This is a genomic window from Rhizobium sp. Rhizsp42 (assembly GCF_047304155.1).
In the GTDB taxonomy this organism is placed as follows: Bacteria; Pseudomonadota; Alphaproteobacteria; order Rhizobiales; family Rhizobiaceae; genus Rhizobium.
Genome location: NZ_JBGLYS010000009.1, coordinates 115,344 through 172,030, shown reverse-complemented (window position 1 = coordinate 172,030; position 56,687 = coordinate 115,344). Strand labels below are relative to the sequence as shown.

56 protein-coding genes and 1 pseudogene (2 of these 57 cut by a window edge) are annotated in these 56,687 nt (G+C 61.6%); 43 read left to right on the top strand and 14 right to left on the bottom strand.

Going from position 1 to position 56,687, the window contains the following annotated elements:
• The 4 genes from ACCD05_RS11880 to ACCD05_RS11865 all read left to right on the top strand — a co-directional run.
• Positions 1-13, top strand: the 3' portion of a protein-coding gene (locus ACCD05_RS11880) for a hypothetical protein (RefSeq protein ID WP_413392787.1). The gene continues 293 nt to the left of window position 1, outside the view; only the last 13 of its 306 coding nucleotides appear in the window; the start codon falls outside the window, past its left edge; its stop codon occupies positions 11-13.
• A gap of 8 nt (positions 14-21) precedes the next feature.
• Positions 22-432, top strand: coding sequence for a response regulator (locus ACCD05_RS11875; RefSeq protein ID WP_413392785.1), 411 nt, complete (start codon positions 22-24; stop codon positions 430-432).
• Between the two features lie 111 nt (positions 433-543).
• Entirely contained in the window at positions 544-732 is a 189-nt protein-coding gene (locus ACCD05_RS11870) for a hypothetical protein (RefSeq protein ID WP_413392783.1), read from the top strand.
• A 79-nt stretch (positions 733-811) separates the two neighbouring features.
• Positions 812-1,354 carry a hypothetical protein gene (locus ACCD05_RS11865; protein WP_413392808.1) on the top strand — a complete coding sequence of 181 codons (543 nt, stop codon included), beginning with the start codon at positions 812-814 and terminating at the stop codon, positions 1,352-1,354.
• 12 nt (positions 1,355-1,366) lie between these two features.
• On the opposite strand, the gene ACCD05_RS11860 is transcribed toward ACCD05_RS11865, so the two are convergent.
• From ACCD05_RS11860 to ACCD05_RS11850, 3 genes are all read right to left on the bottom strand, one after another.
• The gene (locus tag ACCD05_RS11860) at positions 1,367-1,987 is read right to left on the bottom strand and encodes a response regulator transcription factor (protein WP_111565001.1); all 621 of its coding nucleotides are present in this window, start codon (positions 1,985-1,987) and stop codon (positions 1,367-1,369) included.
• Positions 1,984-3,378, bottom strand: coding sequence for a sensor histidine kinase (locus ACCD05_RS11855; protein WP_413392806.1), 1,395 nt, complete (start codon positions 3,376-3,378; stop codon positions 1,984-1,986). The genes ACCD05_RS11860 and ACCD05_RS11855 overlap by 4 nt, the downstream gene beginning before the upstream one ends.
• A 90-nt stretch (positions 3,379-3,468) precedes the next feature.
• Positions 3,469-3,771 carry a BA14K family protein gene (locus ACCD05_RS11850; protein WP_413392781.1) on the bottom strand — a complete coding sequence of 101 codons (303 nt, stop codon included), beginning with the start codon at positions 3,769-3,771 and terminating at the stop codon, positions 3,469-3,471.
• 229 nt (positions 3,772-4,000) lie between these two features.
• Between ACCD05_RS11850 and ACCD05_RS11845 the strand changes: the two genes are divergently transcribed.
• The 11 genes and pseudogenes from ACCD05_RS11845 (at position 4,001) to ACCD05_RS11795 (ending at position 17,255) form a co-directional block, all read left to right on the top strand.
• Positions 4,001-4,603, top strand: coding sequence for an ANTAR domain-containing response regulator (locus ACCD05_RS11845; RefSeq protein WP_413392779.1), 603 nt, complete (start codon positions 4,001-4,003; stop codon positions 4,601-4,603).
• Between the two features lie 52 nt (positions 4,604-4,655).
• Positions 4,656-5,927, top strand: a complete 1,272-nt coding sequence (locus ACCD05_RS11840; RefSeq protein ID WP_413392804.1) for a CmpA/NrtA family ABC transporter substrate-binding protein — start codon at positions 4,656-4,658, stop codon at positions 5,925-5,927.
• A 371-nt stretch (positions 5,928-6,298) separates the two neighbouring features.
• Positions 6,299-7,597 carry a CmpA/NrtA family ABC transporter substrate-binding protein gene (locus tag ACCD05_RS11835; protein ID WP_413392777.1) on the top strand — a complete coding sequence of 433 codons (1,299 nt, stop codon included), beginning with the start codon at positions 6,299-6,301 and terminating at the stop codon, positions 7,595-7,597.
• Between the two features lie 56 nt (positions 7,598-7,653).
• A complete protein-coding gene (ntrB, locus tag ACCD05_RS11830) occupies positions 7,654-8,547 on the top strand; it encodes a nitrate ABC transporter permease (protein ID WP_112437281.1) in 894 nt (297 codons plus the stop codon).
• An 11-nt stretch (positions 8,548-8,558) separates the two neighbouring features.
• Positions 8,559-9,356, top strand: coding sequence for an ABC transporter ATP-binding protein (locus ACCD05_RS11825; RefSeq protein WP_413392775.1), 798 nt, complete (start codon positions 8,559-8,561; stop codon positions 9,354-9,356).
• 4 nt (positions 9,357-9,360) lie between these two features.
• A complete protein-coding gene (gene nirB, locus ACCD05_RS11820; protein ID WP_413392773.1) occupies positions 9,361-11,823 on the top strand; it encodes a nitrite reductase large subunit NirB in 2,463 nt (820 codons plus the stop codon).
• 4 nt (positions 11,824-11,827) lie between these two features.
• On the top strand, positions 11,828-12,163 hold the full coding sequence (gene nirD / locus ACCD05_RS11815) for a nitrite reductase small subunit NirD (RefSeq protein WP_112949352.1): 336 nt from the start codon (positions 11,828-11,830) through the stop codon (positions 12,161-12,163).
• 242 nt (positions 12,164-12,405) lie between these two features.
• Positions 12,406-15,063: a molybdopterin-dependent oxidoreductase gene (locus tag ACCD05_RS11810; RefSeq protein WP_413392771.1), complete on the top strand. Its 2,658-nt coding sequence runs from the start codon at positions 12,406-12,408 to the stop codon at positions 15,061-15,063.
• Positions 15,035-16,186, top strand: a complete 1,152-nt coding sequence (locus tag ACCD05_RS11805; protein WP_413392769.1) for an SAM-dependent methyltransferase — start codon at positions 15,035-15,037, stop codon at positions 16,184-16,186. Before ACCD05_RS11810 ends, ACCD05_RS11805 begins: the two co-directional genes overlap by 29 nt.
• 346 nt (positions 16,187-16,532) lie before the next feature.
• On the top strand, positions 16,533-16,820 hold the full coding sequence (locus ACCD05_RS11800; RefSeq protein WP_413392767.1) for a hypothetical protein: 288 nt from the start codon (positions 16,533-16,535) through the stop codon (positions 16,818-16,820).
• 130 nt (positions 16,821-16,950) lie between these two features.
• Positions 16,951-17,255, top strand: a pseudogene (locus tag ACCD05_RS11795) (hypothetical protein).
• 46 nt (positions 17,256-17,301) lie between these two features.
• Here ACCD05_RS11795 and ACCD05_RS11790 read toward each other — a convergent pair.
• On the bottom strand, positions 17,302-18,198 hold the full coding sequence (locus tag ACCD05_RS11790) for a fructose bisphosphate aldolase (protein ID WP_413392765.1): 897 nt from the start codon (positions 18,196-18,198) through the stop codon (positions 17,302-17,304).
• A 387-nt stretch (positions 18,199-18,585) separates the two neighbouring features.
• On the opposite strand from ACCD05_RS11790, the gene ACCD05_RS11785 reads away from it, so the two are divergent.
• From ACCD05_RS11785 to ACCD05_RS11775, 3 genes are all read left to right on the top strand, one after another.
• Positions 18,586-20,250 (top strand): hypothetical protein, encoded by a 1,665-nt coding sequence (locus tag ACCD05_RS11785; protein ID WP_413392763.1) that lies wholly within the window; start codon positions 18,586-18,588, stop codon positions 20,248-20,250.
• A gap of 9 nt (positions 20,251-20,259) precedes the next feature.
• Positions 20,260-20,475, top strand: a complete 216-nt coding sequence (locus tag ACCD05_RS11780) for a hypothetical protein (RefSeq protein ID WP_413392761.1) — start codon at positions 20,260-20,262, stop codon at positions 20,473-20,475.
• A 242-nt stretch (positions 20,476-20,717) separates the two neighbouring features.
• On the top strand, positions 20,718-20,915 hold the full coding sequence (locus ACCD05_RS11775) for a hypothetical protein (RefSeq protein ID WP_413392759.1): 198 nt from the start codon (positions 20,718-20,720) through the stop codon (positions 20,913-20,915).
• Between the two features lie 119 nt (positions 20,916-21,034).
• Here ACCD05_RS11775 and katG read toward each other — a convergent pair whose 3' ends face one another.
• The gene (gene katG, locus ACCD05_RS11770) at positions 21,035-23,209 is read right to left on the bottom strand and encodes a catalase/peroxidase HPI (protein WP_112949343.1); all 2,175 of its coding nucleotides are present in this window, start codon (positions 23,207-23,209) and stop codon (positions 21,035-21,037) included.
• 160 nt (positions 23,210-23,369) lie between these two features.
• Here katG and ACCD05_RS11765 point away from each other — a divergent pair, with 160 nt between their 5' ends.
• Entirely contained in the window at positions 23,370-24,311 is a 942-nt protein-coding gene (locus ACCD05_RS11765; RefSeq protein WP_413392756.1) for a hydrogen peroxide-inducible genes activator, read from the top strand.
• Positions 24,312-24,454: 143 nt separating this feature from the next.
• Entirely contained in the window at positions 24,455-25,267 is an 813-nt protein-coding gene (locus tag ACCD05_RS11760) for an arginase family protein (protein WP_413392754.1), read from the top strand.
• A 233-nt stretch (positions 25,268-25,500) separates the two neighbouring features.
• Here the strand turns inward: ACCD05_RS11760 and ACCD05_RS11755 are convergent, their stop codons facing one another.
• Positions 25,501-27,576, bottom strand: coding sequence for a methyl-accepting chemotaxis protein (locus tag ACCD05_RS11755; RefSeq protein ID WP_413392802.1), 2,076 nt, complete (start codon positions 27,574-27,576; stop codon positions 25,501-25,503).
• A gap of 320 nt (positions 27,577-27,896) precedes the next feature.
• Here ACCD05_RS11755 and ACCD05_RS11750 point away from each other — a divergent pair, with 320 nt between their 5' ends.
• The 18 genes from ACCD05_RS11750 to ACCD05_RS11665 all read left to right on the top strand — a co-directional run bounded on the left by ACCD05_RS11750 (position 27,897) and on the right by ACCD05_RS11665 (position 46,350).
• Complete coding sequence (locus tag ACCD05_RS11750; protein ID WP_413392753.1) at positions 27,897-28,595, top strand: GntR family transcriptional regulator; 699 nt, start codon at positions 27,897-27,899, stop codon at positions 28,593-28,595.
• Between the two features lie 223 nt (positions 28,596-28,818).
• Positions 28,819-30,390: an ABC transporter ATP-binding protein gene (locus tag ACCD05_RS11745; RefSeq protein WP_413392751.1), complete on the top strand. Its 1,572-nt coding sequence runs from the start codon at positions 28,819-28,821 to the stop codon at positions 30,388-30,390.
• Positions 30,380-31,456, top strand: coding sequence for an ABC transporter permease (locus ACCD05_RS11740; protein WP_112435462.1), 1,077 nt, complete (start codon positions 30,380-30,382; stop codon positions 31,454-31,456). The genes ACCD05_RS11745 and ACCD05_RS11740 overlap by 11 nt, the downstream gene beginning before the upstream one ends.
• Positions 31,456-32,376 carry an ABC transporter permease gene (locus ACCD05_RS11735; RefSeq protein ID WP_413392749.1) on the top strand — a complete coding sequence of 307 codons (921 nt, stop codon included), beginning with the start codon at positions 31,456-31,458 and terminating at the stop codon, positions 32,374-32,376. The genes ACCD05_RS11740 and ACCD05_RS11735 overlap by 1 nt, the downstream gene beginning before the upstream one ends.
• Before the next feature lie 46 nt (positions 32,377-32,422).
• Positions 32,423-33,523, top strand: a complete 1,101-nt coding sequence (locus ACCD05_RS11730; RefSeq protein WP_413392747.1) for a BMP family ABC transporter substrate-binding protein — start codon at positions 32,423-32,425, stop codon at positions 33,521-33,523.
• 97 nt (positions 33,524-33,620) lie between these two features.
• A complete protein-coding gene (locus ACCD05_RS11725; RefSeq protein WP_413392745.1) occupies positions 33,621-34,814 on the top strand; it encodes an amidohydrolase family protein in 1,194 nt (397 codons plus the stop codon).
• Positions 34,814-36,391, top strand: coding sequence for a gamma-glutamyltransferase family protein (locus ACCD05_RS11720; protein ID WP_413392743.1), 1,578 nt, complete (start codon positions 34,814-34,816; stop codon positions 36,389-36,391). The genes ACCD05_RS11725 and ACCD05_RS11720 overlap by 1 nt, the downstream gene beginning before the upstream one ends.
• Positions 36,388-37,635 carry an amidohydrolase family protein gene (locus ACCD05_RS11715; protein ID WP_413392741.1) on the top strand — a complete coding sequence of 416 codons (1,248 nt, stop codon included), beginning with the start codon at positions 36,388-36,390 and terminating at the stop codon, positions 37,633-37,635. The genes ACCD05_RS11720 and ACCD05_RS11715 overlap by 4 nt, the downstream gene beginning before the upstream one ends.
• A gap of 148 nt (positions 37,636-37,783) precedes the next feature.
• The gene (locus ACCD05_RS11710) at positions 37,784-38,725 is read left to right on the top strand and encodes a LysR substrate-binding domain-containing protein (RefSeq protein WP_413392739.1); all 942 of its coding nucleotides are present in this window, start codon (positions 37,784-37,786) and stop codon (positions 38,723-38,725) included.
• A gap of 167 nt (positions 38,726-38,892) precedes the next feature.
• The gene (locus ACCD05_RS11705; protein ID WP_112435468.1) at positions 38,893-39,648 is read left to right on the top strand and encodes an SDR family oxidoreductase; all 756 of its coding nucleotides are present in this window, start codon (positions 38,893-38,895) and stop codon (positions 39,646-39,648) included.
• Positions 39,649-39,706: 58 nt separating this feature from the next.
• The gene (locus ACCD05_RS11700; RefSeq protein WP_413392738.1) at positions 39,707-40,708 is read left to right on the top strand and encodes a zinc-binding dehydrogenase; all 1,002 of its coding nucleotides are present in this window, start codon (positions 39,707-39,709) and stop codon (positions 40,706-40,708) included.
• Positions 40,709-40,757: 49 nt separating this feature from the next.
• Entirely contained in the window at positions 40,758-41,111 is a 354-nt protein-coding gene (locus ACCD05_RS11695; RefSeq protein ID WP_413392736.1) for a putative quinol monooxygenase, read from the top strand.
• 94 nt (positions 41,112-41,205) lie between these two features.
• On the top strand, positions 41,206-42,474 hold the full coding sequence (locus ACCD05_RS11690; protein ID WP_413392734.1) for an epoxide hydrolase family protein: 1,269 nt from the start codon (positions 41,206-41,208) through the stop codon (positions 42,472-42,474).
• Between the two features lie 29 nt (positions 42,475-42,503).
• Positions 42,504-42,947: a nuclear transport factor 2 family protein gene (locus ACCD05_RS11685; RefSeq protein ID WP_413392732.1), complete on the top strand. Its 444-nt coding sequence runs from the start codon at positions 42,504-42,506 to the stop codon at positions 42,945-42,947.
• Positions 42,948-43,021: 74 nt separating this feature from the next.
• Entirely contained in the window at positions 43,022-43,513 is a 492-nt protein-coding gene (locus ACCD05_RS11680; RefSeq protein ID WP_413392730.1) for a DUF305 domain-containing protein, read from the top strand.
• A gap of 16 nt (positions 43,514-43,529) precedes the next feature.
• Positions 43,530-44,987 carry a YncE family protein gene (locus ACCD05_RS11675; protein WP_413392728.1) on the top strand — a complete coding sequence of 486 codons (1,458 nt, stop codon included), beginning with the start codon at positions 43,530-43,532 and terminating at the stop codon, positions 44,985-44,987.
• A gap of 71 nt (positions 44,988-45,058) precedes the next feature.
• A complete protein-coding gene (locus tag ACCD05_RS11670; RefSeq protein WP_413392726.1) occupies positions 45,059-45,586 on the top strand; it encodes an RNA polymerase sigma factor in 528 nt (175 codons plus the stop codon).
• A gap of 50 nt (positions 45,587-45,636) precedes the next feature.
• Positions 45,637-46,350 (top strand): anti-sigma factor family protein, encoded by a 714-nt coding sequence (locus ACCD05_RS11665; protein WP_413392724.1) that lies wholly within the window; start codon positions 45,637-45,639, stop codon positions 46,348-46,350.
• A gap of 33 nt (positions 46,351-46,383) precedes the next feature.
• Here the strand turns inward: ACCD05_RS11665 and ACCD05_RS11660 are convergent, their stop codons facing one another.
• The 6 genes from ACCD05_RS11660 to ACCD05_RS11635 all read right to left on the bottom strand — a co-directional run bounded on the left by ACCD05_RS11660 (position 46,384) and on the right by ACCD05_RS11635 (position 50,744).
• On the bottom strand, positions 46,384-47,214 hold the full coding sequence (locus ACCD05_RS11660) for a shikimate dehydrogenase family protein (RefSeq protein WP_413392722.1): 831 nt from the start codon (positions 47,212-47,214) through the stop codon (positions 46,384-46,386).
• Between the two features lie 11 nt (positions 47,215-47,225).
• A complete protein-coding gene (locus tag ACCD05_RS11655; RefSeq protein WP_413392800.1) occupies positions 47,226-47,954 on the bottom strand; it encodes an amino acid ABC transporter ATP-binding protein in 729 nt (242 codons plus the stop codon).
• Between the two features lie 66 nt (positions 47,955-48,020).
• Positions 48,021-48,662 carry an amino acid ABC transporter permease gene (locus ACCD05_RS11650; RefSeq protein WP_413392720.1) on the bottom strand — a complete coding sequence of 214 codons (642 nt, stop codon included), beginning with the start codon at positions 48,660-48,662 and terminating at the stop codon, positions 48,021-48,023.
• Between the two features lie 9 nt (positions 48,663-48,671).
• Entirely contained in the window at positions 48,672-49,340 is a 669-nt protein-coding gene (locus ACCD05_RS11645) for an amino acid ABC transporter permease (RefSeq protein ID WP_209192268.1), read from the bottom strand.
• 28 nt (positions 49,341-49,368) lie between these two features.
• Entirely contained in the window at positions 49,369-49,815 is a 447-nt protein-coding gene (gene aroQ / locus ACCD05_RS11640) for a type II 3-dehydroquinate dehydratase (protein WP_413392718.1), read from the bottom strand.
• A 98-nt stretch (positions 49,816-49,913) separates the two neighbouring features.
• Entirely contained in the window at positions 49,914-50,744 is an 831-nt protein-coding gene (locus ACCD05_RS11635; RefSeq protein ID WP_112982318.1) for a transporter substrate-binding domain-containing protein, read from the bottom strand.
• Between the two features lie 206 nt (positions 50,745-50,950).
• Between ACCD05_RS11635 and ACCD05_RS11630 the strand changes: the two genes are divergently transcribed.
• Positions 50,951-52,846, top strand: a complete 1,896-nt coding sequence (locus ACCD05_RS11630) for a bifunctional sugar phosphate isomerase/epimerase/4-hydroxyphenylpyruvate dioxygenase family protein (RefSeq protein WP_413392715.1) — start codon at positions 50,951-50,953, stop codon at positions 52,844-52,846.
• Positions 52,847-52,864: 18 nt separating this feature from the next.
• Here ACCD05_RS11630 and ACCD05_RS11625 read toward each other — a convergent pair whose 3' ends face one another.
• A complete protein-coding gene (locus ACCD05_RS11625; RefSeq protein ID WP_413392713.1) occupies positions 52,865-53,539 on the bottom strand; it encodes a GntR family transcriptional regulator in 675 nt (224 codons plus the stop codon).
• Between the two features lie 158 nt (positions 53,540-53,697).
• On the opposite strand from ACCD05_RS11625, the gene ACCD05_RS11620 reads away from it, so the two are divergent.
• A complete protein-coding gene (locus ACCD05_RS11620; protein ID WP_413392711.1) occupies positions 53,698-54,375 on the top strand; it encodes a GntR family transcriptional regulator in 678 nt (225 codons plus the stop codon).
• Between the two features lie 3 nt (positions 54,376-54,378).
• On the opposite strand, the gene ACCD05_RS11615 is transcribed toward ACCD05_RS11620, so the two are convergent.
• On the bottom strand, positions 54,379-55,140 hold the full coding sequence (locus ACCD05_RS11615) for an IclR family transcriptional regulator C-terminal domain-containing protein (RefSeq protein ID WP_413392709.1): 762 nt from the start codon (positions 55,138-55,140) through the stop codon (positions 54,379-54,381).
• A 122-nt stretch (positions 55,141-55,262) separates the two neighbouring features.
• Here ACCD05_RS11615 and ACCD05_RS11610 point away from each other — a divergent pair, with 122 nt between their 5' ends.
• The 3 genes in view from ACCD05_RS11610 to pcaF are tightly spaced (each overlapping or abutting the next) and all read left to right on the top strand, a layout consistent with a single transcriptional unit that may run on beyond the window.
• Positions 55,263-55,970: a 3-oxoacid CoA-transferase subunit A gene (locus ACCD05_RS11610; RefSeq protein ID WP_413392707.1), complete on the top strand. Its 708-nt coding sequence runs from the start codon at positions 55,263-55,265 to the stop codon at positions 55,968-55,970.
• Positions 55,967-56,659 (top strand): CoA transferase subunit B, encoded by a 693-nt coding sequence (locus tag ACCD05_RS11605; RefSeq protein WP_413392706.1) that lies wholly within the window; start codon positions 55,967-55,969, stop codon positions 56,657-56,659. The genes ACCD05_RS11610 and ACCD05_RS11605 overlap by 4 nt, the downstream gene beginning before the upstream one ends.
• A protein-coding gene (gene pcaF / locus ACCD05_RS11600; RefSeq protein ID WP_413392704.1) for a 3-oxoadipyl-CoA thiolase crosses the window boundary here: on the top strand, positions 56,656-56,687 show its 5' end (the start). 1,174 nt of this gene lie beyond the right edge of the window; 32 of the gene's 1,206 nt are visible here — the first part of the coding sequence; it begins with the start codon at positions 56,656-56,658; its stop codon lies beyond the right edge, outside the window. The genes ACCD05_RS11605 and pcaF overlap by 4 nt, the downstream gene beginning before the upstream one ends.

Genomic DNA, 56,687 nt, shown 5'->3' with positions numbered 1-56,687 from the left:
GACGATACATTAGGAGCAACCATGCGTGTTCTGATTGTCGAGGATGAGCCGGCTTTTGCGCTGATGGTGGAAGACATCGCGATGGCCGAAGGCTTCGAGATCGCGGGGATCGCCCGGAACGCGGCCGAAGCGATGGAGTTGGCACCGGAGGCTGATATCGCAATTCTGGACGTGCGCCTCGCCGATGGGCTGACAGGGCCGGAGATCGCAAGGCAGCTGGTCGACCATTTCAACGTCGGTATCGTCTATCTGACGGGCAATCCTGATCTTGTTGAAGACCGGGACGGCGTACACGTCGTCGTCAAACCACCGAGCGCCCCAAGTGTTGTCGACGGCCTACGCCAGGCCGCGGCGTGGCACAGCCGCCGCGCGCGGCAACAGAATGCACAAGACGGCGCGGGAAATGCCACGTCCAAACCGCAACAGCACTGACAGGAGCACATCGTGAGAAACATTCAAGCGCGGCACGCCGACGCTGCGGTCGCCGAGATCATCTTGGCGGAGCCCGCGTCGTCACGGAGCGGTTCGCCTCGTGCCAACGACATGGCCACCGAACTCGAACGTGGCTTTGACCTGCTGTTCTTCCTCCGGGAAATGGACATTCTGGCCGATGAACTCGCCAAGCTTGCCCCATCGATGGATCGGACCGCGCTTGAGCTTCGCCTGGCGCAGATGCGGCAGGTGGTCGAATTTCGCCACAAACAGCGGACCGATCGCCCAGAGGTCGAATGATCGATGCGAAAGATCGGTGCAGCGCAGATCCATGCGCCGTCATCTGCGTAGACAAGGGCATAAGGCTGGAAAGGGCGCAATCATGCTTTCAAGGCGCTGCCTGCTGAGACTGGGATGCGGGGCGACGGTCGCCATTGTTATCTCTGCGATGCCACTGACGCTGAGCTTCGGGCCGCTTCCGGCGCCGACGACGAATGCCGCGCATGCGAAGGACGGCAATAACGGCAACGGCAATGGCGGCGGAAATGGCAACGGCGGCAATAATGGAAACGGTTCCAGCAATGGGAGCGGCAACGGTTCCAGCAATGGAAACAGCTCGGGTAACGCCGGCAACAGTTCCAGCAACGCGGGTGGAAATGGAAAAAGCAACGGAGGCGTCGGCGCAAGCGGCAACTCCGCCAAGGGCGGCGGCTCATCGCCGTCTTCTCCCTCCTCATCATCAGCCTCAGGCGTTAAGGCCACCGAAAGTTCAGACGGCAGTGTCGATGTCCGCCACGGCAATGGCATAACAGAAACGCTGCGGCGCGGTCGCTACATCATGCGCGATTCGAAGGGCCGGACGATTGTCGACAGGCAGGCGACAGCCACTGATGTTCGCCGGCTGAACCGGTTTGTACGCTAGGATCGGCAGACCCTAACCCTTGCCCCGCCAGCGCAGCGCCGCCTCGGTTCGATTGGAAACGCCCAACTTCGTCAGGATTTGCGTCATGTGATGCTTGACGGTCTTTTCCTGCAGATCAAGCCGCAGTCCGATATGCTTGTTGGAGAGACCTTCTCCCACAAGGTCCATCACCTCGCGTTCGCGTGGAGTCAAAGCGTTCTTCTGCGGCTCCTTGTCCAGCGAGACATCCACCACTTTCGCGGACATCGCTGGAGACACATAGCGGGTTCCCTTGAGGATCGTCCTGATCGCCTCAGCGAGCCCCCTGGAGCCGACGCCCTTCAAAACATATCCCATCGCGCCCCTTTGCAGCGCTGCCAGCAGCGTGTCGATCTCCTCCGACGCGGTCAGCATCAACACCTTCGTCGATGGGCTGCGCCGCAGGATCTCACCGATCGCGCTCAAGCCACCGCCCGGCATCGAAACATCGACCAGCATGACATCGGGATGCTTGTCGGCCGCGATCATCGCCGCGTCATCGCTGGTGGCACCCTCCCCCACGACCAGGAAGTCCTTGATCTCGGAAAGGCTGCGCGTCACACCTTCGCGAAACAATGGATGGTCATCCACGATCCCAACCGTAATGGACGTCATCTCCGCTCTCCTGTTTCCATGGGTTCAAAGGTCATCGTCAGGATCGTGCCCTTGTCCCCGGTCTTCACTTCGAACGTGCCGCCAAGACTATCGACCCGCTCTCGAAGCCCGACAAGCCCTAGGCTTGATGGCCTGACATGGTTTGGATCGAAGCCCTCGCCGCGATCGCTGACCTCGATCGTGACATGCCCGCGATGAAGGGTGGCCCAAACGGCTTGCTGGATGCCGCCGCCGTGACGATGGGCGTTGTTCAAGGCCTCCTGGATGAACCTATAGATACAGATCTTCACCGCCGCCACCGGCTCCGAGCCGTCCTGCTCGATCACGGTGTTGACCGTTGTATCGGTTCTCATCTGGTGGGCTACGGTGACGCGGTTGACGATTTCGGCAAATGAAGCCTTTTCGATCTCTGGAAGCACCAGTCCCTTGCAGATATCCCGGATCTCTGTCATCGCCTCGGCGAGGCTGGAGCGGATCCAGGAGAGCTCCTTCTCACGCTCCTCGGGCAGCGTTTCGGCGCTGATCAGCAATTCGCTGTCCAGCCGCAGCGAAGCATAGGCGATGTGTTGCGCCGGACCGTCGTGGAGATCGGCGCCAATGCTGCGCAGATATGTCTCGTTCAGCGATGCGGCACGCTGGGATGCGCGCTGGAGCCGGCCCTGCAGCCCCTTGTTCTCCGCAAGCAATGTGGAGAGTTCCGCGACGCGTTTGGCGAGATCCCTCTGCTGGTCCTCGATCGTTCGGCTCCCGCGAAAAACCAGTCCTGAGAGAACCGCGAAGAACACAGAGGTCAGACCCGCGACACCAAGCCAGCTCCACAATCTCGCCCGCGTCAGGCTTTCGCCCAGCCCTTCGGCCGTCTCGTAAAATTCGAGAACCGCGACGGCCTGGCCGGACCAAGGCTGGAGAACAGGGTTATAAATCTCCATCAATGGCTTGCCGAGCGAACGTTCGGTGGTGCTTTCGGGGTCGTCGGCGATCTCGTAGCGCGCGACCAGCGTTCCTGCGAATGCTTGGCGAAGCTTGTCGTTGACTGCAAACTGTTTTCCGACGAGCGCCTTGTCGTTGGAGTAGAGAATTGTCCCGTCGCCGCGCCACAGCTTGAACGACACCAATCGCTTTCCGAGCGCCCCTTGGCCAAGCGTCTCATCTAGCGCCAGCGCGCTCGCCTCATCGAGCGGCGCGGCCTTCTGCATGTCGGGAAGAAGCGGAGCAACGACACTGTCGACATAAAGGGCGGTCGCGGCGCCGGAATTGTGGATCACGGCATCTTCGATGACCTTTGACACCAGATAACCGACGATGAACATGGCCGCCAAGCTGACCAGGCCGCCAACGACGACAAATCGCAGCGCGAGAGAGCGGGCCGTCCAGCGGGAAATCCAGTTCATGATCAACCAGTTGTGAGAAGGTCCCGGATACCTATCGCTCATTCAGAGTTTTTCTAGGCGCAGCACGCCAAGCACTTGTAGGCAGTGCATTCAAGGGGAAACGCAAGCGGTACGCGTGCCGACCGAACTCTCGTAAGTGTTGTCGGTCGCGTGGTAGGACAGATAGCGCTCGGCGCACCAGCGGATATGGCTAACCTCTTCCTTGGAAAGCAGAAAATCGCCGCGGTCCTCAGAGCTTCCCTCCTGCGCATACGCAGCGACGGCGCTTTTCGAATGCGGCTGCATCTTCTCGGCGGCCCCTGCCATACTGAAGGCGTGCGCTGATCCGACGGAGGAGACAAGCAGAATAGCAATCGTGATAAGTGAAGATGCCGTTTTGCAAGTCTTGGCCATTGCTGCCTCTTTGGTAATACTGGGAAAACAACGGCGGTCTTCTGTTTTTGTTCCCAAGCTCTGGTTCGGACATGAAGACACGACGGCACGCTTGGGGCGAGTTCGAGTTACTCAAGCCATATTAGCGATCAAATTATGAGCAACTCAATATTTGATTGATTTTTAGGCTAAGATCGAGCATTTCATCATCACAAACATTGACGCTCTTTGAACGGAATGCTGGCTGCCTGTGGCAACGTCTGAACCATCCAAGTCCAGCCTGAATGTGCTGGTTATCGACGAGAACAGCATCCGAGCTTCAATCATCGAATTGGGGCTCCGCGAGGCGGGCTACCAGCGCGTGACTGTCGTAGCCGACATGAACGGCCTCGCCCGCCGCATCGAGGAGGTCAATCCTGATGTAATCGTGATCGATCTCGAGAACCCGAACCGCGACATGCTGGAGAGCATCTTCCAGATTTCGCGCGCGGTTAAGCGCCCGATCGCCATGTTTGTGGACAAATCGGACGAGGATTCCATTGTCGCGGCCGTGGAAGCCGGCGTCTCGGCCTATATTGTCGATGGCCTGAAGAAAGAGCGCGTCAAACCAATCCTCGAGATGGCTGTCAGTCGCTTCAATGCTTTCAACAGGCTGCAGCGCGAGCTGGCGGAAGCGAAGACCGCTCTCGAGGAACGAAAGATCATCGATCGGGCGAAAGGCATTCTGATGAAGATGCGTGGTCTTTCGGAGGAAGAGGCTTTTGGGCTACTCCGGCAGACAGCTATGAACGAAAAGAAGAAGATCGCCGAGATCGCGCAAAGTGTCGTGACCGCTGCCGGATTGCTGATGTGATGGCTACGGAATGCGATCAGCACGGCGCCCAGAGGAAACCGGAGTGAACAAGATGACGACCCAGAGCTCTGCGAGCGGATTGGCGGCTCCGGCCAGCATAGCGACGGAAGGACCGACGACCCTGCGTGCCGGGTTCATTCCACTCGTCGATGCGTCGGTGCTCATCGCGGCTGCGGAATTCGGCTTTGCCGAAAAGCAGGGCCTTGTGCTCGACCTTGTCAAGGATGTGTCGTGGGCGAATGTTCGTGATCGCCTCGCCTTCCGGCAGTTCGATATCGCCCATATGCTCTCGCCGATGCCCGTGGCCTCGATGCTCGGCCTCGGCTCGAACCCCTCGCCAACGATTACCCCATTTTCCCTCGGCCGCGGCGGTAACGCAATCACGCTGTCGTCTCCGCTGTTTGAGAGAATGCGCAACACGGCGCAACTTCCGGAGACGCCCAGCGCACTCGAAAGCGCGCGCGCGCTGGCAATGGTGGTGGCGGATATGAAGGAGCGCGGCGAAGCTTTGCCGACGCTTGCCATGACCTACCCATTCTCATCGCACAATTACGAGTTCCGCTATTGGTTGGCCGCCGGCGGCATCAATCCCGATAGCGATGTCAAACTGGTCGTCGTACCGCCCCCACTGACATCCGACGCGCTGGCGGCCGGCGCCATCGACGGCTTCTGCGTCGGCGCGCCCTGGAACATGATCGCGTCCGAACGCGGGGTTGGTCGCATCGTTGCCGCCAAGCAGGATATCTGGCCATCCGCCCCGGAAAAGGTGATCGGCATGCGGCCTGACTGGGCCGAGAGCCACCCGGAAACGGTGTCCCGGCTCATTGTGGCGCTTGATGCCGCGGCGCGCTGGTGTGATCGTGTCGAAAATCACGATGCGCTGGCGGAAGCGCTCGCAGACCAGCGGTACATAGCGGCCCCTGTTCATATCATTCGCCACGTGCTTGCCGGTGAATTCAGCCTCGACGCCAATGGCAACCGGCGCGTGATCGAAGACTACTTCCTGTTTCATTCGCGCTTCGCCAATTATCCGCGCCCCAGTCAGGCGCTCTGGATCTACAGCCAGATGGTACGCTGGGGACAGGCGGACATGTCGTTGAACCACGCCAGGGCCGCAGCTGCGGCCTACAGACCCGACCTCTACCGCGCGGCACTCGGCGCCGACAGCACTCCACCCGACGCCGACATTCGCGTCGAGGGCGACAAGGATGGCGATCGGTTCATGGATGGGCACATCTTCGATCCCACAAACTTCGCAGCCTACGTATCGGGCTTTGCCGTACGTAGCGAGCGACTGGGCGCGGTCGACGAAGCCGGCGCCTGATCGCCTGCAAAAACTTGCTGCCTTGCACAAATTCCCGGCATCGAGAAATGCCGCCGAAATGGCAGGAGCTTAAAAACTAGCCGCAACGCATCCAAGGGCACAAAATAGGCAGGCGACAAAACGTCGCCGGTTTGCTTGTCTTTTCAGCGCATTAGTAAATTAATCTCAAACTGGCATGCGCCTTGCAGAGCTTAATCCGCACCGGTCAACGGCGATCGGTGCGAGATGAGCGCGCGATAAGCGCTCGCAAAAGACATCGACGTCGCAAGGCCTTTGCAGTCCGGGACCCTCCCTCCCGATGACGCATCTGCCGAGCGGCGTTTTTTTATTCCCAAAATTCCGGCCAGCACCAAGCAGAGGGAACCTGCGCAATGAGCAAGATAATCACGACCGGCATCACGCGTCGCAGCATGTTGAAGACGACAGCAACCGCAGCCCTGATCACGGCGGTGCGCAGCGCCTTCCCGTCAGGCGCCTTCGCCGCCGGTGCGGGCCCCGAAGTGACGGGCGCCAAGCTCGGCTTCATCGCGCTCACCGATGCCGCGCCGCTCATCGTCGCGCAGGAGAAGGGCCTGTTTGCCAAGCATGGCATGCCCGATGTCGAGGTCGCCAAGCAGGCGTCCTGGGGCGCCACGCGCGACAATCTCATTCTCGGCGGTGCTGCCAACGGCATTGACGGCGCCCACATCCTCTCGCCGCTCCCCTACCTCATGCACACCGGCAAGGTGACGCAGAACAATCTGCCGATCCCGATGACCATTCTCGCCAGGCTCAACTACGACAGCCAGGGCATCTCTGTCGCAAAGGAATATGCCGATACCGGCGTGCAGCTCGATGCGTCCAAGCTGAAGGCGGCCTTCGAGAAGAAGAAGGCCGAGGGCAAGGAGATCAAGGCCGCCATGACCTTCCCCGGCGGCACGCACGACCTCTGGATCCGCTACTGGCTCGCCGCCGGCGGCATCGATCCGGACAAGGATGTGTCGACTATCGTCGTCCCGCCGCCGCAGATGGTGGCGAACATGAAGGTCGGCAACATGGACGTCTTCTGTGTCGGCGAACCCTGGAACGAGCAGCTGGTCAACCAGGGCATCGGCTTTACGGCGGCAACGACTGGCGAACTCTGGAAGGGCCATCCCGAGAAGGCGCTCGGCATGCGTTCGGATTGGGTCGAGAGCAACCCGAACGCCGCCAAGGCGCTGCTGATGGCCGTGATGGAAGCCCAGCAATGGTGCGACAGCATGGACAACAAGGAAGAGATGTCGGCGCTGCTCGGCAAGCGCCAATGGTTCAACGTGCCTCCGAAGGACGTGCTCGGCCGCCTCAAGGGCGACATCAACTACGGGAATGGCCGGGTTGCCCAGGGTACCGACCTCTACATGAAGTTCTGGGCCGGTGGCGTCTCCTATCCCTTCAAGAGCCACGATAGCTGGTTCCTCGCCGAGAATATCCGCTGGGGCAAGTTCGCGCCGGATACCGACATCAAGAAGCTGGTCGACGAGGTCAACCGCGAGGACATCTGGCGCGCCGCCGCCAAGGACCTCGGCGTCGCCGCCGCAGATATCCCGGCATCGTCCTCGCGCGGCAAGGAAACCTTCTTCGACGGCAAGGTCTTCGACCCCGAAAACCCTTCCGCCTATCTCGACAGCCTGACGATCAAAGTCGCGTCCTGATCCGTGCCGCCGGCGTGGACCGCGCCGGCTCTTCCATCCCGCAAGAGGAGCGTAGAATGCCCGCTTTGGCCAAGAAACAAACGATCGCGACATCGGCAACCGCAACAAACACCGCCACCATCCTGCCGCTCGCAAGGCGCCCGGTCGCCAAGATCAACGTCGCGAAGATAGCGGCCACGCTTGCCCGCAACGTGCTGCCGCCGCTCGTCGTGCTCGCCATCCTGCTTGGTGTCTGGCAGGTGCTCTGTTCGTCGCCGACCGCCTCGCTGCCCTCCCCGCATCAGGTCTGGCAGGAAAGCTTCGACCTCATCGCCTATCCCTTCTTCAACTACGGCTCGCAGGATATCGGGCTCGGCTGGCGCGTGCTGATCTCGCTGCAGCGCGTGGCCTACGGCTTTGGCCTGGCCGCCGTCGTCGGCGTCATCGTCGGCGCCGTCATCGGCCAGTCGGTCTGGGCGATGCGCGGCCTCGACCCGATCTTCCAGGTGCTGCGCACAGTGCCGCCGCTTGCCTGGCTGCCGCTTTCGCTCGCCGCCTTCCAGAACGCCAACCCCTCGGCGATCTTCGTGATCTTCATCACCTCGATCTGGCCGGTCATCATCAACACCGCCGTCGGCGTGCGAAACATCCCGCAGGATTACCGCAACGTCGCCCAAGTGCTGCGCCTGAACCAGATCGAGTTCTTCTTCAAGATCATGCTGCCTTCGGCCGCCCCATACATCTTCACCGGCCTTCGTATCGGTGTTGGCCTGTCCTGGCTGGCGATCGTCGCCGCTGAAATGCTCACCGGTGGCGTCGGCATCGGCTTCTTCATCTGGGATGCGTGGAACTCGTCCCGCCTGCCCGACATCATCGTCGCGCTTGCCTACATCGGCGTCGTCGGCTTCGCGCTCGACAAGCTGGTGGCGGCGGTCGGCAAGCTGATCACCCGCGGCGCTTCGGCCAATTGAAGGGAACGACCATGACCGCCTATCTCAAGCTCGACCATATCGACAAGCATTTCGACCGGGCCGGCGTGCGCGCCGAGGTGCTGAAGGGCATCAACCTGACGATCTCCAAGGGTGAGTTCGTCTCGATCATCGGCCACTCCGGCTGCGGCAAGTCCACCCTGCTCAACCTCATCGCCGGCCTGACGCCGGTCTCCTCCGGCGCCGTGCTGCTGGAAAACCGCGAGGTCAACGCCCCCGGTCCCGAACGCGCCGTCGTCTTCCAGAACCACAGCCTGCTTCCCTGGCTCACCGTCTACGAAAACGTCAACCTCGCGGTCTCCAAGGTGTTCAGCAATTCGAAGAGCAAGGCCGAGCGCCACGACTGGGTGATGGCGAACCTCGATCTCGTGCAGATGGCGCACGCCACGGACAAGCGACCTTCCGAGATATCCGGCGGCATGAAGCAACGCGTCGGCATCGCTCGGGCGCTCTCCATGGAGCCGAAGATCCTGCTGCTCGACGAACCTTTCGGCGCGCTCGACGCGCTGACCCGCGCCCATCTGCAGGATGCGGTCATGGAAATCCACGCCCGCCTTGGCAACACGATGGTGATGATCACCCACGACGTTGACGAGGCCGTGCTGCTCTCCGACCGCATCGTGATGATGACCAACGGTCCGGCGGCAAAGATCGGCGAAGTGCTCGACGTGCCGATCGCCCGCCCGCGCAACCGCATCGAGCTTGCCTCCGACCGAACCTACCTCAAATGCCGCGAAGCCGTGCTGAAGTTCCTCTACGAACGCCACCGCTTCGTCGAAGCCGCGGAGTAACCCCATGTCAGACACCCGCATCGAAAAACTCGTGATCATCGGCAACGGCATGGCGCCCGGGCGCATGCTCGAGCACCTGTTCGAGAAGGCGCCGGGCCAATATCAGGTCACGATCTTCAACGCAGAGCCGCGCGTCAATTACGACCGCATCATGCTGTCGCCGATTCTATCCGGTGAGAAGAGCTACGAGCAGATCGTCATCCATGGCGACGGCTGGTACATCGATCATGGGATCACGCTCTACAAGGGCCACAAGATCGTCGCCATCGACCGCGATGCCAAGACGGTGACGTCAGACCAAGGCGTGACGGAGATCTACGACAAGCTGGTGATCGCCACCGGCTCCGTACCCTTCATCATCCCCGTTCCCGGCAAGGACCTGCCAGGGGTCATAACCTATCGCGATCTCGACGACGTGCAGGCCATGCTGCTGGCGGCGCAATCACGCGAGAAGGCGATCGTCATCGGTGGCGGTCTGCTTGGTCTTGAGGCTGCGGCCGGTCTCGCGCAGCGCGGCATGGATGTGACCGTGCTGCATGTGATGCCAACGCTGATGGAGCGCCAGCTCGACCCCGCCGCCGGCTATCTGCTGCAAAAGGCTGTCGAGGAACGCGGCATCAAGGTCATCACCAAGGCCAACACCAAGGCGATCGTCGGCAATGGCAAGGTCGAGGGCATCGAGCTCGACGACGGTCGCATCATTCCGGCAAGCCTCGTCGTCATGGCCGTCGGCATCCGGCCGAATGTCGGCCTCGCGAAGGAAGCCGGCCTTGCGGTCAATCGCGGCATCGTCGTCGACGACGGCATGCGCACCTCGGATGGCGATATCCTCTCACTCGGCGAATGCGCCGAGGTCGGCGGCATGGTCTATGGTCTCGTCGCACCGCTCTACGAAATGGCCCGCATCGCCGCCTCGCACCTTGCGGGCGACACTTCGCCCGCCTTCGTTCACTCCGACACGCCGACCAAGCTGAAAGTCACCGGCATCGATCTCTACTCGCTGGGTGACTTCGCCGATGGCGATGACCGCGAGGAGATCGTGCTGCGCGACGCCACCGCCGGCGTCTACAAGCGCCTGGTGCTGAAGGACAACCGCATCATCGGCACCGTGCTCTACGGAGAGACGGCCGATGGCGCATGGTTCAACGATCTGAAGAAGAAGCAGACCGACATCACCGAGATGCGCGATACGCTGATCTTCGGCCAGGCGTACCAGGGAGGGTCGCCGCTGGACCCTATGGCGGCCGTTGCAGCCTTGCCGGATGATGCGGAAATCTGCGGCTGCAACGGCGTATGCAAGGGCAAGATCACCTCGACGATATCGGCCAAGGGACTGACGTCGCTTGACGACGTCCGCGCCCACACCAAGGCTTCCGCCTCTTGTGGCTCCTGCACCGGCCTGGTCGAGCAGTTGATGTCGTTGACGCTCGGCGACAGCTACAACCCCGCCGCCGTGACGCCGATGTGCACCTGCACCGAACTCGGCCATGACGACGTGCGCCGCCTGATCAAGGCCAAGGGCCTGAAGACGATCCCCGCCGTCATGCAGGAGCTCGAATGGAAGACCTCCTGCGGCTGCGCCAAGTGTCGCCCGGCGCTTAATTACTACCTCGTCTGCGATTGGCCGGACGAATACGCCGATGACTACCAGTCGCGTTACATCAACGAGCGCGTCCACGCCAACATCCAGAAAGACGGCACCTATTCCGTCGTGCCGCGCATGTGGGGCGGCGTGACGAACTCTAATGAATTGCGCGCCATCGCCGATGTCGTCGACAAATTCGAAATCCCGATGGTGAAGGTCACCGGCGGTCAGCGTATCGACCTGCTGGGGATCGAGAAAGAAGACCTGCCGGCCGTCTGGGCCGATCTCGGCAAGGCCGGCTTCGTCTCCGGACAGGCCTACGCCAAGGGACTGCGAACGGTGAAGACCTGCGTCGGTTCCGACTGGTGCCGCTTCGGCACCCAGGATTCCACCGGCCTCGGCATCCGCATCGAGAAGTTCATGTGGGGCTCGTGGACACCGGCCAAGCTGAAGCTCGCCGTCTCCGGCTGCCCGCGCAACTGCGCGGAAGCGACCTGCAAGGACATCGGCGTCATCTGCGTGGATAGTGGCTTCGAGATCCACTTCGCGGGGGCTGCCGGTCTCGACATCAAGGGCACCGAGGTTCTCGGCCTCGTCAAAACCGAAGACGAGGCGCTGGAGCATATCGCGGCGCTGACGCAGATGTACCGCGAGCAGGCCCGCTATCTCGAGCGCATCTACAAATGGGCAAAGCGCGTCGGTCTGGAGGAAATCCGCCGCCAGATCATCGGCGATGCCGACAAGCGCAAGGCCTATTACGATCGCTTCGTCTTCTCGCAGACATTCGCTCAGGTCGACCCCTGGTCGGAGCGCGTCTCCGGCAAGGACAAGCACGAATTCAAGCCGATGGCGACGATCGGCTTTCCCCAGGCAGCGGAGTGAGGAGATGGATATGAATTGGATCTCGATCGGCGACATCTCCGACATCCCGCTGCGCGGCGCCCGCTGCGTGAAGACCCCGCAGGGCAAGATCGCCGTTTTCCGCACGGCGGAGAACGAAGTCTTCGCGATCGAAGACCACTGCCCGCACAAGGGCGGGCCGCTGTCGCAAGGGATCGTGCATGCGAAGGCGGTCACCTGCCCGCTGCATAATTGGGTGATCTCGCTTGAGACCGGCAAGGCACTGGGGGCGGATGAGGGCGAGGTCAGGACCATTCCCGTGAGGAACGAGGATGGGGCGCTGTTTATCGCGTTCGAGAGCTTGATGATGGCGGCGGAGTAGTTGAGCGATGGTGGAGAGATTACCCCCCTCTGTCCTGCCGGACATCTCCCCCACAAGGGGGGAGATCGACTCGTTGTTGGCCCTTTGCCATGCAATAGGCGTTGAAGCTAGCGGTTGCGCCCAGCCAATCTCCCCACCTGTGGGGGGCGCGAAGCGCGGGTCGCGACCCGTGGCTCGACCCCGGCAGTCCGGCAGGACAGAGGGGGGTGACCACGCTCTCGACACCCTGAGAGGGCATCCCCATGCCCACTGAAACCAAGACCACCTGTCCCTATTGCGGCGTCGGTTGCGGTGTGATCGCAACGGTCACCGATGATGGCGCCGTCTCCGTCAAAGGCGATCCAGACCATCCGGCAAACTTCGGCCGCCTGTGCTCCAAGGGCTCCGCGCTCGCCGAAACGATCGATCTCGACGGACGCCTCCTTTATCCCGAAATCGGCGGCCAGCAAACGCATTGGGACACCGTCCTTGATCTCGTCGCCGACCGCTTCTCGAAAACGATCGCCGAACACGGCCCGGACTCCGTGGCCTTCTACGTCTCCGGCCAGCTGCTCACCGAGGATTATTACGTCGCCAACAAGCTGATGAAGGGCTTCATTGGCTCGGGCAATATCGACACCAATTCCCGGCTCTGCATGTCGTCCTCGGTCGCCGGCCATCGGCGCGCATTCGGTGCCGACACGGTTCCCGGCGTCTATGAAGATCTCGAACTGGCCGACCTCGTCATCCTTACCGGCTCCAACCTCGCCTGGTGCCATCCGGTGATCTATCAGCGTCTTGCCGCTGCCAAGGCCGCGCGCCCAGGCATGAAGGTCGTGGTCATCGACCCCCGCCGAACGATGACATCCGATATCGCCGACCTGCATCTGCCCATTCGTCCCGACAGCGACGTCGCGCTGTTCATGGGCCTCTTCGCGCATCTCATTTCGGCCGGTGCGATCGATCAGAATTACGTGGCGGAGTATACCAGCGGCTTCAACGAGGCTTTCGCCACGGCCGCGCTGCTCTCCTCAAACGACATCCTGGAGCAGACCGGCCTGCCGACCATGCAGCTGCGCGAATTCTATCGCCTGTTTACGGCGACCGAAAAAGTCGTCACCTGCTACAGCCAAGGCGTCAACCAATCCTCATCCGGCACCGACAAGGTCAATTCGATCATCAACTGCCACCTTGCCACCGGCCGCATTGGCCGGCCTGGCATGGGCCCCTTCTCGCTCACCGGCCAGCCGAACGCCATGGGCGGCCGCGAGGTCGGCGGCCTCGCCAACATGCTTGCCGCCCATATGGCGATCGAAAACGCCAATGACCGCGATCGCGTCCAGCGCTTCTGGCAGTCACCTGCCATCGCGGAAAAGCCCGGCTTGAAAGCGGTCGACATGTTCAAGGCTGTCGCCGATGGTCGGATCAAGGCGCTCTGGATCATGGCGACCAACCCTGTCGTCTCCATGCCCGACGCCGATGCAGTCGAAGCCGCGATCAAGGCCTGCCCCTTCGTGGTCGTCTCCGATGTCCTGCGCGACACCGACACCACCCGCCATGCCGATGTCTTGTTGCCCTCGCTCGGCTGGGGCGAAAAGAACGGCACGGTCACCAACTCGGAGCGCCGCATCTCGCGCCAGCGCGATTTCCTTGAGGCGCCGGGTCAAGCCCGCGCCGACTGGTGGCAGCTAGCCGAAGTTGCGCGGCGCATGGGCTTTGCGGAAGCCTTCCCCTACGGCTCCCCCTCGCAGATCTTCCGGGAGCACGCAGCTCTTTCGGCCTTCGAAAACGGTGGCAGCCGCGATTTCGACATAGGCGCCCATATCGGCGTGGACAACGCCGCATATGAAGCGCTGGCGCCTTTCCAGTGGCCGCAGGCAGCGGGTCGCGCAAGATCCGACAACCGTTTCTTCGCCGATGGTGGCTTTTATCACGCGGACGGAAGAGCGCGCTTTATCGCAATCCAGCCTACAGTCTGTGATCGCACCAATGCCGACCATCCCTTCACGCTCAATACCGGCCGGATCCGCGACCAATGGCATACGATGACCCGGACGGGCAAAAGCGCCCGGCTTTCCTCACATATTGCCGAGCCTTTCGCCGAACTCCATCCGCGGGATGCATTGGAAATCGGCGTTGGCAATGCCGCGCTGGTTGAAATCGAGAGCCCACACGGAAAATCCATCGCCCGCGCGCTCATCACCGAGCGACAGGCCCGTGGCAGCGTCTTCGTTCCCATGCACTGGAATGATCAATTCGCTGCGAAATCCCGTATCGATGCCGTCGTTGCGCCGGTTACGGATCCAGTCTCGGGCCAGCCTGCCTCCAAGAATGTTGCCGTTTCCGTGCGTCCGCTCAAGCCTGGATTTTACGGCTTCGCCATATCGGTCGCCAAGCCAACGGCCTTGAGCTCGGCCTATTGGGCATTGGCGAAAGCCGATGGCGGCTGGCGGACGGAACTTGCATTCGATGCGCAGCAAGAAGATTGGCATCGCTGGTGCCGGCAGACATTCGCCATCCCGGATCACATTGAGCCATTGGGTTATGCTGATCGTCAATCCGGCGACATGCGGCTGGCATTCTTTAACGGCAATCGCTTGATCGCCGCTCTGTTCATCGCCCGGCAGCCGGTGCCGGTCGCCCGCAACTGGGCAATCTCGCAGCTTGGCGCGACGCACGACGATCTGCGCAGACGTTTCGCGCTCGTCGCAGGTCGGCCGGGTGCAGATAAGCCGGACCCGGGCGCTACCGTCTGCTCCTGCTTCAGTGTCGGGGTCAATCAAATCGCTGCCGCCATCCGCGGCGGCTGCAGCAGTGTCGAGGCCGTTGGAAAGCAGACCAACGCGGGAACCAATTGCGGCTCCTGCCGCGCAGAGATCAAGGGGATTATCGATGGATGTCTTGCAGCCGCGGCGGAATGATGGCTCAGCGCGCCTGGAAGCGCTTGCGAAGCTTCCCGTCTTTTGGGCACTTGAGGGAAAGCGCGTTGTTGTCGCCGGCGGTTCCGATGCCGCGGCCTGGAAGGCCGAATTGCTGGCTGCCTGCGGTGCACAGGTTCAAATCTATGCGCAGACACTATCCGAAACGTTTGAGGCTCTCCTCGCGCGCGGTGCCGCCCATCCGCAAGGCACCCTCACCCACCTCCCACGGGGATGGGACGCCACGATCATGAGTGGGGCTGCCGTCGCGATCGGCGACTGCGAGCCAATGGAGGAAGCGCAACGCTTCTTTGACGCCGCCCGCGGCGCCGGCGTTCCGGTCAACCTTATCGACAAGCCGATGCTCTGCCAATTTCAGTTCGGCTCCATCGTCAACCGGTCGCCGGTGGTGATAGCGATCTCGACGGATGGCGCAGCCCCGGTGCTCGCCCAGGCGATCCGACAGAGGATCGAGACGCTGCTTCCCAGGACGTTGAAAGCCTGGGCGGAACTTGCCCAATCACTGCGCGCATCCGTCAATCAGCGCTTGCAGACCGCATCACTGCGACGGCTGTTCTGGGAGCGGTTTGTTGACCGCGTTTTCGCAAGTTCGGACAAGCCGGCGCGAGAACTTGGTGAACTCTTGCTTCAAGACGCAGACGAACTCGCAAAGCCATCCAGCCTGACGTTAACAAATGGGCGTGTCACGCTGGTTGGTGCAGGGCCTGGCGACGCCGAACTGCTGACGTTGAAAGCCGTTCGCGCGCTGCAGACCGCAGACATCATTCTTTTCGACGATCTTGTCTCGCCTGATATTCTGGAGCTCGCCCGACGCGAGGCACAACGCATGCCGGTGGCAAGTCGCGCCGACGGCAAAAGGACGGACGCCGACGACCTAATGATCCGGCTGGCCAGGAACGGAAAGCGCGTGGTCAGATTGAAAATGGGCGATCCGATGAGCTGTGGACGCACCGGAGCCGAGATCCAATGCCTCGAGCGCGCGCACGTTCCATTCGACATCATTCCCGGAATTCCCGCAGCCGGTATCAAGGTTGCTCGCCGGAGCGTTTCGGCAGCCACGTCGAACGCAAGAAGAATGCCGGACCTTCCGCAGCTTCACGCATGACGCGCAAACGTCGCGGGCTGTCAGCCTCGACACGCATGATACTCGTCCCTCGAGCGCCAATGTATCGGAAATCCGGAAGGTGCTGACCGCTTCCGTGTTCGCCTCTTGGCGTCCAAGTTTGTAACGTTGGGAAACAATCCTGACAACTGCAAGCAGGACATCCAGCAGCTATGCCCGGGCGTGCAGCCGGGCGACGGCGGGCTTATGGCCTGCGCTGGAAGAGCGTCATTGAGCCTGTCACTTCCTTCCGCGATCAGGTTGACGCGCGATCGGATGGCCAATTTTGCGAACAAAATTGCGTTCGCAGCGTTGAGTAGGGGATAGCTTTTTAAAAAGGAGCACCCCGATGAAACGGACATTAGGCGCAATTATTGCCGCGACGATCATATCGGCTGGGAGCCTGAGCCCGGCGATCGCACGTGATCACCACCACCACGACAACACCGGCCGGGCCATTGCCGGAGGCGTGGCCGCTGGTGTTGTCGGCGGTTTGATCGGTGGCGCAATCGCCAACTCCGGTCCTCGTTATGTCGATCCGCCGTCGCCGCGCCCGCGTTGCTGGTACGAGGATCGCGAGGTTGAGAACAATTACGACGGCGGGTCTCATATTGAAACCGTCCGCGTCTGCAACTGATTTGCGCGGAGGCTACGGAAGACAGCTTACGCGGCCAGAAACGCCGCGTAAGCTGTTGTGCGAAGTTTGAATTGACCGAACATAGTGACAGGAAGACAATCGCTGCCGAGAGGAACCGGGAGACGATGTGATGGACGAACCCCAACGTTGGCGCAACATTCAAGCGCGCCAAGAGACGGCAGCCGAATTCTTGTCACGATCTATCCATCCGAGCAGGGACCGGCGGAAGTTGACTTGGCTTACTGGTCGAATGGTGACCGGTTCGGGACCGAGGGTTGGCGCGCGTCCGACTCCTCGCCCGGCCGTTTGATCGAATATGCCGAACCGGAATTGAAGTGCTGGATGCCGATGCCCTCGGCCAGCCTCAACCGCACCTCAATGCCGACGCCCTGGGAAGGCGAGGATAGCTTGCAGCTGGACGGCTCTGGTATCTAGCATTGCCCACCTCTTTAAAGAGGCAGCCGCCGGGCTCCGGCATTCGCTATTTTTTTAAGGCACTCGCGGCGTAGATCTGGTCGATCGCGCGCTCGAGGCTTCGATCAAATTCAGCATTGCTCATCGTGACAAGAAGATCTTCCGCCAAAGCTCTGGAGAAGCTTGCGATCATACCATGATTGCGGCTCAGCTTTTCGCAGGCGTCAGCACGGCTGTAACCACCGGACAGAGCGACGACGCGGATAACCGACTTATGGTCGATCAGCGGCTTGTAGAAGTCCGCAACGGACGGAAGCGTCAGCTTGATCATGACCTTCTGACCGGACGGCAAGGCGTCGAGCTCGCGAAGAATCTCTTCGCGCAGGATAACCTCGGCCTCTCGCTTCGTCGTACTCTTGATCGACACTTCAGGCTCGATAATCGGAACCAGACCATGTCCAAGGATGCGTTGAGCAACGGAAAATTGCTGGTGAACCACCGCCGCAATTCCTGCCCTGTTGGCCTGGGCAATAACTGAACGCATTTTGGTGCCGAATATGCCCTTCTTGACCGCCCGGTCGAGCAGATCGTCAAGATCGGGCATTGGCTTCATGACCTGAACGCCATTCACTTCGGCCGCCAGCCCCTTGTCGACCTTCAAAAACGGCACCACGCCGCGCTCTTCCCAAAGAAAGGCGGGAACCGGCTTGCCGTTGGCCTCTCCGTCCATCGTCCGCTCAAAGAGTATGGCGCCGATCACCTTGTCGCCCGAAAATGCCGGCGCGGTCATGATGCGAACACGCATCTCGTGCACCAGGCGAAACATCTCTTCTTCGCCATGGTAGTCCGCATCCGCTATGCCGTAGAGACGCAACGCTCCTGGCGTCGATCCGCCACTCTGGTCAAGCGCGGCGATAAAGCCGGCTTTGTCGGCCATCTGGGACATCATTTTTGTGTCTGGCATTGTTCCCCCCTGTGCTGCATTTCGCGTGTTTCACAAATGGCGTTCAACCGGGCTTGCATTCCGGTACACAAGCAACCTCTCACATTCCTGCGTAAACAGCCACCTCCATGCGGGGCTCGTCAAAGCTAAAACTGCTTGCTCGGTGATTCCGGCGAACAAAGAGCCGAATGCGGATCTGCGATTATTCGTGACCGTCGCCGCGTCTCACAAAACGCCAGCACCAACGTCGCGACCATGCAAAAATCACGACGTGAGATCGAGGAATTGACGGCCTAACCAATCGAATCATCGTTCAGGGTTTGATCCATCCGCCATTTGCAAGTGCGACAGAAAACTGACTTAATAAAAATCCATTTCTTGGTACGCTAACGTAACAATGGAGGCGTCATGAGCGACTTTCCAAATATTACCTCTCGCGTCGAACGAATTACGCCCGACATCGCCAAGTCTATGCTTGAGCGTATCATTGGCAGCGCCAAACTTGATCATGCTTCCGTGCAGGCATTTCAACGAGACATGCATGATGGACGGTGGATATTGAATGGTTCTCCTATCGTATTGTCTTCCGATGGGCAGGTACTTGACGGCCGGGCACGACTTAATGCCTGCGCACGATCAAACGCACCCTTCGACACCTTGGTGATACAGGGCGTCGATATCAAAGCCTTCGAGACCATTGATTCCATCCGCAAGCGCACGCTTGCGGATGTTCTATCGATGCGCAAGGAAAAGCACGGTCGAGCACTAGGCGCAGCCCTTAAGATTGTTTGGACGTATAACTGGGGAGGAGCACCCGGCACAAGCAAAGGGCCGACCCCCACCACGCTTTTGAGTGTGCTTGAGGAACACCCGGAAATTCGTGACAGCGTCAAGCCGGCGCTACGCGCCATGCCACTCATGCCTCACGGTTGCGGCATCGCGCTCCATTACCTGACAAGTGCAGTTGATTCCGTTCGCGCCGACCAATTTCTAGCACAAATTCAAGATCCTATAACTGACGCCCCTGATGATCCAATCGTCCAGCTGCGGGAGATCTTGCAAACGACGCGCGGACAGGGTGGCGCCAGGAAGCAGACCTATATACTTGCTGTCTCAATCAAGGCCCTGAATGCCTTCCTGGCCGGCAGGACAATCAAGCTGCTGCGCTTTTCGCCAGATCGGGAGAGCTTCCCCCGCATTGTAAACAGCTCCGACTGGGGACCTTTGAGCCGTGCGATTGCTCCTCAGAAACTGGAGGCTGCGCCCCTAAACGCTCACCGGATCAAGATCAAGGCGCTCATGATTGGTCCCGAGATGGCGGACAAGCTATTGGCGGATCGCGGACCAAACAGGGCGGTATCGTCGGCGGTCATAGCCAAGTATGCGCGCGATATCGAGGCTGGTCGCTGGCAACTGAATGGCCAGACGATCAAAATAGATAGCGATGGACGACTGCTCGACGGGCAGCATCGTCTGGAAGCCGTGAAGAAGGCGATGAAGGCTATTCCAGCCATTGTTGTGGAAGGCCTGCCGACCGACGTCATCAACTCCCTCGACATCGGGCGCAAGAGATCGATGAACGACGTGCTTCGCGAGCATGGCGAGACCAATACGATCACTTTGGCATCAGCACTACGCTGGCTTTGGATGATCCGGACGGGCGTGGTTCTGGCCGCGAATTCATCTCCGTCTATCGGCGAATTGCTTGAGCTGCTCGAAGCGGTTCCAGAGATCAGAAATAGCCTGAGAAACGTGGCGGCGATCCACGAGATCATGGGAAACGGCATTGCCGCCGCGCTGCATTGCACCTTCGCGGAGAAGGATGCCGATCTCGCGGACGTATTTTTCGCAAGGCTGATCGACGGTGTGAATTTGGCGGAACACAGTCCCATACGTCATCTGCGCGAACGCTTGATCAAGACCCGTGCGTCACGTCGCGTACGGCTGGCGGAGGCGGAGCGCGTGGCCCTTAGCATCAAGGCGTGGAACGCCTTTCGAAACGACCGACCGCTTCAATTGCTTCTATGGCGCAATCGCGGCGTAGCCCGAGAGGGTTTGCCATCACCTCTGTAGGATAGCACGTTGAAAAAGAAAACAGCCAAGATCCATATCCGCTTGGAGCCCGATCAATACACATTCGTACTAAATGTTGCCCATTTGAGCGCGCTCAAACCATCAACCGTGGTCCGCTTGATGCTGCAAGATACGAGACGATTGGGCGAACGAGGGGCGGCCGAAGCAATTCGCCATCTCGTGCCGGAAGACAAGAGGGATCATATCCGAGGGGAAAGGAAGTAAGCTGGCGTCATTCAGGAGCCGTCAGCGGGAACTCTTGACACGCGGACCCTGATCCGGTCGCCTGCCCCGCCACTAGTCTCCAGCGCCCGCCCCTGTTTCAACCGCGTCTCGATCAGTTGGCGTAGCAGCGCACGGGCGTCGTTGGGCTGCGAGCCATATTGCTTCATCAGCCGATCGAGTGAGGGAACCAGTCTCGTCTCCGGTCATTAACCTGCGAGGAGCAGCGAAAGGAGATTGGACCAATGGCCAAAGACGTGACAAATCGCCGGGCGAAGGAGCATGTTGACGAAGATCAGAATGGTGTGATCGTTGCCGGACCGGAAGCACACGCACGCGAGCGTTCCGGAAAGGATCCTACTCATAAGACAGCACCGAGAGAAGACAAAGGTGCGGCGAAGTCAGATGCGGGTGCGGGACGTGGCCCGAAGAAGACCAGCTAGTCTGGCGATGACCAGCGCGAAGACGGCCCGACGATAGCCCGCCAGAAGACAGAGAACCTCCCGTGCGCTGTGGCACACGGGAGGTTCTTTTTCGAGTGCTGCTGCAGCTCGTTTCGCCTTTAGGCGTTTAGGTCGAAGCGGTCGGCGTTCATCACCTTCGTCCAGGCGGCAACGAAGTCCTTCACGAACTTCTCCTTGCTGTCGTCCTGGGCATAGACTTCGGCATAAGCGCGCAGCACCGAGTTGGAACCGAAGACAAGGTCGGCACGGGTCGCGGTGAACCGGACATCGCCTGTCTTGCGATCACGAATCTCGTAAGAGTTCCGGCCGGTCGGGACCCATGAATAGGCCATATCGGTCAGCGTGACGAAGAAGTCCGTGGTGAGCGCACCAACCTTGGACGTGAAGACGCCGTGGCTGCTGCCGTCGTGATTGGCGCCGACGACGCGCAGGCCGCCAACAAGAGCCGTCATCTCAGGCGCGGTCAGGCCCATCAGCTGGGCACGGTCGAGGAGCAGTTCCTCGGCGCTGACCACGTAATGCTCCTTCTGCCAGTTGCGGAAACCGTCGGCGAGCGGCTCGAGCGGCGCGAAGCTGTCCGCGTCGGTCTGCGCGTCGGTGGCATCGCCACGGCCAGCTGCGAACGGCACCTGGATATCGAAGCCGGCAGCCTTGGCGGCCTGTTCGACGCCGACGTTACCGGCGAGAACGATGACGTCGGCAACCGAAGCGCCGCTTGCCGCAGCTATCGGCTCCAGCACCGCGAGAACGCGAGCAAGGCGCTCAGGCTCATTGCCGGCCCAGTCCTTCTGCGGCGCCAACCGGATGCGGGCACCGTTGGCACCGCCGCGATTGTCCGAACCACGGAAGGTGCGGGCGCTGTCCCATGCCGTGCTGACGAGGTCGGCGACGGAAAGGCCGGAAGCGGCGATCTTCGCCTTGACGGCCGAAACGTCGTAGCTCGTGCTGCCTGCCGGGATCGGGTCCTGCCAGAGCAGGTCTTCCGCCGGCACATCCGGACCGATGTAGCGCGACTTGGGGCCCATGTCGCGGTGGGTCAGCTTGAACCAGGCGCGAGCAAAGGCATCCGAGAATGCCGAGAAATCGTCGCGGAAACGCAGCGAGATCTCCCGGTAGATCGGGTCTACCCGAAGCGCCATGTCGGCGTCCGTCATCATCGGATTGAGGCGAATGCTCGGGTCTTCCACGTCGACGGGCTTGTCGGCGTCGGCGATCGAGATCGGCTCCCACTGGGTGGCGCCTGCCGGGCTCTTCACCAAATGCCATTCATGCTTGAACAGCATTTCGAAGAAGCCGTTGTCCCACTTCGTCGGCTCGGTGGTCCAGGCACCTTCGAGGCCCGAGACAACTGTATTGCGACCAATGCCGCGACCCTTGGTGTTCATCCAGCCGAGACCCTGGGCTTCCGGACCTGCCGCTTCAGGATCGGCGCTGAGATCAGCGGGGTTGCCGTTGCCGTGGGTCTTGCCGATGGTGTGGCCGCCGGCGGTCAGCGCAACAGTCTCTTCGTCGTCCATGCCCATACGGGCGAAGGTTTCGCGCATTTGCGCGGCGGTGGCGAGCGGATCGGACTTGCCGTTGACGCCCTCGGGGTTGACGTAGATCAGACCCATCTGGACAGCCGCGAGCGGGTTCGACAGCGTCGCGGGCTTTGCCACATCGCCGTAGCGGCCATCGCTTGGCGCGAGCCATTCCTGCTCATCACCCCAGTAAACATCCTTTTCCGGATGCCAGATGTCTTCGCGGCCGAAGCCGAAGCCGAAGGTCTTCAGGCCGGCGACGTCGTAGGCGATCGTGCCCGCGAGCGCGATCAGATCGGCCCAGGAAATCCGGTTGCCGTACTTCTTCTTGATCGGCCACAGCAGGCGACGGCCCTTGTCGGTGTTGACGTTATCCGGCCACGAATTCAGCGGAGCAAAACGCTGGTTGCCCGTGTTGGCACCGCCACGGCCATCCGCGGCGCGATACGAGCCGGCTGCGTGCCAGGTGACGCGGGCCATCATGCCAACATAGCTACCCCAGTCGGCCGGCCACCATTCCTGGCTCTCGGTCATCAGCGCCCTGAGATCGGCCTTGAGAGCCTCTACGTCGAGCTTCTTAAGCTCCTCGCGATATTTGAAATCCCTGCCGAGTGGATTGGTCTTGGTGTCGTGCTGGCTCAGAATGTCCAGGTTCAGCGCGTTCGGCCACCATTGCGTAACGGATTTGCCGAGTGCCGTGTTACCACCGTGCATGACCGGACACTTGCCGGCCGATTGTGTCTTCGTGTCCACGTTAACTCTCCCTAAAATTCGAACTCGGGTTGAAATCGCGTACCAAGTGTTTGAGCGGGTCGTTGAACCTCGTGTCGGCTTCAAGTCCCGAGATAGGGAATAAGCAACTCACTCGATAAATTCCAATTGTATATTCTAAAGGGTCTGATAGGTTTTGATTATGATAGGCCTATCCATGAAGCACCTGCGTTATTTCGAGGCTCTTGCACGGTTGGGGCATTTCGGCCGCGCCGCCGAAGCCTGTGCAATCTCCCAGCCCGCACTGTCGGTACAAATCCGTGAGCTCGAGGAACTGATCGGGGCGCCGCTTGTGGAACGCGGCGGCAGGCAGATCAGGCTGACGAGCCTCGGTGAGGAGTTTGCCGAGCGCGTGCGTGGCATCCTGCGCTCGGTCGACGATCTGGCGGAACTGGCCCGCGCTACGCAGACGACGCTTGCGGGCCGGCTTCGCATCGGCGTCATTCCGACAATTGCCCCCTATCTCCTGCCCGACGTCATCAAGACGCTGACGCATCGCTATCCCGGGCTCGATCCACGCCCGCGCGAGGCGGTGACACAGAGGCTGATCGAAGACCTGCACGAAGCACGGCTCGATGCCGCGATCGTCGCCCTGCCCGTTTCAGAGCCGACGCTTGAGGAAATTCCACTCTTCGACGAGGAATTCGTGCTGGTGCGCCCGCTGGAGGACGCTGGCAAACCTGTTCCAAGCTCCGAGATGCTGCACGAGATGCGTCTGCTGCTTCTCGAAGAAGGGCACTGCTTCCGCGAGCAGGCGCTCTCCTTTTGCAACATCGCAGCCGCGCCCCCTCGCGAACTCATGGAAGGAAGCTCGCTCACCACGCTGGTACAGATGGTGGGCGCCGGCATCGGCGTCACGCTGCTGCCGCAGATGGCAGTGCGCACCGAAACCCGCTCAGCCGATGTCAGCGTATTTCGCCTTCTTGAGCCGCGGCCCTTTCGCACAATCGGCATGATCTGGCGCAAGACCAATCCCCTGGTGGCGCAATTCGGCCCGATCGCCGACATCGTCCGCGAGGCCGGCGCTCGCAGGACAATTGAACTTGGCGCTTTTCCCGACCAAGCGCGAACACTGATCGCTTAAGAAAGCCCGCCCAACCTCGCCAAGGTCGTTGATCGATCTGACGGGTTGCAAGTGGCGCAGCGATCGATATATCCGACAGGATATAATGATTGTCGCGGCATGCCTGTTGGCGGGGTTCGCAGTTTCAGTATCGGAGTATCGATTTGACGTTCGAGATCATTTTTTGCCAGGGACGCATTGCCGACCGTACGCCTGGCGCGATCAAAGGCGCGGCCAAGACAGCAAGAGCCTTGCAGGAACTGACAGGACTACCACTGCGTTCCGTGGGAACACCTTCACCACCCAAACAAGATGACTGGTCCAGCAGCCTGCCCGAAGCAACCGGCACGCTGACAGAACTTCAAAGCGAAGTGGCTGACATCTTTCGTCGTGGCCAAAGGCCGTTGATGGCCATGAACACCTGCTCCGCGAGCCTCGCAACACTGCCGGTTGTCGCGCGTGTCCATCCTGAAGCAACGATCCTCTGGATCGACGCTCACGGCGACTTCAACACCCCTGAGACCACCGGAAGCGGATATCTGGGCGGCATGGTTCTCGCTGCGGTCTGCGGCCTCTGGGAAAGTGGTCTCGGACAGGGTGTCGATCCGGCCAGAATCGTGATTGCGGGCGCACGCGATATCGACCCCGCGGAGGCAGAACTGCTCAAACAGGCTGGTGTCTGCGTGCTCTCGCCTGAAAAAACAGACCCGGATTCGATCGTCTCAATTATCGGCGATCGACCCGTGTGGATTCACGTCGATTGGGATTCTCTGGAGCCCGGATTTGTGCCGGCGGCATATACCGTGCCGAATGGCCTGCGGCCAGAAACGCTGCGCACCATATTCGAGAAAATTCCGGTAGACCAAATTATCGGCGTTGAGCTTGCCGAATTCGAGGCATCCTCAGACGGCGAGAGGGATGCCACGTCGCTGCGTTTCCTGATCGACGCAATCTCGCCGCTGCTTGGATCGAAATAACGCAGTGAACGGCGCCTACCGAACAAACCGATGACTTAGAATGCGTCTTCGATAGAGCGGACAACCGCAAAACCTGCGCGCTTCAACGCGCAGAGCAGTAGCCATTCTTTGAATGGTCAACGACAGCGACGGTTCTCAGTCGTGGCGAAAACGAGAAGCGTGACGTCAGTCATCGATACCAATTAAACGACCGCCGCACGCCGCTCGGTAAACCTTCGCGTGATGGATCGCGCTCAGTTTCGGCGGCCGGCAACCAACCGCAACCCCGTTTCGGCCTGCTGTTCGCTGGCGACCCTGAACACCGAGACAAGTTCGCGCAAGCGATTGGCCTCGCCGGCAAGCACTGCGGATGCGGCGTTGCTTTCCTCGACCATGGCTGCGTTCTGTTGGGTATCCTGATCCATGCCGTTCATCGCCGTGTTGATCTCGACCAAGCCGATGCTCTGTTCGCGCGAAGACAACGCGATTGCTTCCATATGCTGGTTGATGGCGACGACGTGCCTGCCGATGCCGTGGAGAGCCGCCCCCGTGTCCTTCACCGCCCGCACCCCCTCCTCAACCTCAATAGTCGAACCATCGATAAGAGCCTTGATTTCCTTGGCCGCGTTGGCCGAGCGCTGGGCCAATTCGCGAACCTCATGCGCTACAACCGCGAACCCGCGACCAGCCTCACCGGCACGGGCCGCCTCAACGCCGGCGTTCAGGGCAAGAAGATTGGTCTGGAAGGCAATCTGGTCGATCGTCGCGATGATGCTTGCGATACGCTTTGAAGACCCCTCGATCCGTTCCATCATGGCAACCGCCTCATCCACAAGCGCCGTCCCCTTCGAAGCGCTGTCATTGGCCTCTCGCGCCACCTGTTGGGCGTCCTCAACACGCTTGGTCGCGTTTGACACATTTGCCGTTATCTCGTCGAGCGCAGCCGCCGTTTGCTCAAGAGAGGCTGCCTGGCGCTCCGTTCGCTGAGCCAATTGGCTGGCACCGCTGCTGATCTCCCGGGTACCGTTGTCGATGGAATGGCTGGACTGCATGATGTCGCCCATCACACCAGCAAGCTGTTTCAACGTCGCATTCAGATCGCCCCGCAGGCTTTCGAAATCCGGTGCGAAGGGTTCGACGAGTTGGAAGGAGAGATCGCCTGCGGCCAACCGCTTCAGGCCCGCGCCAAGGTCGCCGGTAGCCTGCAGCAGCCGTTCACGCGCCAGCGCCTCGGCCTGCTCCTGCATCTGAGCCCGGTTGGCCTCGGCATCTCTGCGCGCGGCTGCCGCTTCCGCTTCAAGTGCCGCTGCGGCGATCGCCTGCTGCCGGAACACCTCAAGCGCCTTCGCCATCGCCCCAACCTCGTCGCGCCTTGCTGCGCCGGGCGCCGTTTGACCGGTGTCTCCTTCGGCCAGGCGGCGCATTGCAGCGGTAATCATGAGGATCGGAGCGCTGATCGACCGGCCGATCAGCCAAACGCTGAGCAGAATGAGACCGATCGCGGCGGCGATCAGCGCGACAACGATCGTGATATTGCGTTGACCGACGCGATCATTCTCCTTGAGCGTGGCGACCTCTGCCGCGGCGTAGCTTTGAATGATGTCCGAAAGCACCGGCTGCACCGCGGAATAAGCAGAACTGACCGCCTCGCGAGCGGAGGCCTCCTCCAGCGTTGCATTGCCATAAAGCCGGAACGCATTCTGGTAGACGGAGAGTGCTTCCGCAGCCCGCATGCGCTGTGCGCCGGGCCGGAATGCCTTCTTCATCAACTCGGTAAACGTCGCGACTTCGGCGGCGTGTTTGGCCAGGTAATCGGCATTTCGGCGCAAGATGAAGTCCTTCTCGTGCCGGCGCATCATCAACATGCTGGCCTTGAGCTCGGCATCCGCGACGCCCTCAAGCTGGCCCTCGATCGAATGCACGGCATCGCGCATGGCCCCTTCAAGACCCTGCGACGGATCGAGACCCAACTCCTTGTCCTTGGCCACAAGCGCCGAAAACGTGCCCGCATAGGCCTGAAGCGCACCGCTCAACGCGTCAAGCTTCCCAGCCTGCTCAGGCGCCGCATCGCCCTTTAGCTTGTCGATCACCGAGTTTGCTCTCTGAAGCGCTTTGTCGAAGTCTTCGACGGCACCGAGTTGCCGCGTGAGCAGGAATTCTTTTTCCCAGATCAGAGTGTCACGAATGTCGTCCCGCGCGGCTGCGACATCACGTTGCTGTTTCGCCAGGCTGTCAGCCGTCTGCCGATAGCCGGCTTCCACTTGCCGTTGGCCGATGAAGATCGCGGAAATCGCGACGATCCCGATCAACGCCACCAAGGCAAGCAACATCACCCGATGGGCAATTTTCAGGTTTGAGAGTAAGGCCACGATACACCCCCGGCAATTTCGTCCCGGGCTTACACCACCCATGACGTTAAGCATTCACAAACCGGAGATGAAACTTTGATGATTTGGCGAAGAAAATAACCTGGGCGCGTTTCACGGCTATCATCTCAACCTGTGCTGCCGCGGTGACAGCGCATCGGCGGCGGGTCCGGATGCAATCGCCTACGCGATGTTACAGTTTGCTCGCGAGAGAGCCATCGGCACTTGTTGTACGCTTGATGGCGATATAGCGTATACGTGATCGAAACATTCATTGAAGTCCCATGTCATCGAATTCCGACCGGGTAGACATCGCCCATCGCACCCTTAGACAGGCCATCATCGAGCAGGCGATCAAAGCCGGCACCAAACTGCCGGAGGATGAGATCGGCAAGCACTTCTCCATGAGCCGCACCCTGGTGCGCGCCGTGCTGGCCAAATTGCAGGCACAGGGGCTTGTCGACACTTATCACAAGCGCACCGCCACGGTGGCGCAACCAAGCCTTGACGAAGCACGCGATGCGTTCGCCGTGCGCCGCGCGCTGGAGCGCGAGGTCATGAAGGCGGTGGCCAAACGCTGGAGCCCGGCCATCGAGAAGAGCCTGCGCGAGCATGTGCAGGAAGAGGAAGCCGCCCATGCCAAAGGTGATGTCCGGCTTTCGACGCGGCTCGCCGGTGAATTCCATCTGAAACTTGCCGACCTTGCGGGTAATGCGCTACTGGAGCGCTATCTCTCCGAACTGGTGTCGCGCTGCTCGCTGATCCTTGCCATGTACAGCCGCCCGCATTCGAGCGAATGCGCCATCAGCGAGCACTCCGGGCTCATCGCCGCACTCAAGAAGGGCGATATCGCCGCCGCCGAGCGCTTGATGGACGATCACCTCTCGTCAGTGGAAAGCCGGGCGTTGTTCGAGGACGAGCCTGCCGCCGAGCCTGACCTGGGATCGATCCTCTCGCGTTTCTCCGCACGCGCCGCGGGCTGACTGCCGCTTTTTCAATCAAGTATACATGATGTTGCATTTTATGTAGACGAAAATTCGTGCGCGATTTCCCGCCTTTTTGGACGCCATTAGGCGCCGCGCGCGTTTTATCTCAATGAATACATACTTGTAGGGCTTCAGCGCGGCGTTTGACGCGCTCATCGATACAGGCTGGCATCAATATTGCATACGTGATTATAGAGATCATGTAGCCAAGATTGTCATCATGCCACATACGATATCGCCACATACCGAACACCGCCTCGAGCTGCGAGGGATCCGTAAGGCCTATCCGGCCGTCGTCGCCAATGACGGAATCGACCTTTGCGTCCGTCCAGGCGAAATCCACGCCGTCGTCGGCGAGAACGGGGCCGGCAAGTCGACGCTGATGAAGATCATCTACGGCATGGTTCGGCCAGATTCCGGCGAACTGTTGTGGGATGGGCGCGAGGTGTCGATCGCTTCGCCGGCCGATGCGCAGAAGCTCGGCATCGGCATGGTGTTCCAGCATTTCGCGCTGTTCGACACGCTGTCGGTGGCCGAAAACATCGCGCTGGCGCTGCCGGGCCGCCCGGCGATCGAACCGCTGTCGAGAAGGATCGCGGAGGTCGCCGCGCGTTATGGCCTGCCGGTGGAGCCGGATCGGCACATCTACACGATGTCGGTCGGTGAGCAGCAGCGGGTCGAAATCATCCGCGCGCTTTTGCAAAATCCGCGCCTGCTCATTCTCGACGAGCCGACCTCGGTGCTGACGCCGCAGGCGGTCGAGACACTTTTCGTCACGCTGCGCCAGATCGCGGCGGAGGGATGCAGCATTCTCTATATCAGCCACAAGCTGAACGAGATCAGGGATCTCTGCCATACCGCAACGATCCTGCGCGGCGGCCGCGTCACCGGCATGTGCGATCCGAGGCAGGAAAGCCCGGCCTCGATGGCCCGTATGATGATCGGCGCCGATCTCCCGAGCTTCCGTCATCGCGGCGACACATCGGCCGGCAAGACGCGTCTCAGCGTGTCCGGTCTGACGCTTCCCACCCAAGACCCGTTCGGAACGGCGCTTGGCGACATCAGCTTTGCGGTGCGTGGCGGCGAAATCCTCGGCATCGCCGGCGTCTCGGGCAATGGTCAGCAGGAACTGCTGGCAGCGTTGTCGGGCGAAACGCCGCTCTCGAACGCCCAAACGATCACTATCGACGGCAAGCCGGCGGGCCATCGCGATCCGGCCGGCCGGCGGCGGCTTGGCCTCTGCTCGGTGCCCGAGGATCGGCTGAAGCAGGGTTCGGTCCCCTCGCTGCCGCTCCTGGAAAACGTGCTGCTCACCGCAAATCGCAACGGCGCCGTACGCGCCGGCCTCATCCGCTTCGATCGCGTCAAGGCCTATGCCGAGCGTTGCATCAACGCCTTCGACGTCAGGACGCCCGGCGCACATGCGCGGGCCGGCAGCCTGTCGGGCGGCAATCTCCAGAAGTTCATCATCGGCCGCGAGATCCTGCAGGACCCCGGCGTGCTGATCGTCTCGCAGCCGACGTGGGGCGTGGACGTCGGCGCGGCGCTCGTCATCCGCCAGGCGCTGCTCGACCTGCGCGACCGGGGTGCTGCGATCGTCGTCATCTCCGAGGAGCTCGACGAACTCTTCGAGATCTCCGACCAGATCGCCGTGATCGCCGGCGGCTGGCTGACGGCGGCCATACCGATCGCGGACGCTAACCGCGATGCGATCGGCATTGCCATGTCCGGCCAAAGCGCTGGCGACGAGCCAGATGAACGCGCCAGCAAGGAGCTTGCCCATGCGCTTTGAACCGCGTCCCAATCCCTCGCGCATCATGATCCTGATGTCGCCGGTCATCGCGATCGCGCTGACGTCGATCGTTGCCATGGCGCTCTTCGCGCTCGCCGGCCAGAACCCACTTGAAGCACTGATCACCTTCCTGACCGCGCCACTCGCCGATCTCTATGGCTTCGGTGAGCTCCTAATCAAGGCCGCCCCCCTGGTGCTGATCGGCGTCGGGCTGGCGATCGGCTTTCGTGCCGGCATCTGGAACGTCGGCGCCGAAGGGCAGCTGACCTTAGGCGTCATATTCGCCGGTTATGTCGCGCTGAAGTTTGGCCCGGCCGGCGGCTGGTGGGTTTTGCCCTTGATGGTGATCGCCGGCGCCGCTGGCGGCATCTTCTGGGCGTCCATCCCCGCGCTGTTGCGCGTCAAGTTCAATGCCAGCGAAATCCTGGTCAGCCTGATGTTGAACTATGTCGCGGCACTCTGGCTCTCTTGGCTGATCTTCGGCCTCTGGCGCGACCCGGCCGGGTTCAACTTCCCGCAGTCGGAGCCGCTGGCGCCGGATGCCCTATTCCCGATCCTGATCGAGGATACCCGCGCGAATGTCAGCGTGCTCTTCGCGCTCGGCGCGGTCATCGCGGGCTGGGTGTTCATGAACCACAGCTTCGCCGGCTTCCAACTCAAGGTCACTGGCCTTTCCGAAGGTGCCGCGCGCTATGCCGGCTTCGGCGTCAGCCGCGCGGTCTGGATCGGCATGCTGGCAAGCGGGGCCGCGGCCGGCATCGCCGGCGTCGGCGAGATTGCCGGTCCACTTGCGCAGATCTTCCCCACCGCCTCGCCGGGCTACGGTTACGCGGCGATCATCGTCGCTTTTCTCGGGCGGCTGCACCCGGTCGGCATCCTGCTCTCCGGGCTCCTGATGGCGCTGCTCTACCTCTCGGGCGATGTCGCGCAGATGTCGCTTGGCATGCCGTCTTCGATCACCGGCCTGTTGCAAAGCACGCTGCTCTTCTTCCTGCTGACGACGGATGTCTTCATTCAATACCGCATCCGCTTCCAGCCCTCCAACCGGCAGGGAGCCGCCGCCTGATGGACCAGATCCTTCCCATTCTCATCGCCACGCTCGTTGCCGGCACGCCCCTGATCTACGCAGCACTCGGCGAGCTCGTCGCGGAACGTTCCGGCGTGCTGAACATGGGCGTCGAGGGCATGATGGTGATCGGCGCGGTGATCGCCTTCATCGTCATGATGGCAACGGGCAGCCTGTGGCTCGCCGTAGTCGCGGCGATGCTTGCGGCGATGTTGCTCGCCCTGATGTTCGCGGTGCTCGCCGTCGGCTTCCGCGCCAATCAGATCGCTGTCGGGCTGGCGTTGACGATCTTCGGCACCAGCCTCGCCTCGTTCATCGGCAAGCCCTACATCGGCATGGCGATCGTGATCGAGCCTTCGGCGGCATCCAGGCTTGCCACGAAGATCCCGCTGCTGGGCGTCGTTCTCGGCCAGCTTCATCCGTTGACGTGGCTGTCCTGGGCCTTCTTCGCCGGCGTCTGGTACTTCCTCAACCGCAGCCGCAGCGGACTGATTTTGCGCGCCGTCGGCGAATCGCCGACATCCGCGCATGCGCTCGGCTACCCCGTCAACACGATCCGCTATCTCGCCACGGTGTTCGGCGGCGCCAGCGCCGGCATCGCGGGCGCCTATGTCTCGATCGTCTACACCTCGCTTTGGACCGAGGGGCTGATTGCCGGGCGCGGCTGGATCGCCGTGGCGCTGGTGGTCTTTTCCACCTGGCGGGCGGGACGCTGCTTCCTTGGCGCTTATCTCTTCGGCGGCGCCACCATCGCTCAGCTCTTTGCCCAGAGCGCCGGCATCGGCCTGCCGTCGGAACTGATGTCCGCCCTCCCCTATCTCGTCACCATCCTTGTTCTGGTGCTGATCTCGCGCAACGCCGCACTGATGCGCCTCAACGTCCCCGCTTCCCTCGGCAAGCCATTTGCCGCCGAGGGCTGAAACAGCCGCCAATCATCCAGATCAAACATCAACAGAGGGAACCGAAATGACCACATTTTCCAGACGCGACTTCCTGAGAACCAGCGCCGCTGGCGCGCTTGCGATCGGCGCGGGCGCCAAACCGCTTTTCGCCGCCGAAGAACCGCTCAAGGTCGGTGTCATCCATATGGGCGCCATCTCCGATACCGGCTGGGAATATTTCCAGGCCAACGCCTGGAAAGCGCTCGAGAAGGAATTCGGCGATAAGGTGAAGGTAACGGTGCTCGAAAACATCGCCCAGGTGCAGGACTGCGAGCGCCTGTTCCGCCAGCTTTCAGCCCAGGGGAACAAGCTGATCTTCGGCACCACCTTCTCGCAATACGCTTCGCTGAAGAAGCTGGCGCCGATGCTGCCCAAGTCGCATTTCGAATGCTGCGCCGGCATCGAGGCCGGCAACAATCTCGGCGTCTTCGAAGCACGGCACTATGAGGGCACCTACCTCACCGGCATCGCCGCCGGCCGCACGACCAAGACCAACGTTCTCGGCTGGGTCGGCGCCTTCCCCGTGCCGCAGGTCATCTATAGCCTCAACGCCTTCCTGCTCGGCGCCCGCTCGGTCAATCCCGACGTGACGCTGAAGGTTGTCTGGGCCAACGCCTGGGTCGATCCCGGCAAGGAAAAGGACGCCGTCGCGGCATTGATCGCACAGGGAGCCGACGTCATCTCCGGCAGCCCCAACACGCCGGTGCAGGGACTGGCCGCCGAGGAAAAGGGTGTCTGGTCGATCGGTTCGACAGGCGATTTCTCGGCCTATGTAAAGAAGAAGCAGCTGGTTTCCTTCGAACTGGACTGGAGTGCTGCCCACATCAACGCCGCCAAGGCCGTGATGGCCGGTGACTGGAAGCCGGAGAGTCGCTGGCTCGGCCTCGGACCGGGCGGCTACGTCAAGATGACGACGAGCAACACGGAACTGCCGGAATCCGTCGCCGCCGAAATGAAGGCGGCTGAGGCCGCGATCATCAGCGGCAAGCTGAAGCCCTTTGCCGGCGAGATCAAGGATCAGAAGGGCGATGTGAAGGTCGCCAAGGGCCAGGAACTCGCTGATGCCGACATCAAGGGCATGACCTGGCTGATCGAAGGCGTGCAGGGCACCCTGCCGCAGAACTGATCGGCGCCGCGCCGATTGCACGACATCGCTCCTCCCCTCATCCTTGGGGAGGGGCATCGCAAATGACGATAGAACAAAGACATCAAGGGAGACCCCGGTGACCGAAACACTGTTCACGAACGCCAAGCTGGCCGACTGCACGCTCAACGACATCCTCGTCTCGGACGGCCGCATCTCGGCAATCAACAAGGCCGGCACGAGCACGACCGCCGCCAAGACCGTCGACATTGCCGGCGCGCTTCTGGTCCCAAGTTTCGTCGAGGGGCACATCCATCTCGACACCAGCTTCTACGGCGACAAGTGGATTCCGCACAAAGCCTGCACCAACGGCTTTGACGTGCATGAGCGCGTCGCCTTCCAGGCCGAGAACATGGCGGCCGCAGCACCGATGGACGAGCGCGCTCGCAAGCAGCTCGACCTCTGCATCGCAAACGGCGCGCTGCAGATGCGCAGCCATGTGATGGTCGACGGCTCGGTGGGGCTGAAATCGCTGGAGACGATCCTTGCCGTACGCGAGGCCTACAAGGATATCATCGATATCCAGCTGGTGGCGTTTCCGCAGAGCGGCATTCTAAAGAGCCCCGGCACGCCGGAACTGATGGACGAGGCGATCGGCATGGGCGCCGATCTTGTCGGCGGACTGGATCCGCTCTCCTTCGACCGCGACATCAAGGGGCATCTCGACGTGGTCTTCGGGATTGCCGAAAAGCGCGGCGTTGACGTCGACATCCATCTCCACGACGCCGGCACGATGGGCGCGATGACCATTGAGGAAATCTGCGCCCGAACAGTCGCGCTCGGCATGCAGGGGCATGTCGCCGTCAGCCACGCCTATGGCCTCGGCGATCTCGGACCGGATGCGCTGAAGAAGATCGCCGCTCTCATTGCCAAGAGCGGCGTCGCGATCATGACCAACGCGCCCGGCAACCACAACTTCCCACCAGTAGCGCTGCTGCGGGCGGCCGGCGTCACGGTCTTCTCTGGCAACGACAATATCCGCGATTCTTGGTGGCCCTTCGGCGATGGCGACATGCTGCGCCGCGCCGAGATCATCGCCTATCGCTCCGGCTTCTACACGGATACGGAACTCGCCGCCGCCTTTGACGTGGTGACCGCAGGCGGCGCCAAGGCGCTCAATCTCGAGGGCTATGGCATAGCCATCGGCGCCAAGGCCGATTTCGTGACACTTGCGGCCGGGCATATCCCGGAAGCAGTCGTCGCCATTCCGAAGCAGCGCCGGGTCTTCAAGGAAGGCCGGTTGGTTGCAGAGAACGGAGCCGTGGTCCGCTAATGAACTACCGGAGCCAGCAGACCGAAACAGCCGTCGCTCAATCGCGCGACGGTATGGTGACGACGCCACATTGGGCGGCGAGCGAGGCCGGCGCCAAGGTGCTGGCGCGCGGCGGCAATGCAATCGAGGCGCTGGTCGCGGCAGGCGCCGCGCTTTCCGTCACCTACCCGCATTTCTGCGGCCTTGGTGGTGACGCCGTCTGGATGGTCTGTGACCGGAATGGCGACGCGCGCACCTTCCTCGGCATCGGCCAGGCTACCGCGAAGGCCGAGGTCGACGGCGCGATCCCGCCGCGCGGACCGGATTCGACGCTGACAACCGCCTGCCTGGTCGATAGCTGGGAGAAGGTGCTCGATCACTCCACGACGGTCTGGGGCGGCTCCGAGCACCTTGCTGCATTGCTCGACGATGCCATCACGCTCGCCGAAGACGGCTTTGCCGTCAGCCCGTCGCAGACATTCTGGCATGATTTCCGCGCCGGTGAATCCGCGGCATGGCCGGGCTTTCGCGACCTCTTTCGACGCGAGGGTATCCAGCGACAAACTGATCTGGCGCGAACGCTCAAGGCCATTGCCTCCAACGGAGCCAGGGAATTTTACGAGGGCGAGTTGGCGGATCGGATCGCTCGAGGTCTTGCCGCGGCAGGCTCACCGCTGACGGCCGCCGATCTCGCGGCGACACGGACCCGCATGGTGGAGCCGGTGCGGCTCGCCTATGGCGACACCGTTCTGTTGGCACCGCCCCCGCCGACCCAGGGCGTGACCACCCTTGGCATCATGGCCGTCCTCGCGCAGCTGGCGCCGAAGGACAAAGCACCTGACAGCGCTGCCTATTACCATGCGCTTGTGGAAGCCGTGAAACAGGCCTTCCTCGATCGCCATCTGATCGCGGATCCAGAGTTTGGTATAGATGCAACGAAACTGCTTCTAGACTCTGAGCGTCTGGCCGCAAAGGCCTCGGCGATCGATCCCAACCGCGCCGTCGACTGGCCCGTACCCTACAGGCAGGGCGACACGGCGCTGCTGGCCGCGGTCGATGCCGACGGCCGGGCCGCCTGCCTGCTGCAAAGCATCTATTTCGATTGGGGAAGCGGTGTTGTTGCCGGCGACACCGGCATCCTTTGGCAAAACCGGGGCGCAGCCTTCAGCACCGATCCCGCCAGTCCGAATTTCATTCAGCCCGGCAAGCGGCCCTTCTACACGCTGAATCCTGGCCTTGCGCTCAAGGACGGACGCCCGCATCTGGTCTACGGAACACAGGGTGCGGATGGCCAGCCGCAGACACTGGCACTGCTGCTCAGCCTGTTGATCGATCATGGGCTTGATCCATTGGCCGCCCTCTCGCGGCCGCGCTTCCTGCTCGGCCGCACCTTTTCCGATACTCGCGATAACCTCAAAATCGAGGAGAATATCGGAGCTGATACCCTCGCGACCCTGGGCTCCATGGGCCACGAAGTCGCGACCATCGCGCCCCTCAGCCCACTTGGCGGGCAGGCAGGCATCATTCGCATAAATGGAGACGGACAAATGCAAGCAGCTCACGACCCGCGCAGCGATGGCGGAGCCATCGGCCTATGAGAAGTTTGTCCGATAATCTTTTCGACCTCGTCATCCGCAATGTTCGCGTGGAGGAAGATGGTGCTCTCGTCGACATCGCGGTGCACGATGGCCTGATCGCCGCGATCGAACCGAATTTCCGCTGCGATGCCGTCTCGGATGTCGATGGCAAAGGCAGCTTCGCGTTCGGCGGCTTCGTGGATACGCATGTGCATCTGGACAAGGCCTGCATTCTCGACCGCTGCTCGATCTGCGAGGGAACGCTCGCCGAAGCGGTGCGCGAGACGGCGCGCGCCAAATCCGGCTTTACCGTGGACGACGTTTACGAGCGAGCCGCCCGCGTCGTCGAGAAGGCGATCTCGCATGGCACGGTAAGGATGCGCACCTTCGTCGAGATCGACCCGCGTGCCGGTTTCCGCTCCTTCCACGCGATCAAGCGCATCAGGGCGGATTACGCCTTCGCGATCGATATCGAGATCTGTGCTTTCGCGCAGGACGGCCTCACCAGCGAGCCTGAAACCTTGGCGATGCTCGACGCAGCACTTGCCGATGGCGCCAATCTTATCGGCGGCTGCCCTTACACCGACCTGGATCCTGAAGCCCACATCGCCAGTATCTTCGAACTCGCGGTGAAACACGACGTCCCCGTCGATTTTCATCTCGACTTTAGCCTCGACCCCAAGAAGACCGACCTGCCCGCCGTCATCGCGGCCACCAAACGCCACGGCTGGCAAGGCCGGGTCTCGATCGGTCATGTCACCAACCTCTCGGCATTGCCGGAGGCATCCGTAATCGAGATCGCAAAGAACCTCTCCGAAGCAGGGATCGCGCTGACCGTCCTGCCTGCCACCGACCTCTTCCTCAACGGCCGCGGTCACGACCATCTGGTGCCACGCGGCGTCGCCCCCGCCCATATCCTCGCGGCCCATGGTGTCGTGACCTCGATTGCGACCAACAATGTGCTAAACCCCTTCACGCCCTACGGCGACGCCTCGCTGATCCGGATGGCCAATCTCTATGCCAACGTCTCCCAGCTCTCGCGAGATGTGGAGATATCAGGCGTATTCGACATGGTCGGGCGATCCGCCGCCCGCCAGCTCGGCCTTCCCTACGGCCTCACCGTGGGCGAGGAGGCGACGATCATTCTCATCGACACCGCAGGACCGAAGGCAGCCGTGCGCGAAATCGGCCGGGTGGTCGCCGGCTGGAAAGCCGGTCGGTCGAGTTTCCACAATGGCCAACCGCAGATTCACAAGCCGCTTTGACGATGATCGCCTTGGCAGACGAGCAGAAACTTTGGTGCGGGCGCGTTATCGACAGCGCAATTGTCCAAATCAAGCAATAACTTGCATGACGGAGCTCGGCGATCCGGTATAGATGGTCATCATCTAATCACCAGCAGCCGGACCTCCCGTGGATCAGATACTCGCCATTCGAACATTTGTCCGTGTCGCCGAGGCCGGCTCTTTCGCCAAGGCGGCGGACACGCTGAACCTGCCCCGATCCTCCGTCAGCAAGCTCGTGCAGGATCTCGAGGCGCATCTCGGGACCAAACTGGTCGAGCGCACCACGCGGTCGGTCACGATGACCACCGAGGGCGTTGCCTATCACGAGCGCGCGCTGAAGCTGCTCGCCGATCTTGATGACATGGACGGCACGGTCGCCGGCTCCCGCAGCGCGCCCAAGGGAAAGCTGCGCGTCGACATCGGCTCCGTACTGGCAAACCAGATCCTCATCCCAGCGCTCGCCGACTTTCAGCACCAGTATCCCGATATTGACCTCATGCTCGGGGTCAGCGATCGACCCGCCGACCTCGTCAGCGAGGGGATCGATTGCGTCATCCGCGGCGGGATGCTGAGTGACTCATCGATGAAGGCGCGGAAACTGTGCGAACTGGACTACGTCATTTGCGCGTCGCCGAGCTATCTGCATGGCCTACAGTTGCCGGAGCGGCCGGATGATATCGAGAGGCATCGGATCGTCAGCTACTTCTCCGCGTCATCTGGCAAGAGGTTTCCGTTGCGGTTCCAGCGCGGCGATGAGCGAAGCGAGTATCTCCCGACAACAAGCGGCATTTCGGTGAACGAGAGCACCGCACACCTGAATGCGCTGCTATCAGGACTGGGGATCGGCCAGAGCTTCGGCTTCCTCGCACGGCCGCACTTCGAGAGCGGCGCGCTGGTCGAGTTACTGCCCGATTGGAAGCCGGACAATCATCCGCTGCACCTCGTCTATCCGGCCGACCGTTTTCCAAACCCACGGCTGCGCGCCTTCACGGAGTGGGCGGCGAAAGTATTCGAAGCCGTCGATGCCCGACGCAATGTGACGACGGAGACCATCCATCCCCATGGATAATGTCTCCACCCTGAGCGGCTTCTCGCCGCCAAGCTGACGAACTAACTTCTCCTCATCGGACGGCGACGAGGCCAGCAGCCAACGCCACCTCCCGAACAGTTTCAGAATTTCAACAGGCCGCGCATTCGGGCTGAACCCTTTCGTGCGCCCAGCATCAGGAGAGTAAAATGACCAAAAGACTTGAAAACAAGATCGCCGTCGTGACAGGAGCAACCAGCGGCATCGGCCTCTCGACCGCCAAGCTCTTCGCCGCCGAAGGTGCACGCGTCTACATCACCGGCCGCCGCAAGGATGCGCTCGACAAGGCGGTGGCCGAGATCGGCCATGGCGCGGTCGGCGTGCAGGCCGACTCATCGAGCAATGCGGATCTCGACAAGCTTTTCGCCCAGGTGAAGGCGGAACAGGGTCGCCTTGACGCCCTCGTCGTCAATGCCGGTGGCGGCAGCATGCTTCCGCTTGGCCAGATCACCGAGGAACAGGTCGACGACACCTTCGGCCGCAACGTGAAGGCCGTCATCTTCACGGTACAGAAGGCGCTTCCGCTTTTGGGCAAGGGTTCCTCGGTCGTGCTGACCGGCTCGACCGCCGGCACCGAAGGCACGGCTGCCTTCTCCGTCTACTCCGCCTCCAAGGCCGCCGTCCGCAACCTCGCCCGTTCCTGGGCGCTTGATCTCAAGGGCACCGGCATCCGCGTCAACGTTGTCTCGCCCGGCGCCACACGCACGCCTGGCCTCGTCGAACTCGCCGGCGACGACAAGGAACAGCAGCAAGGCCTGCTCGACTATCTCGCCTCTCGCATCCCGCTCGGCCGCGTAGGCGAATCCGAGGAGATCGCCAAGGCAACCCTGTTCCTCGCTTCCGACGATGCGAGCTTCGTCAACGGCGCAGAGCTCTTCGCCGATGGCGGCCAGGCTCAGGTCTAACCCCACAGCAGGAGCGGCGAACAGCCGCTCCACTTCACATTCTCAAGGAGAGCCCGCGATGCGTGCCGCAGTCTATTTCAAGCATGGGAAGCCTGAGGACGTTCTTCAGGCAGTCGACGTCGAAGATCCCAAGCATCCAGACCACAACGAAGTGCTGATCCGGGTGCTTCTCCGGCCAGTTCACCACGGCGATCTTCTCGGTATATCGGGACGCTACCAGCCGGGAGCAGTCGTACCGAAAGAGGGCGTGCGCGTCGGCTTCGAAGGCTACGGCATCGTCGAGGAAGCCGGCAGTGGCGTCGATCTGAAGCCAGGCACCCGCGTCGCCTTCTTCCCCGGCCGAGGCGCGTGGAGCGAAAAGGCAATCGTCCCGGCTGAATACGTCACCGAAATTCCTGATGACGTATCGGACGAAGTCGCGGCACAGCTACATGTCAATCCGTTGACGACGGCGCTTCTCTTGCGGGCCGTCGAGACATCCGGCGCGAAGCCGGGCCGCGACGTCGTCGTTCTCACCGCCGCCGGTTCCGCGGTCGCCAGACTGGTGATCGGACTGCTTCTCGATCGCGGTTTCGACGTCGTCGGCGTCGTCCGACGGGAAGCCGGCGTGAACGAACTCAACGTCGTGTTTCCGGATCTGCCGGTGGTTTCCACCGACAAGCCGGGCTGGCAGGACAAGGTCGTTGCAGCCGCCGACGGCCATCCCATCGGCGTCGTGCTCGACCCTGTTGGCGGCGAAACGGCCAGTGCGGCGGTCGGCCTGCTCGCCCAAGGCGGTAGCCTGGTTTCCTACGGCGATCTTTCCGGACAGCCGATCTCTGTCCCCGCGCTTTACTTTTCGACACGCGACATCCGGCTGTCGGGCGTCACGGTCGGGCGGTGGGCTGGCTTGCCTGTAGACGTCCGCAAGGCCGATCTGAAGCTCGCGCTTGAGCTCGCAGCCGGCAAGCCGGAGCTCTTTCAGGTCGAGCAGACGTTCGATCTCGCGGATGTCGGCAAGGCTGCCGCACTGGTCGAAAAGCCAGGCAAATCCGGCACGGTTCTGATCGCGTCACGCTAGGCGCCGCGCAACGGAAATACATCATCAGCCAGCCAAAGGAGAAACGGCCATGGCCGACCACGACAAGACACTGCCGACGAACATGCTCGTCAGCGCCTATTATCGCGTTCACCCGGATGATCGACAGACCTTCATCGACGCGGTGATCCCTGACATGACGGCGGCGGCCGAGATCGACGGATGCGTCTTCTACGCCGTCGCGCAGGATCTGACGGATCCGAACACCTTCCACCTTGTCGAGGGCTGGAGAGACGAGGCCGCCTACGAAGCGCACGAGAACTCGCCGATCTTCCTCAAGGCTCTGAGCACTGTCGTGAAGAATGTCCGGATCCTCGACCGACAGGGTATTCGCTACGATGTCGCAAAGCAGCACATCGACGACCCACGCGGCCGCGTCTCCTGACACCATTGGGATCGGATCGTGACCCAAGCGGACGCTTCCGATCCCGCAAAGCTCGAGAGCGGGCTCAAACAGCAATCAAATCGAGGAATAAGAAATGACCGCCCCATCGACCGTCGCCACGCGCCGGCGTATTCTTCAGTTCGCTCTGGCAGCACCCGCCGTAGCCTCGCTGACATCCCAGGCGGTTGCGGCGCAGGAGGAGCTATCGTTTCCGCCGGCAACCGACGCGATCACGCCTTTCAAGGTTTCCGTTCCGCAAGCCGCCATCGATGACCTGAAGCGCCGCCTCAAGAATACGCAATGGCCCAATCAGGAAACCGTCTCGGACTGGTCGCAAGGTGTTCCGCTCCACAAGGCGAAATCATTGGTCGCCTATTGGGAGCGCAAATATGATTGGCGAAAATTTGAGAAGCGTATCAACGCATTTCCGCAGTATCGCACCCGCATCGATGGCCTCGGCATCCATTTCATCCATGTGAAATCGAAGCATGAGAACGCGCTACCGATCATTCTCACCCATGGATGGCCGGGGTCGGTCGTCGAGTTCCTCAAGGTCATCGGCCCCCTCACCGACCCGACCGCGCACGGCGGCACGGCCGAGGACGCGTTCCATGTCGTCATTCCCTCGCAGCCCGGCTTCGGCTTCTCCGACAAGCCGGCCTCGGAAGGGTGGACAGTCGTTCGGACGGCCAATGCCTGGGCCACGCTGATGAAACGCCTCGGCTACGACAAGTGGGTTGCGCAAGGCGGAGACTGGGGATCGGGCGTCACCCATGCGCTCGGCCATGTCCGCCCCGAAGGGCTCGTGGCAGCGCATGTGAACTGGCCGCTCGTCTTTCCGGAAAAATTCCCGGAGAACCCGACGCTTGAGGAAAAGGCCGCTATGGACGCGGCGATGAAGTTCGCGAACGATCAGTTCGGCTACTTCAAGGAGCAGGCGACCCGGCCCCAGACGATCGGATATGCGCTCGCCGATTCACCCGTCGGCCAGGCGACGTGGATCTACGAGAAATTCCAGGCTTGGACGGACAATCGCGGCGAGCCGGAAGACGCGCTGACGATCGATGAGATGCTCGATGACATCTCGCTCTACTGGTTTACGGACACCGCCGCCTCATCCGCTCGCATCTACTGGGAAAACGCCCGCAACGGCGGCGGCTTCGACGCTGGCCGGATCGAACTGCCGATGGCAGCCACGATCTTTCCGAAAGAGATCTACCGCGCGCCGAAGGCGTGGGCGGAAGCCCACTGGCCGAACCTGTTTTACTGGAACGAGGTCGACAAGGGCGGTCACTTCGCCGCTTTCGAACAGCCCGACCTCTTCGCGCAGGAAATGCGCAAGGCCTTCAAATCCATCCGCTGATCCAGCTCCAGCAAAGCCAAGGAACCAACATGCCTACCAACGAAGAAATCATCCGCGAACTCTACCGGACTGCAGAAGTGAAGGACGTAGCGGCATTCGTCGCCCTCTTCGCCGAGGGCGGCTATTTCTGGGACGTGTCGGCCGGCGCGAAGTATTACGGCGCCGATATCGGCAAGACGGTCGACATCTACGCCACCGCCTTTCATGACATGCACCGCGAGCTCGGAAACTTCTACGTGACCGACGACGTGGTCATCGTGGAACTAACCCTCAACGGCACCCATACCGGCCCTCTCGCGCTGGCAGCCGGCACGATCGCGGCCACAGGCAAGGAAATGCACGCACCATGCTGTGACGTCTTCCATCTGAAGGATGGCAAGGTGACGTCCTTCCATTGCTACACCGCCGCGACCATCATCTTCGGCCAGCTTGGAGTGCTCGGCAATCTCGCGGCGTCGCTCCAGCACGCGTGAAAAAAAGTTACGCCGCTCGGGAATAGAATCTGCGCCCGGGTGTCTACCTCGATGTAACAACAAGGAAGAAGCCGATGAACCTCTGGTCCTCCCGAAAATCGATGATCCTTGCGGCCACCATCCTCGCAACTGCGGGCGCCTGCGCCGCCTTCGCCCATGATCCCTCGCAGCACGATCATTCGGCGATGCAGATGGATGACGCCGGGCCTGAGGCGGCCTACCTCGCGGAGAACGACGCGGCCATGGACAAGATGATGGCGGACATGGAGGTCAAGCCATCAGGCGATGTCGACCGCGACTTCGTGGCGATGATGACGCCCCATCACCAGGGCGCCATCGAGATGGCGCTAGCCGTCCTCAAATACGGCAAGAACGAGCAGCTCAAGCGCATCGCGCAGGAGATTATCGTGGATCAGCAGCAGGAGATCGCGGCCATGAAGCTTGCGATCGGCGATCCGCTCCCCCCATCCGAATCGGCCCCAACCCAGGTCGCACCGGAGACTACCCCCACCGGATCCACGTCCAGCAAGACCATGCAGGGCATGGACCCCAACATGAAGATGTAACCCAGAGGTCCTCCCAATGAACATTCGTACATCTTTTGCCGCCAGCTTGCTGGCGGGCAGCATGCTATTGCCTTTTTCCGTCCTCGCCGGACAGGCCCCCTTTGCCGCCGCTGATCCCGACATCCCCGTCAGCAGCAAGGACCGCGTCTATGCCGCCGAGCAATTCTCCAATACCGTGTCGGTGACCGATCCTGCGACCAACAAGCTTCTCGGCGTCATCAAGCTCGGCGACCCCCAGCCCGGCAACCTCTCGCCGCTCTACAAGGGTCAGGTGCTGGTCCATGGCATGGGCTTTTCGCCCGACAAGAAGACAATCGCGGTGGTCTCGATCGGCTCGAACTCTGTGACCTTCATCGATACCGCAACGAACGAGGTGAAGCACACCACCTATGTCGGCCGCTCGCCGCACGAGGCATTCTATACGCCCGACGGTAAAGAGGTCTGGGTGACGGTCCGCGGCGAGGACTATATCTCCGTCATCGACGCCGCCACATTCGGGGAGAAGACGCAGATCAAGGTGCCGGCAGGTCCCGGCATGCAAATCTTCTCGCCTGACGGTAAGTACGGCTACATCTGCTCGTCCTTCAATCCCGAGACCGTCGTCGTCACCGTTGCCGATCACCAGATCGTCGGCCACGTGAAGCAGGCAAGCCCCTTCTGCCCGAATATCGCGGCATCGCCTGATGGAAAACAGGTCTGGTTCACGCTCAAGGACATCGGCAAGACGCAGGTCTTCAATGCGCAGCCGCCCTTCGATCTGATCAAGACGATCGACACCGGCCCGATCACCAACCACGTCAACCTCGTCACCAACAAGAACGGCAGCTTCGCCTACATCACCGTTGGCGGCCTCAACCAGGTGAAGGTCTTCCGCACCGACAATTTCGAACAGGTCGCGACCATCCCCGTCGGCAACCTGCCACACGGTGTCTGGCCCTCCGGCGACGGCACGCGCGTCTATGTCGGCCTGGAAAACGCCGATGCGATGGCCGCGATCGACACGCTGACCAACAAGGTGATCGCGACGATCCCGATCGGCCAGGCGGCGCAAGCCGTCAACTATGTGCCCAATGCCGTTCCTGAGGGCGATGGCATGCAGAACCTGCAGCCGCTCGGAACGGCAGGCGTCGCCGCTCATCTGACGCTGTCGGCAAAGGGCGACAAGGGCAAGACGGCGCCGACGAGTGTCACGCTCTTCGACCAGGGGTTGACGCAGGTATTGCAGGCATCTGTGACCGGGCTGGAACCGAAGACGATGTACGTGCTGGCACTCTCCGACAAGGCGGACGGCAGCGGACCGCTCCAGGGCCTGTCGAACTTCATGACGAACCCGGCCGGCTCGGCGATTGTCAACGCGGTCGGCCCGATCCGGCAGATCGTCGAATCCAAGCACAAGGATGAGCGCAAGTATATCGTCGTCGCCTCATCGGTCGACGGCAAGCCCGGCAAGGTCCTGCAGGTGCAGGGCGATTGATGTGACCCGACTGGGGTAAACCGGTGGCCCGCAGCTTGACTGCGGGCCATTCACCCCCGAGGATTTGAGAGATGGATGATCTGCTGACGCAGGTGGAGCCAATGATCCCGGCGCTGAGGCGATACGCGCGCGGCCTGATCCGCGATCGCGAAGCGGCTGACGATATCGTCCAGGATTGCCTCGAGCGGGTCGTCACGAACTGGACGCACCGACGCGATGCAAATGCCCGCTCCTGGGTATTCGCGATCCTTCACAATCTTGCGGTCAACAAAATACGCCAGGACGTCAGGCGCGCCGGCATCGTCACGATCGAGGAGATGCCGGAGGCGACAATGGCGGTGAATGCCAGCCAGGACAGCACGTTGTTTGGCCAGGACGTTCTTGCCGCCATCGAGCGGCTGCCGCCGGACTATCGGAGCATCCTGCTATTGGTCGCGGTCGAGGACCTGAGCTATGCGGAGACGGCTACCGTCCTCGACGTGCCCGTCGGAACCGTGATGTCGCGTTTGTCTCGTGCACGCGAGCAGCTGAGGCTTATCCTTGAGACCAAACCAACGAGCGCCAAACCTGTTGGTCCATTTATCCGGAGGGTCAAATGACGAATAGACCGATCAACGAGGATGACCTTCAGGCCTTTGTCGACGGCGCCTTGGATGCAGAACGGCATCAGGACGTGGCTTCATTCCTTGAAACGAACGAGGATGCCGCGACACGTGTCTCCGCCTATCAGCAAGGCTCTACGGCGCTTAGATCGGCCCTGGCTCCGATCGCAGCCGAACCTATCCCAAGCCGGCTGAACCTCGCCAGCATCATCGACAGAAAGCGCCCGACCAACAAAATTCGGATTGCGCCAATGGTGGCCGCCGCCGTCGTATTATTGGCGATCGGCGCCTCTGGCGGCTGGCTGCTGAAGGGCTACAGCATGCCTCCAACAGAAGGTGTCGCCGCCTTGGCGCAGGAAGCATCAGCAAGTTACAGCGCCTTTGCCGCTGATCGCCTGCGACCGGTCGAGGTCAGGGCTGATGGCAGCGATGATCTGAAAAACCTGGTTTCCGTGACGATCGGTGGCTCGGCGATCATCCCCGATCTCAGCAAGGCCGGCTACCGCCTGATGGGCGGCCGCGTTGTCCCGACGCCGCATGGATCCGGGCTCATGCTGATGTATGACGACGACAAGGGGAACCGATTGGTGATGCTGACCCGGCGCATGCAGGTCGACCAGGACAAGCCCATGGTCGCAAGCGACCAGCACGACATTCGGGGATGGAGCTGGGCCAGGAACGGCCTCGGTTATAGCCTCGTCGGCGCAATCGGCTCGGAACACCTCCATACGATTGCTGACGAGATACGGTCACAGATTTGACTGGCGGCGGCTTCATTCGCACCCCGACCAACATCAGCCGATGCGGGCAACGGATCTGAGCTCATCGGCCGTTGTGGTCGGGAAGCCGAAGAACTCGAGGTAGGCGGGGATTTGCTCGAACAGCATGTCGGTGCCCACCTGGAAGTCGCAGCCGGCGGCGCGCGCCGCCTCGAGAAAGGGCGTGATCTCCTGCTTCATCACGACCTCGCCCACAAAGGTTGAGGGAGACAGCCGCGACACATCGATCGGCAACGGATCGTCGCTCTTCATGCCGAGCGGCGTCGCGTTCACCACGATGTCGAATTTGTCAGGATCACACGAGCCGGCCGTGACGTCCACGTCGGGATAATGCTGACGAAGCCGTCCCATCAGCCCGTCCATGACCGCCGTGTTCGCGTCGAAAATCGCGATCCTTCGAACGCCGGCAGCGGCAAGCGATGCGGCGATCGCCGAGCCGACGCCGCCGGAGCCGACGACGAGGACATCGGCGCCAGATACCCGCCTGCCCTTGCGCAGCACGCCTCGCACAAAACCCTCGCCATCGAACATGTCGCCGATCAGCCGGCCGTGTTCATCCAGCCGGATGGCATTGCAGGCGCCGGCGACCTGGGCGCGCGTCGACAGTTCGTCGAGCAGGCCCATGGTGGTCACCTTGTGCGGCATGGTGATCAGTGCGCCGTGGATGTTCGACAGGCGGAACACAAGCCTCAGAAAATCCGGAAAGTCCTCCGCGCGACAACCCATGGGAACGACCACGGCGTCGATGCCGTGCTTTTCGAAATAGGGGTTGTAGATCAGCGGCGACTTGAAGGTCTCCGTCGGATAGCCCAGATGGGCGATGATCCTGGTGGTGCCGGAAATCATGCCGAAAACTTTCAGTGACGCAGAATTTCGCCAAGGAACTTGCGCGTACGCTCGTGCCTTGGATTGCTGAAGAATGTGGCGGGCGGTGCCTCCTCGACGATCGCGCCGCTCGCCATGAAGATGACGCGATCGGCGACCTGACGCGCAAAGCCCATCTCGTGGGTGACGCAGATCATCGTCATCCCCTCCTCCGCGAGGCCGATCATCGTATCGAGCACTTCCTTGACCATCTCAGGATCGAGCGCCGATGTCGGCTCGTCGAACAGCATCACCTTCGGCCGCATGCAGAGCGCACGCGCAATCGCCACGCGCTGCTGCTGGCCGCCGGAAAGCTGCGCCGGATATTTCTCGGCCTGTTCGAGGATCTTGACGCGGTCGAGCAGGCTGCGTGCGCGCTCCTCCGCTTCCGCCTTGCCGAGGCCGAGCGCACGCATGGGCGCCAGCATGCAATTCTGCAGCACGGTCAGATGCGGAAAGAGATTGAACTGCTGAAACACCATGCCGACGTCGCGCCTGATGGCGTCGATATCCTTGGAGCGGTGGCCAAGCAGCGTGCCGCCGACGCGGATCTCGCCCTTCTCATAGCTCTCCAGGTGGTTGATGCAGCGGATCAGCGTCGACTTGCCGCTGCCCGAGGGGCCGCAGAGTACGATCCGCTCGCCCTGGCGGACATCCATGTTGATATCGTGCAATGCCTGAAAGGCGCCAAACCATTTCTCGACCTGCGCCAGGCGGATCATCGGTTCGGTGGTCGTCGTTGTCGACACAGTGGTCATGGTTCAATTCTCCCGGACAGGCAGGCGCACTCAGCGCGCCGACATCGCGAAGCGCCGCTCGAGGCGGGCGCCTAGGATCGTCAGCGGGCAGCACATGATGAAATAGAGGATGCCGACGATGCCGAAGACCGTCAGCGGCTCGAAGATCTGGTTGGAGATGATGTTGCCGGCACGCGTCAGTTCGGTGAATCCGACGATCGCGGCGAGCGACGTCCCCTTGATCAGCTGCACCAGGAAGCCGATCGTCGCCGGCAGCGAGATGCGGATCGCCTGCGGCAGGATCACGTCCTTCATGCGCGAGACGTATTTGATGCTGAGCGCCTTGGCGGCCTCGGTCTGGCCGCGCGGCACCGCCTCAATCGAGCCGCGCCAGATTTCGCCGAGATAGGCGCTGGCATGCAGCGTGAGACCGATTGCGACGGCGAGCCACGCGTCGAGCTTCAGGCCCACCAGCGCCAGCCCGTAATAGACGACGAAGAGTTGCATCAGGAGCGGCGTGCCCTGAAACACCCCGATATATCCGGCCGTTATCCGCTCCAGAAGCGGCGAGCCGCAGGTCCGCAGCAGCGCGATTATAAGCCCGCCGATCGAACCGCAGATGAAACCGACGACGGACAACACCACCGTCCATTTCAGACCGATCAGCAGGAAGATGAATTCATCGCGACCCATGGGAGCCTCCTACTTGACCGGGTAATTGAAGTAGCGGGATGAGAAGAGCCCGAAGAGGCGCATCATCACCCAGGAGATCACGAGGTAGAAAACCGTGACAGTGAAGTAGACCTCGAAGCTGCGGAAGCTTTCCGACTCGATCCTTTGCGAGACCGAGGTCAGTTCGTAGGCCGAGATCGCCGAGCAGATGCTGGTAGACAGCGTCAAAAGCACGAACTGGCTGGTCAGCGACGGATAGATCGCCCTTAGCGCAGGCTTCAGCACGATGAAGCGGAAGACCTGCGCCTTATGCAGGCCGAGCGCCAGGCCGGCCTCCTTCTGACCCGCGGGGATGGACTGCACCCCGCCGCGAATGATCTCGATCGCGTAGGCGCCGCCATTGATGCCGAGCGCGATGATCGCCGTCGGAGTCGGATCGAGCCTGATGCCGGCGAGCGGGAGCGCGAAATAGATGAAGAAGATCTGCACCAGGAACGGCGTGTTGCGGATGATCTCGACGAAGCCGATCACCAGCCAGCGTATCGGCTTGAAGCGCGAATCGCGCAGCATGACGCCGCCGATGCCGATCAGGACCGCAAGCAGCATGCCCGAGATCGCCAGCAGGAACGTACCGAGACAGGCAAGCAGCAGGCTTGGCAGACCGTCGATGACAGGCGTGAAGTCCAATGTGTAGTTCATGGTGTTACTTCTGGCCTTTCCTGTCCGGTCAGCGGCTGCGAGCGACCAACTGCGTCATGGCCTGGATCGCGAGTTCGTACCCATCCGCACCGAAACCGATCATGATCGCCGTCGCGATCGGCGAGATCAGGGATTTGTGGTAGATGCTCTCGCGGGCATGGACATTGGAGATGTGCAGTTCGATCTTCGGCGGATCGAAGGTCTTCAGCGCATCGAGAACCGCGATCGACGTAAAGGTGAAAGCCGCCGGGTTGATGATGATCCCGCAAGCCTTACGGCGCGCCTCGTGAATGCTTTCGATCAGCGCTCCCTCGAAATTGGTCTGGCGAAAATCCACCTCGTAGCCGAGGTCGCGCGCCTTGGCCGTGCAGCGCTGCTCGATCTCGGCAAGCGTCGTCGAGCCGTAGATATGCGGCTCCCGTTGGCCGAGAAGATTGAGGTTTGGCCCGTTCAGTACAAAGATCGTCTTGCTCATCATCGCTCCCGCATTCGGCACGAGACATTCATCGCCGCGGCAAAGCGGCGGCGGCCGCCTTCAAGACGCCGCCGTCGCATCGCCCCATCAGGAAGGGCTTAGTTTGCAGCGAAGGGAATGCCTTCGAGGCTTGCCGGGAATTCAGGCACGGGAACCTTCATCCACTTGTCGTAGATCTTCTTCAGCTCGCCGTTCGCCTTGATCTTGTCGATGAAGGTGTTGAGCGAGGCGTTGATTTCCTTCTCCCCCAGGCGGGTGCAGGCACCATTGTAGAGCTTCTGGAACTCAAGCTTGTTCTCGAACTCACCGGGGCGCGCCTTCTCGACGCGATCCATGTAGAAGATGTTGCCGCCGAGTGCCTCGGCCTGTCCGGATACCAGTGCCTGGACGCTGGCCGCATCGCCATCGAAACGGCGAATGGTGGCCGAAGCCGGTGCATTCTTGGTCACCTGCGTATCCTGTGCAGCACCCTTCGCCACGGAAATCGTCATATTGGCCATGTCGTCATTCGTCTTGATCGACTTGTTCTTCGGCCCGATCAGCACGATGGCATTGGCATTATAGGGCTGGCTGAACTGCACCGCCTTGGCGCGGTCGGGCAGCATCGCCATCGTCGCGAAGAGAACGTCGACGCGACCCGACGTCAGCGCCGGAATGCGGTTATTGACCTCAAGCGGCACGAACTCGACTTCGACGCCGAGTTCCTTGGCGTAGAGCGCGCCCATGTCGGCATCGAAGCCGTCCTGCTTGCCGGCGCTGGTAACGAAGCCCCATGGCGGATTATCGCCCTGGATGCCGACGATCAGCTTGCCGCGGGCTTTGATTTCTTCCGGGGTGACGGCGGCGGCCGGCTGAGCCAGCGCGATGCCGGTGAGCAGAGCGGCCGCGCCAAGCATGGCGTTGCGACGTGACAACATGGACTTCAACATCTTTTTCTCCTCCTCAATGGTCGTTGCGACCCCACAGCCTTCCTTCTCCTCCGACTGTGAGACCAAAACTGCCTGACACGGACCGATAAATCAACATAGTTTTTTCAAATCGTATGAGACTTCCATTTTCAAACGTTGAATTGAACTTCTCACGACATTCGTCATAATGATTATCACGACGATATCGGCCAGGGAGGATAAGCGAGATGAAGACCTCGATAGCGACGGTTTCGATCAGCGGCGAGCTGCCGGAGAAGCTTGAAGCGATCGCGCGGGCGGGCTTCGATGGCGTGGAGATTTTCGAGAACGACTTCCTGGCCTTTGACGGCAGCCCCGCCGATGTCGGCAAGATGGCCCGCGATCTCGGCCTGAAGATCACGCTGTTCCAGCCATTCCGTGATTTCGAGGGCATGCCGGAACCGCTGCGCAGCCGCACCTTCGACCGCGCCGAACGCAAGTTCGATATCATGCAGCAGCTTGGCACGGACCTCGTGCTCGTCTGCTCGAACGTCTCTTCCGCCTCGCTCGGCGGTATAGACCGCGCCGCGGCAGACTTCCGCGAACTGGGCGAACGCGCAGCAGCGCGCGGATTGCGCGTCGGCTACGAGGCGCTGGCATGGGGGCGCCACATCAACGACCACCGCGACGCCTGGGAGATTGTGCGTCGTGCCGACCACGACAATATCGGCCTGGTGCTGGACAGCTTTCATAGCCTGTCGCGCAAGATCGACATCAATTCCATCCGCTCCATCCCGAAGGAGAAGATCTTCATCGTCCAGCTGGCGGACGCGCCGCAGATCGACATGGATCTGCTCTACTGGTCGCGACACTTCCGCAACATGCCCGGTGAAGGCGACCTACCGGTGACCGCCTTTACGTCCGCGATCGCCGCGACCGGCTATGACGGCTACTATTCGCTGGAGATCTTTAACGACCAGTTCCGTGGCGGCTCCACGCGCGAAATCGCCGCCGACGGCCACCGTTCGCTGATCTATCTGGGCGATCAGGTGCGCCGTAGCCTCGGCGGCGACAACCCGATTGGAAAGCCCATGCCGCCGCGCGCGACGGTGAAGGGCGTGGGCTTCGTCGAGTTTACGGCCGATGAAGGCGATGCGGCCGAGCTGATCGGCATCCTCGAGGTGCTGGGCTTTCGCAAGACGGCCAAGCATCGCAGCAAGGATGTCAGCCTCTACGAACAGGGCGGCATCCGCATTCTCGTCAATATCGACCAGGCGGGTTTCGCCAATGCGGCATACGCCGTCCATGGGACGCTCGCCTATGCATTCGCGCTCGTGGTGGACGATGCCTGGGAGGCCCACCGGCGCGCGGTGGCACTCAATGCCGAACCCTTCCGGCAGCCGGTCGCCGAAGGCGAACTTGAGCTGCCGGCAATCCGGGGTGTGGGCGGCGGCATCGTCTATCTGATCGACGAAGCCTCGCCGCTCGGCCGCTTCGCGGAAGTCGACTTCACCCCCCTCGATGAACAGCAATCGGCCTCAAGCGCGGGTCTGCTGCGCATCGACCACATCGCGCAGACCGTCGCCTACGACGAAATGCTGACCTGGCTGCTCTTCTACACGTCGATCTTCGCGACCGAGAAGACGCCGATGGTCGATATCATCGATCCCGGTGGCGTCGTGCGCAGCCAGGTGGTCGAGAACGAAGAGGGATCGCTGCGGATCACGCTCAACGGCGCGGAAAACAGGCGGACGCTCGCCGGCCATTTCATCGCGGAAAAGTTCGGCTCGGGCATCCAGCATCTTGCCTTCAGTACCGACGATATCTTCGCCACCGCCGAAGCATTGCGAAAGGCCGGCTTCAAGCCGCTGCACATTTCGCCGAACTACTACGGGGATGTTGAGGCGCGTTTCGGGCTGGATCCCGATCTCACCGAACGGCTGAAGGAACACAACATTCTCTACGACCGCGATGAGCACGGCGAATATCTCCAGCTCTACAGCGGCACCTACGGTGAGGGCTTCTTCTTCGAGATCGTCGAGCGCAAGGGTTATCGAGGATATGGCGCGGCCAATGCCATTTTCCGCATCGCGGCGCTGAAGAAGCAGATGCGCCCGGAGGGCCTGCCGCGCGATAGCGACTAGGCCGGGAATAGCACGCGATCAGGCGACGATGCCGCTCTTCAGAATGTGCTCGACGCCGCTATGCACATGCCGGCGGATCACGGCCTTTGCCTGTTCCGCATCCCGCCGAAGCGCGAAATCGAAGAGCGCCCGGTGATCCTCGACCACCGGCTTGCCGCGGAAGCTCTCCGCCAGCATGTGATAGCGCAAAAAGCGGTCGAAGACCGACGAGAGCGTCGTCATCAGCGTCGCGGAGTTGCACGCCGAGACGATCGCCTGGTGGAACTCCCAGTCATAGCGAACCCATTCGATGGTGCGCGAGGCATCGCCGGCAAGAAGCCGCCGTTCAGCAGCCGCGAGCTTGTGGTGCGCCGCAACGATGGAGGCCTCCCACTCGAGATCGCCAGCGGCGAAGGCGAGATCGAGCGCATGGGTTTCGAGCACCACCCTGAGGTCAGCAAGCTCGAGCAGTTCGCGACGCGACGCCGGGCTGACCTCGAAACCTTTTTGCCCCTCGGCGACGACGAGATTTTCCGTCGTCAGGCGGCTGAGGATTTCCCGCAGCGGCGAGACGCTGATCGAATAGCGTTCGCGCGCCTGCTCCAGCTTGATCTTGGATCCCGGCGGCAAGATGCCGGAAATGATATCCTGGCGGATCTGCCGAAAGACGACCTCACTGACGGTTTCGGCCGTCTCTCCCGTTTTCTTCAGCATTGCGTTACGCGGGCTCCAGTCGCCATGACTTGGAAAATCATACAGCAGATTGCCATTCCTATGTCTTTCTTAAATATGGCAGACGATAGGATTTCAGCGGCTGTGACAATGAGGTAACGTGCACGGCACAGTTCGCATCGAAATAGCAGAGCATCGTGATGTTGCAGCAGACAGAAAACGAGACCATCGCGGAGAGCAGCTACCGCCGCATCCGTGCCGACATCATCTTCGGCCGGCTCGCACCGGGCCAGAAATTGAAGCTGGATGCGCTGAAAGAATCCTACGAGACCTCGATCAGCACGTTGCGTGAGATCCTGAACCGTCTTTCCTCGGAGGGGCTGGTGCTCGCGGAAGGGCAGCGAGGATTCCAGGTGTGCCCGGTCTCCGTCGCCGACCTCAAGGAGATCGCCGCCTTGCGGTTGCTTCTGGAGACGCATGCGCTGGAGCAGTCCTTCGCGCAAGGCGACATGGAGTGGGAAGCGCGCCTCGTATCCGCCCACTACAAGCTCGCCAGCCTGGAACGACTGATGGCGACCGGTGACGCGAGCCGGGCGGAGGACTGGAAGCGATATGACTGGGAGTTTCACCAGGCGCTGATTTCGGCCTGCGGCTCCAAGCTTCTGATCGAGACGCACTCGGTCATCTTCGACAAGTATCTGCGCTATCAGATGGTCGCACTATCCTACCGCGGCGACGTCGCGTCACGCGAGCATCAGGCGCTTCTCGATGCCGCGCTTGAACGCGATGCCGACGCGGCCAAGCAGATCCTTGCCGCACATATCGAAGGCGGTGTCGAGCATGCGCTGGCGCGCGGTTTGCTGAAGCAGGATAGCTGAGCCCTAAACCAGAATTCCGCTCAGCTCGGCCTTTATTCGCAGCAGCGCCGGAAGATAACGCGACACCATTGCCTCCATCGGCTCTTCCGTCGCCGCAAGCCCGACATTCAGCGCCGCCAGCGTTTGCCCGCGCGCACCGACCAGCGGCACCGCGACCGAGCGAAGGCCGATCTCGACCTCCTGGTCGATGGAGGCGTAGCCGGCGGCCTTGACGTCCTGCAGGATGCGTTGGAGCTCCCCGACATGCGTCTGCGTTCTCGCCGTTCTTTGCACAAGCGGTTCGGCCGAGAGCAACTCCAGCGCCCGCTCCGAAGGAAGTGCAGCCAAAAGAACGCGTCCCATCGACGTGCAATAGGCTGGAAGCCGCGATCCCGGCATCAATGCGATCGACATGACCCGGCGCTGCGACGCGCGCGCCACGTAGACGATCTCGGCATCATCGAGGATCGAGACCGAGGTGCTCTGGCCAATCTCCTCCGACAACCGGTCCAGCCATGGCTGGACGATGCGCGGCAACGGCATGGAGGCGAGGCATCCGGTTCCAAGGCGCAACACGCGCGGCGTCACCGTGAAATACTTGCCGTCATAGGCGCAGTAGCCAAGTTCCGCCAACGTCAGCAGGCATCGCCGTGTCGTCGCGCGGTCGTAGCCCGATATGTCCGCAGCCTCAGAGATGCTGAGACGCGGGTGCTCGGCGGTGAACGCCTCGATCACCTTCAGCCCCTTGGCGAGGCCACCCATGATGTCACGTTCCTTCACCTGCATGTGCCGTCTCCAATGTGCGATATTCGAACAAATATTACATACCGCACAAACACGATTGCCGTCCACACCGCCCTCCCCTACAAATCGACGTGCTGCCGGTGACAGGCGGTGATGGAGGATCAATGGACAAGACAGTGCGAAGCGCGGCCGAAGCGGTCGACGGGATTGGCGATGGAGCGGTCGTGATGATCGGCGGCTTCGGCGGCTCCGGCGCCCCGATCGAACTGATCCACGCCCTGATCGACAAGGGGCCAAGGAACCTGACCGTTATCAACAACAATGCCGGCAATGGACGGATTGGCATCGCGGCGATGATCGATGCGGGCATGGTCCGCAAGATGATCTGCTCCTTCCCCCGCTCGTCCGACCCGCGCGCCTTCACGGACCGATATCTTGCTGGCGAGATCGAGCTGGAGCTTGTGCCGCAGGGAACACTTGCCGAGCGGATCCGCGCCGGCGGCGCCGGCATCCCGGCATTCTATACGCCGACAGGCTATGGAACCGAACTTGCACAAGGCAAGGTCATCGCCGAGTTCGACGGTCGGCCGTATGTGCAGGAGCGCTGGCTGAAGGCCGATTTCGCGATCGTCAAGGCGCATGTCGGCGACACCCACGGCAACCTCACCTATCGCAAGGCCGGCCGCAATTTCAATCCGCTGATGTGCATGGCGGCAGAGCAGACGATCGTCCAGGTTTCGAGCCTCGTGCCCCCCGGCGGCATCGACCCCGAGCACGTCGTGACCCCCGGCATTTTCGTCGATCGCGTCGTCGAGATTACCAATCCCAAACAGGAAGAAGAGCTGATCCGCGAGGGAGCGACACGCCCATGAGCAACGAAAACAAGCTCTCGAACGCACAGATGGCCTGGCGTGCCGCACAGGACATCGCCGACGGCGCCTATGTCAATCTCGGCATCGGCTTTCCCGAGATGGTGGCACGCTACCAGCCGCCCGGCAGACAGGCGATCTTTCATACGGAGAACGGCGTCCTCGACTTCGGCGAGGCGCCGCCGGCTGGCGAAGAGGATTGGGATCTGATCAACGCGGGCAAGCGCGCCGTGACCCTGAAGCCTGGCGCCGCCTTCTTTCACCACGCCGACAGTTTCGCCATGGTACGCGGCGGCCATCTCGATGTCGCGATCCTCGGTGCCTACCAGGTTGCCGAGAACGGTGACCTCGCCAATTGGCGGGTGGGCTCCAAGGGCGTGCCCGCCGTGGGCGGCGCGATGGACCTAGTGCACGGCGCCCGGCAGGTCTTCGTCATCACCGAACACGTGACCAAGAATGGCGAGCCGAAGCTGGTCGAGAAATGCACCTTCCCGCTGACAGGCGTTGGCTGCATCACCCGTGTCTACACCAGCCACGCGGTGGTCGATATCGCCAACGGCCGTTTTGTGCTTCGGGAAAAGCTGCCGGATCTGGCGATCGAGGATCTGCAAGCCATGACCGGCGCAAGGCTGCATATGGACGGGCCGGTCCTTGATCTGATCGTGCCGACGCTTTCGGGAGGTGAAGCATGACCGAAGCCTATATCTGCGACTATATCCG

What these genes read in the sequence shown, in the direction of transcription:
- ACCD05_RS11875 (WP_413392785.1), top strand. Translation starts at nt 22, where the DNA reads ATGCGTGTTCTGATTGTCGAGGATGAGCCGGCTTTTGCGCTGATGGTG.
- ACCD05_RS11870 (WP_413392783.1), top strand. Translation starts at nt 544, where the DNA reads ATGGCCACCGAACTCGAACGTGGCTTTGACCTGCTGTTCTTCCTCCGG.
- ACCD05_RS11860 (WP_111565001.1), bottom strand. Translation starts at nt 1,987, where the DNA reads ATGACGTCCATTACGGTTGGGATCGTGGATGACCATCCATTGTTTCGC.
- ACCD05_RS11855 (WP_413392806.1), bottom strand. Translation starts at nt 3,378, where the DNA reads ATGAACTGGATTTCCCGCTGGACGGCCCGCTCTCTCGCGCTGCGATTT.
- ACCD05_RS11850 (WP_413392781.1), bottom strand. Translation starts at nt 3,771, where the DNA reads ATGGCCAAGACTTGCAAAACGGCATCTTCACTTATCACGATTGCTATT.
- ACCD05_RS11840 (WP_413392804.1), top strand. Translation starts at nt 4,656, where the DNA reads ATGACGACCCAGAGCTCTGCGAGCGGATTGGCGGCTCCGGCCAGCATA.
- ACCD05_RS11835 (WP_413392777.1), top strand. Translation starts at nt 6,299, where the DNA reads ATGAGCAAGATAATCACGACCGGCATCACGCGTCGCAGCATGTTGAAG.
- ntrB (WP_112437281.1), top strand. Translation starts at nt 7,654, where the DNA reads ATGCCCGCTTTGGCCAAGAAACAAACGATCGCGACATCGGCAACCGCA.
- ACCD05_RS11825 (WP_413392775.1), top strand. Translation starts at nt 8,559, where the DNA reads ATGACCGCCTATCTCAAGCTCGACCATATCGACAAGCATTTCGACCGG.
- nirB (WP_413392773.1), top strand. Translation starts at nt 9,361, where the DNA reads ATGTCAGACACCCGCATCGAAAAACTCGTGATCATCGGCAACGGCATG.
- nirD (WP_112949352.1), top strand. Translation starts at nt 11,828, where the DNA reads ATGGATATGAATTGGATCTCGATCGGCGACATCTCCGACATCCCGCTG.
- ACCD05_RS11810 (WP_413392771.1), top strand. Translation starts at nt 12,406, where the DNA reads ATGCCCACTGAAACCAAGACCACCTGTCCCTATTGCGGCGTCGGTTGC.
- ACCD05_RS11805 (WP_413392769.1), top strand. Translation starts at nt 15,035, where the DNA reads ATGGATGTCTTGCAGCCGCGGCGGAATGATGGCTCAGCGCGCCTGGAA.
- ACCD05_RS11800 (WP_413392767.1), top strand. Translation starts at nt 16,533, where the DNA reads ATGAAACGGACATTAGGCGCAATTATTGCCGCGACGATCATATCGGCT.
- ACCD05_RS11790 (WP_413392765.1), bottom strand. Translation starts at nt 18,198, where the DNA reads ATGCCAGACACAAAAATGATGTCCCAGATGGCCGACAAAGCCGGCTTT.
- ACCD05_RS11785 (WP_413392763.1), top strand. Translation starts at nt 18,586, where the DNA reads ATGAGCGACTTTCCAAATATTACCTCTCGCGTCGAACGAATTACGCCC.
- ACCD05_RS11775 (WP_413392759.1), top strand. Translation starts at nt 20,718, where the DNA reads ATGGCCAAAGACGTGACAAATCGCCGGGCGAAGGAGCATGTTGACGAA.
- ACCD05_RS11765 (WP_413392756.1), top strand. Translation starts at nt 23,370, where the DNA reads ATGATAGGCCTATCCATGAAGCACCTGCGTTATTTCGAGGCTCTTGCA.
- ACCD05_RS11755 (WP_413392802.1), bottom strand. Translation starts at nt 27,576, where the DNA reads ATGTTGCTTGCCTTGGTGGCGTTGATCGGGATCGTCGCGATTTCCGCG.
- ACCD05_RS11750 (WP_413392753.1), top strand. Translation starts at nt 27,897, where the DNA reads ATGTCATCGAATTCCGACCGGGTAGACATCGCCCATCGCACCCTTAGA.
- ACCD05_RS11745 (WP_413392751.1), top strand. Translation starts at nt 28,819, where the DNA reads ATGCCACATACGATATCGCCACATACCGAACACCGCCTCGAGCTGCGA.
- ACCD05_RS11740 (WP_112435462.1), top strand. Translation starts at nt 30,380, where the DNA reads ATGCGCTTTGAACCGCGTCCCAATCCCTCGCGCATCATGATCCTGATG.
- ACCD05_RS11735 (WP_413392749.1), top strand. Translation starts at nt 31,456, where the DNA reads ATGGACCAGATCCTTCCCATTCTCATCGCCACGCTCGTTGCCGGCACG.
- ACCD05_RS11730 (WP_413392747.1), top strand. Translation starts at nt 32,423, where the DNA reads ATGACCACATTTTCCAGACGCGACTTCCTGAGAACCAGCGCCGCTGGC.
- ACCD05_RS11720 (WP_413392743.1), top strand. Translation starts at nt 34,814, where the DNA reads ATGAACTACCGGAGCCAGCAGACCGAAACAGCCGTCGCTCAATCGCGC.
- ACCD05_RS11715 (WP_413392741.1), top strand. Translation starts at nt 36,388, where the DNA reads ATGAGAAGTTTGTCCGATAATCTTTTCGACCTCGTCATCCGCAATGTT.
- ACCD05_RS11705 (WP_112435468.1), top strand. Translation starts at nt 38,893, where the DNA reads ATGACCAAAAGACTTGAAAACAAGATCGCCGTCGTGACAGGAGCAACC.
- ACCD05_RS11700 (WP_413392738.1), top strand. Translation starts at nt 39,707, where the DNA reads ATGCGTGCCGCAGTCTATTTCAAGCATGGGAAGCCTGAGGACGTTCTT.
- ACCD05_RS11695 (WP_413392736.1), top strand. Translation starts at nt 40,758, where the DNA reads ATGGCCGACCACGACAAGACACTGCCGACGAACATGCTCGTCAGCGCC.
- ACCD05_RS11690 (WP_413392734.1), top strand. Translation starts at nt 41,206, where the DNA reads ATGACCGCCCCATCGACCGTCGCCACGCGCCGGCGTATTCTTCAGTTC.
- ACCD05_RS11685 (WP_413392732.1), top strand. Translation starts at nt 42,504, where the DNA reads ATGCCTACCAACGAAGAAATCATCCGCGAACTCTACCGGACTGCAGAA.
- ACCD05_RS11680 (WP_413392730.1), top strand. Translation starts at nt 43,022, where the DNA reads ATGAACCTCTGGTCCTCCCGAAAATCGATGATCCTTGCGGCCACCATC.
- ACCD05_RS11675 (WP_413392728.1), top strand. Translation starts at nt 43,530, where the DNA reads ATGAACATTCGTACATCTTTTGCCGCCAGCTTGCTGGCGGGCAGCATG.
- ACCD05_RS11670 (WP_413392726.1), top strand. Translation starts at nt 45,059, where the DNA reads ATGGATGATCTGCTGACGCAGGTGGAGCCAATGATCCCGGCGCTGAGG.
- ACCD05_RS11660 (WP_413392722.1), bottom strand. Translation starts at nt 47,214, where the DNA reads ATGATTTCCGGCACCACCAGGATCATCGCCCATCTGGGCTATCCGACG.
- ACCD05_RS11655 (WP_413392800.1), bottom strand. Translation starts at nt 47,954, where the DNA reads ATGATCCGCCTGGCGCAGGTCGAGAAATGGTTTGGCGCCTTTCAGGCA.
- ACCD05_RS11650 (WP_413392720.1), bottom strand. Translation starts at nt 48,662, where the DNA reads ATGGGTCGCGATGAATTCATCTTCCTGCTGATCGGTCTGAAATGGACG.
- ACCD05_RS11645 (WP_209192268.1), bottom strand. Translation starts at nt 49,340, where the DNA reads ATGAACTACACATTGGACTTCACGCCTGTCATCGACGGTCTGCCAAGC.
- aroQ (WP_413392718.1), bottom strand. Translation starts at nt 49,815, where the DNA reads ATGAGCAAGACGATCTTTGTACTGAACGGGCCAAACCTCAATCTTCTC.
- ACCD05_RS11635 (WP_112982318.1), bottom strand. Translation starts at nt 50,744, where the DNA reads ATGTTGAAGTCCATGTTGTCACGTCGCAACGCCATGCTTGGCGCGGCC.
- ACCD05_RS11630 (WP_413392715.1), top strand. Translation starts at nt 50,951, where the DNA reads ATGAAGACCTCGATAGCGACGGTTTCGATCAGCGGCGAGCTGCCGGAG.
- ACCD05_RS11625 (WP_413392713.1), bottom strand. Translation starts at nt 53,539, where the DNA reads ATGCTGAAGAAAACGGGAGAGACGGCCGAAACCGTCAGTGAGGTCGTC.
- ACCD05_RS11620 (WP_413392711.1), top strand. Translation starts at nt 53,698, where the DNA reads ATGTTGCAGCAGACAGAAAACGAGACCATCGCGGAGAGCAGCTACCGC.
- ACCD05_RS11615 (WP_413392709.1), bottom strand. Translation starts at nt 55,140, where the DNA reads ATGCAGGTGAAGGAACGTGACATCATGGGTGGCCTCGCCAAGGGGCTG.
- ACCD05_RS11610 (WP_413392707.1), top strand. Translation starts at nt 55,263, where the DNA reads ATGGACAAGACAGTGCGAAGCGCGGCCGAAGCGGTCGACGGGATTGGC.
- ACCD05_RS11605 (WP_413392706.1), top strand. Translation starts at nt 55,967, where the DNA reads ATGAGCAACGAAAACAAGCTCTCGAACGCACAGATGGCCTGGCGTGCC.